This is a genomic window from Lachnotalea glycerini (assembly GCF_003201285.1).
Lineage (GTDB): Bacteria > Bacillota > Clostridia > Lachnospirales > Lachnospiraceae > Lachnotalea > Lachnotalea glycerini.
Window position 1 is genome coordinate 1 of sequence record NZ_QICS01000020.1, and the last position, 49,652, is coordinate 49,652.

Annotated in this window: 36 protein-coding genes; 4 read left to right on the forward strand and 32 right to left on the reverse strand. The window is 36.5% G+C overall.

What is annotated here, in order from left to right; all coding sequences use genetic code 11:
* Positions 1 to 265: 265 nt before the first annotated feature.
* The 7 genes from fsa to C8E03_RS20610 all read right to left on the reverse strand — a co-directional run bounded on the left by fsa (position 266) and on the right by C8E03_RS20610 (position 10,528).
* A complete protein-coding gene (fsa, locus tag C8E03_RS20580) occupies positions 266 to 922 on the reverse strand; it encodes a fructose-6-phosphate aldolase (RefSeq protein WP_094378018.1) in 657 nt (218 codons plus the stop codon).
* A gap of 127 nt (positions 923 to 1,049) precedes the next feature.
* Positions 1,050 to 1,739 (reverse strand): L-ribulose-5-phosphate 4-epimerase, encoded by a 690-nt coding sequence (araD, locus tag C8E03_RS20585; RefSeq protein WP_110292017.1) that lies wholly within the window; start codon positions 1,737 to 1,739, stop codon positions 1,050 to 1,052.
* A gap of 29 nt (positions 1,740 to 1,768) precedes the next feature.
* Entirely contained in the window at positions 1,769 to 3,373 is a 1,605-nt protein-coding gene (locus C8E03_RS20590; protein ID WP_094378016.1) for a xylulokinase, read from the reverse strand.
* A gap of 90 nt (positions 3,374 to 3,463) precedes the next feature.
* The gene (gene araA / locus C8E03_RS20595) at positions 3,464 to 4,960 is read right to left on the reverse strand and encodes an L-arabinose isomerase (protein WP_110292018.1); all 1,497 of its coding nucleotides are present in this window, start codon (positions 4,958 to 4,960) and stop codon (positions 3,464 to 3,466) included.
* Between the two features lie 77 nt (positions 4,961 to 5,037).
* Entirely contained in the window at positions 5,038 to 6,117 is a 1,080-nt protein-coding gene (locus C8E03_RS20600) for a GntR family transcriptional regulator (protein ID WP_110292019.1), read from the reverse strand.
* Positions 6,118 to 6,360: 243 nt separating this feature from the next.
* The gene (locus tag C8E03_RS20605) at positions 6,361 to 9,813 is read right to left on the reverse strand and encodes an FtsX-like permease family protein (RefSeq protein ID WP_110292020.1); all 3,453 of its coding nucleotides are present in this window, start codon (positions 9,811 to 9,813) and stop codon (positions 6,361 to 6,363) included.
* A gap of 13 nt (positions 9,814 to 9,826) precedes the next feature.
* Positions 9,827 to 10,528, reverse strand: a complete 702-nt coding sequence (locus C8E03_RS20610) for an ABC transporter ATP-binding protein (RefSeq protein WP_094378012.1) — start codon at positions 10,526 to 10,528, stop codon at positions 9,827 to 9,829.
* Between the two features lie 164 nt (positions 10,529 to 10,692).
* Here C8E03_RS20610 and C8E03_RS20615 point away from each other — a divergent pair, with 164 nt between their 5' ends.
* Entirely contained in the window at positions 10,693 to 11,268 is a 576-nt protein-coding gene (locus C8E03_RS20615) for a TetR/AcrR family transcriptional regulator (RefSeq protein ID WP_094378011.1), read from the forward strand.
* Positions 11,269 to 11,303: 35 nt separating this feature from the next.
* Here the strand turns inward: C8E03_RS20615 and C8E03_RS20620 are convergent, their stop codons facing one another.
* The 12 genes from C8E03_RS20620 to C8E03_RS20675 all read right to left on the reverse strand — a co-directional run bounded on the left by C8E03_RS20620 (position 11,304) and on the right by C8E03_RS20675 (position 26,563).
* Positions 11,304 to 12,371 (reverse strand): galactose ABC transporter substrate-binding protein, encoded by a 1,068-nt coding sequence (locus C8E03_RS20620; protein ID WP_110292022.1) that lies wholly within the window; start codon positions 12,369 to 12,371, stop codon positions 11,304 to 11,306.
* Positions 12,372 to 12,397: 26 nt separating this feature from the next.
* Positions 12,398 to 13,354, reverse strand: a complete 957-nt coding sequence (locus tag C8E03_RS20625) for a substrate-binding domain-containing protein (RefSeq protein WP_094378009.1) — start codon at positions 13,352 to 13,354, stop codon at positions 12,398 to 12,400.
* 6 nt (positions 13,355 to 13,360) lie between these two features.
* A complete protein-coding gene (locus C8E03_RS20630; protein WP_094378008.1) occupies positions 13,361 to 15,154 on the reverse strand; it encodes a sensor histidine kinase in 1,794 nt (597 codons plus the stop codon).
* Complete coding sequence (locus tag C8E03_RS20635; RefSeq protein WP_170123086.1) at positions 15,144 to 16,775, reverse strand: response regulator; 1,632 nt, start codon at positions 16,773 to 16,775, stop codon at positions 15,144 to 15,146. Before C8E03_RS20635 ends, C8E03_RS20630 begins: the two co-directional genes overlap by 11 nt.
* Before the next feature lie 380 nt (positions 16,776 to 17,155).
* Positions 17,156 to 18,325: a multiple monosaccharide ABC transporter permease gene (gene mmsB / locus C8E03_RS20640; protein WP_110292023.1), complete on the reverse strand. Its 1,170-nt coding sequence runs from the start codon at positions 18,323 to 18,325 to the stop codon at positions 17,156 to 17,158.
* A gap of 2 nt (positions 18,326 to 18,327) precedes the next feature.
* The gene (mmsA, locus tag C8E03_RS20645; protein WP_094378005.1) at positions 18,328 to 19,878 is read right to left on the reverse strand and encodes a multiple monosaccharide ABC transporter ATP-binding protein; all 1,551 of its coding nucleotides are present in this window, start codon (positions 19,876 to 19,878) and stop codon (positions 18,328 to 18,330) included.
* A gap of 195 nt (positions 19,879 to 20,073) precedes the next feature.
* Positions 20,074 to 21,246 (reverse strand): multiple monosaccharide ABC transporter substrate-binding protein, encoded by a 1,173-nt coding sequence (chvE, locus tag C8E03_RS20650; protein WP_094378004.1) that lies wholly within the window; start codon positions 21,244 to 21,246, stop codon positions 20,074 to 20,076.
* A gap of 307 nt (positions 21,247 to 21,553) precedes the next feature.
* Positions 21,554 to 21,865 (reverse strand): hypothetical protein, encoded by a 312-nt coding sequence (locus tag C8E03_RS20655; RefSeq protein ID WP_094378003.1) that lies wholly within the window; start codon positions 21,863 to 21,865, stop codon positions 21,554 to 21,556.
* A gap of 150 nt (positions 21,866 to 22,015) precedes the next feature.
* Complete coding sequence (locus C8E03_RS20660) at positions 22,016 to 23,890, reverse strand: carbohydrate-binding domain-containing protein (protein WP_094378002.1); 1,875 nt, start codon at positions 23,888 to 23,890, stop codon at positions 22,016 to 22,018.
* A 15-nt stretch (positions 23,891 to 23,905) separates the two neighbouring features.
* Complete coding sequence (locus tag C8E03_RS20665) at positions 23,906 to 24,583, reverse strand: DUF4956 domain-containing protein (protein ID WP_094378001.1); 678 nt, start codon at positions 24,581 to 24,583, stop codon at positions 23,906 to 23,908.
* Positions 24,576 to 25,331, reverse strand: a complete 756-nt coding sequence (locus tag C8E03_RS20670; RefSeq protein WP_094378000.1) for a polyphosphate polymerase domain-containing protein — start codon at positions 25,329 to 25,331, stop codon at positions 24,576 to 24,578. The genes C8E03_RS20665 and C8E03_RS20670 overlap by 8 nt, the downstream gene beginning before the upstream one ends.
* A gap of 326 nt (positions 25,332 to 25,657) precedes the next feature.
* A complete protein-coding gene (locus C8E03_RS20675) occupies positions 25,658 to 26,563 on the reverse strand; it encodes an aminotransferase class I/II-fold pyridoxal phosphate-dependent enzyme (protein ID WP_110292024.1) in 906 nt (301 codons plus the stop codon).
* A 102-nt stretch (positions 26,564 to 26,665) separates the two neighbouring features.
* Here C8E03_RS20675 and C8E03_RS20680 point away from each other — a divergent pair, with 102 nt between their 5' ends.
* On the forward strand, positions 26,666 to 27,835 hold the full coding sequence (locus C8E03_RS20680; RefSeq protein WP_094377998.1) for an aminotransferase-like domain-containing protein: 1,170 nt from the start codon (positions 26,666 to 26,668) through the stop codon (positions 27,833 to 27,835).
* A gap of 47 nt (positions 27,836 to 27,882) precedes the next feature.
* Here the strand turns inward: C8E03_RS20680 and C8E03_RS20685 are convergent, their stop codons facing one another.
* The 7 genes from C8E03_RS20685 to C8E03_RS20715 all read right to left on the reverse strand — a co-directional run bounded on the left by C8E03_RS20685 (position 27,883) and on the right by C8E03_RS20715 (position 36,390).
* Positions 27,883 to 30,066: an HD domain-containing phosphohydrolase gene (locus C8E03_RS20685; protein WP_094377997.1), complete on the reverse strand. Its 2,184-nt coding sequence runs from the start codon at positions 30,064 to 30,066 to the stop codon at positions 27,883 to 27,885.
* A gap of 404 nt (positions 30,067 to 30,470) precedes the next feature.
* Positions 30,471 to 31,274, reverse strand: a complete 804-nt coding sequence (locus C8E03_RS20690; RefSeq protein WP_094377996.1) for a DUF7402 domain-containing protein — start codon at positions 31,272 to 31,274, stop codon at positions 30,471 to 30,473.
* Between the two features lie 12 nt (positions 31,275 to 31,286).
* Entirely contained in the window at positions 31,287 to 32,447 is a 1,161-nt protein-coding gene (locus C8E03_RS20695; protein ID WP_110292025.1) for a glycoside hydrolase family 88 protein, read from the reverse strand.
* A gap of 9 nt (positions 32,448 to 32,456) precedes the next feature.
* Positions 32,457 to 33,071 carry a YesL family protein gene (locus C8E03_RS20700; RefSeq protein ID WP_094377994.1) on the reverse strand — a complete coding sequence of 205 codons (615 nt, stop codon included), beginning with the start codon at positions 33,069 to 33,071 and terminating at the stop codon, positions 32,457 to 32,459.
* A gap of 95 nt (positions 33,072 to 33,166) precedes the next feature.
* Complete coding sequence (locus tag C8E03_RS20705; protein ID WP_094377993.1) at positions 33,167 to 34,006, reverse strand: carbohydrate ABC transporter permease; 840 nt, start codon at positions 34,004 to 34,006, stop codon at positions 33,167 to 33,169.
* A gap of 15 nt (positions 34,007 to 34,021) precedes the next feature.
* A complete protein-coding gene (locus C8E03_RS20710; RefSeq protein WP_181899346.1) occupies positions 34,022 to 34,966 on the reverse strand; it encodes a carbohydrate ABC transporter permease in 945 nt (314 codons plus the stop codon).
* Positions 34,967 to 35,034: 68 nt separating this feature from the next.
* The gene (locus C8E03_RS20715; RefSeq protein ID WP_094377992.1) at positions 35,035 to 36,390 is read right to left on the reverse strand and encodes an ABC transporter substrate-binding protein; all 1,356 of its coding nucleotides are present in this window, start codon (positions 36,388 to 36,390) and stop codon (positions 35,035 to 35,037) included.
* A gap of 246 nt (positions 36,391 to 36,636) precedes the next feature.
* On the opposite strand from C8E03_RS20715, the gene C8E03_RS20720 reads away from it, so the two are divergent.
* Together C8E03_RS20720 and C8E03_RS20725 are read left to right on the forward strand one after the other, a co-directional pair.
* Positions 36,637 to 38,475 carry a sensor histidine kinase gene (locus C8E03_RS20720; RefSeq protein WP_094377991.1) on the forward strand — a complete coding sequence of 613 codons (1,839 nt, stop codon included), beginning with the start codon at positions 36,637 to 36,639 and terminating at the stop codon, positions 38,473 to 38,475.
* Positions 38,453 to 40,093, forward strand: a complete 1,641-nt coding sequence (locus tag C8E03_RS20725; RefSeq protein ID WP_094377990.1) for a response regulator transcription factor — start codon at positions 38,453 to 38,455, stop codon at positions 40,091 to 40,093. Before C8E03_RS20720 ends, C8E03_RS20725 begins: the two co-directional genes overlap by 23 nt.
* A 149-nt stretch (positions 40,094 to 40,242) precedes the next feature.
* On the opposite strand, the gene C8E03_RS20730 is transcribed toward C8E03_RS20725, so the two are convergent.
* The 6 genes from C8E03_RS20730 to C8E03_RS20755 all read right to left on the reverse strand — a co-directional run bounded on the left by C8E03_RS20730 (position 40,243) and on the right by C8E03_RS20755 (position 49,123).
* A complete protein-coding gene (locus C8E03_RS20730; protein ID WP_110292026.1) occupies positions 40,243 to 41,877 on the reverse strand; it encodes a DUF2264 domain-containing protein in 1,635 nt (544 codons plus the stop codon).
* A 5-nt stretch (positions 41,878 to 41,882) separates the two neighbouring features.
* On the reverse strand, positions 41,883 to 43,583 hold the full coding sequence (locus C8E03_RS20735) for a heparinase II/III family protein (RefSeq protein WP_110292027.1): 1,701 nt from the start codon (positions 43,581 to 43,583) through the stop codon (positions 41,883 to 41,885).
* Between the two features lie 252 nt (positions 43,584 to 43,835).
* The gene (locus C8E03_RS20740) at positions 43,836 to 44,450 is read right to left on the reverse strand and encodes an NYN domain-containing protein (RefSeq protein WP_094377987.1); all 615 of its coding nucleotides are present in this window, start codon (positions 44,448 to 44,450) and stop codon (positions 43,836 to 43,838) included.
* A 211-nt stretch (positions 44,451 to 44,661) separates the two neighbouring features.
* Complete coding sequence (locus tag C8E03_RS20745) at positions 44,662 to 47,094, reverse strand: PEP/pyruvate-binding domain-containing protein (RefSeq protein WP_170123087.1); 2,433 nt, start codon at positions 47,092 to 47,094, stop codon at positions 44,662 to 44,664.
* A gap of 47 nt (positions 47,095 to 47,141) precedes the next feature.
* Complete coding sequence (locus tag C8E03_RS20750; RefSeq protein ID WP_110292029.1) at positions 47,142 to 48,512, reverse strand: MATE family efflux transporter; 1,371 nt, start codon at positions 48,510 to 48,512, stop codon at positions 47,142 to 47,144.
* Positions 48,509 to 49,123, reverse strand: a complete 615-nt coding sequence (locus C8E03_RS20755) for a TetR/AcrR family transcriptional regulator (RefSeq protein ID WP_094377984.1) — start codon at positions 49,121 to 49,123, stop codon at positions 48,509 to 48,511. The genes C8E03_RS20750 and C8E03_RS20755 overlap by 4 nt, the downstream gene beginning before the upstream one ends.
* Between the last annotated feature and the right edge of the window lie 529 nt (positions 49,124 to 49,652).

Genomic DNA, 49,652 nt, shown 5'->3' on the forward strand with positions numbered 1-49,652 from the left:
CACCTCTTTCGAAGTTACATTACCCACTCGCTTAGCACCCTGCATTACTACAACGCACCGAGTTTGACTATATGGCTCACTGGCGATTACCATAACCGGACTTGCACCGACTGGTGTGGTCCAGCTTCGCTGGACACGCTCCTATTACATAAAAAATAGACAACTTCTTTGCCTTTTGGCAAAGTTAGTTGTCTACCGTGTGAAACGAACAAATTTTATTTTTTATTATATATAAATTATAATTTTAGAATTACAATATATCGTTTTATTGATCCCCGAAAACCTTTTTATAATCTGCCTGGAATTTTTCAATGCCCTGATCTGTTAATGGATGCTTTGTCATTTGTTCCAGCGTAGCATATGGAACTGTCGCAATGTCCGCTCCTGCTAATGCACAATCTATTACATGAATTGGATTACGAACGCTTGCTGCAATAATCTCTGTTTCGATACCATGAATCTGAAAGATATCTGCAATCGTACGAACCAAATCAATTCCCGGCATTGAAATATCATCTAAACGTCCAAGAAATGGTGATACATAAGCAGCTCCTGCTCTGGCGGCAAGTAACGCCTGTGCTGCACTAAAGATTAAAGTAACATTTGTCTTGATACCTTCTTTGCTAAGAACCTTAGTTGCCTTTAAGCCTTCTACTGTCATTGGAATTTTTACAACCATATTAGGGTGAATTTTAGCGATTTCTTTTCCTTCTTTGATCATACCCTCTGCATCTATTGTAGTTGCCTTTACTTCACCGCTGATTGGTCCATCCACGATGGAAGCGATTTCTGCAATTACTTCTTCAAATACTCTTCCCTCTTTTGCAATTAAAGATGGATTCGTAGTTACACCACAGATGATTCCCATATCGTTTGCTTTTTTAATATCCTCTACTTTGGCTGTGTCAATGAAAAATTTCATAAAATTAATCCTCTCTCTCTTTAAAATATCTAAAATCTATTCCCAGATTATCACTAGGAGTATATCTTGTCTACTACAATTTTTACTCTTTTTCTCTCAAAATCTAGTTATTTATAAATTCAATCCATTATTTTTGACCATAATATGCATTTGCACCATGTTTTCTTAAATAGTGTTTATCCTGCAATACCTGAGGAGCCGGTGCGACATCCTTGTTAATCGCTTCCGTTCGTGTGGCCATTTTGGCAACTTCCTCTAATACTACTGCATTATGCACAGCCTCTTTAGAATCCTTACCCCAGGTAAATGGTCCATGATTACTGCACAGAATTCCAGGAACACTCATTGGATCAATATTTTTAAAGGTTTCTATAATAACAAGCCCTGTATTTTTCTCATATTCTCCGTTAATCTCATCTGCACTGAGTCCTCTTGCGCACGGAATTGCTCCATAGAAGTAGTCTGCATGAGTCGTTCCATAACATGGGATTCCTCTTCCTGCCTGTGCCCATGAGGTTGCCCAAGGGGAATGTGTGTGAACAATTCCTCCCACTTTATCAAATGCCTTATAAAGCTCAAGGTGAGTAGCTGTGTCAGAGGATGGCTTAAATTTACCTTCTACTCTATTTCCTTCTAAATCCATAACCACCATATCTTCCGGCTTTAAGTCCTCATAATCCACTCCGCTTGGTTTTATCACAAACAAGCCTTTTTCCCTGTCAATCCCGCTTACATTGCCCCATGTGTAGGTGATCAGACCTCTCTTTGGCAATTCCATGTTTGCTTCAAATACCTGTTCCTTTAAATCCTTTAACATACGTGACTCCTTTCTTGCTCTCACTTTCTTTATTGCATATGATTTACTGCCGCTCGTTCAATCTCTAAACCTTCTTTATAACGTTCGATAAATTTCTCAAAACCTTCTATTTCTTCTATAGTTGGTTTTACTTCGTCAAAGACACTATCTGCAAATACCTCCGTATTCAAGTATTTCGAAAGGCTTTCCTTCTTTTCATTATGAGCCATATAGGCCGCTAATATGGCAATGCCCCAGGCTCCTCCTTCTCCTGCTGTTTCCATAACAGAAACAGGAACTCCTGCTGCTGCTGCCAATATTTTCTGTCCTACGGTCTTTGTTTTAAAAAGTCCTCCATGTCCCAAAATCTGGTCTATTTTAACCTTTTCTTGCTTCATAAGAAGATCAAGTCCGATTTTCATCGCTCCCAGGGAAGTATATAAATGTACACGCATAAAATTAGCAAGATTAAACTGACTATTTGGAGTTCTTACAAATAAAGGTCTTCCCTCTGTAAATCCGGTCATGTGCTCTCCCGAATGATAACAGTAGGACAAAAGCCCTCCGCAGTCTGCATCTCCCTCCAAAGCCTTATTATAAAGCACTTCAAATAATTTGTCATTATCTATGGATACCCCAAATGCTTCCATTGATTGTTTAAAAAGCTGAATCCAATCATTTAAATCAGTCGTACAGTTATTGGAATGAGCCATAGCAACCAAATCCCCTGACGGAGTCGTTACCATATCAAGTTCTTCATAAACCTTTGATAATTCCTTTTCCAATACAATCATAGCAAAAACGGAAGTTCCCGCTGAAACGTTTCCTGTTTTTTTCGCAACCGTATTGGTTGCTACCATTCCTGTACCTGCATCACCCTCAGGTGGGCAAATCGGAATGCCTGCCTCCAGATTACCTGATGCGTCCATAAGCTTTGCTCCTGCTTCTGTCAAATAACCTGCATTGTCTCCTGCTGCCAAAACCTTAGGTAAAACATCCTCTAGCTTCCAAGTGTAACCTTTGTCAGCAATTAAGTCATCAAACTGCTTTAGCATTTTAGCATGATAATTCTTTTTTTCTATATCAATTGGAAATACACCTGATGCATCTCCAATTCCCAGTACCTTCTTTCCCGTCAGCTTCCAGTGAACGTAGCCGGCAAGCGTTGTAAGAAAGCAAATGTCTTTCACATGCTTCTCATTATTTAGAATTGCCTGATATAAATGTGCAATACTCCAGCGCTGTGGAATGTTATATTGGAATAAGCTGATCAGCTTTTTGCAGGCTTCCCCTGTCATATTGTTGCGCCATGTACGAAATGGAACCAAGAGGTTATCCTTTTCATCAAAAGGCAGGTACCCATGCATCATGGCACTAAATCCTATTCCTGCTAATTTATGAATTGTAATTCCATATTGATTCTGAACATCCTTAGCTAAATCCATATAACAGCCACTAAGTCCTTTCCATATATCCTCCTCATCATAGGTCCAGATTTCATCTACCAGCTTATTTTTCCATTCATAACTTCCAATTCCTATCGGATTATGCTTTTCATCAATTAATACTGCTTTAATACGTGTAGATCCAAATTCAATTCCTAACGACGCCATTCCATTTTGTATACAATTTATTACCTTACTGTTTTGATCCATTTTACTTCCACCCTCTTCTTTTTTGTTGAGGACTCAGATAATTCCCTAAAGTACTGAGCCGTACAATTATTGTTTACTGATTATCAACCCCTAGCGAAATGCGATGGAATTCCATCTTAACTCATTCTTAATATTTCGTATCGTCGTATCCTTATCAATGACAACACTTTCAATTCCCATTCCTGCTGCCCAGTCTACCATCTGCTCTGTTGTAAGATCATATGAAAATGCAGTATGATGTGCTCCGCCAGCCAAAATCCATGCTTCTGCCCCTGTGGAAAGACTAGGCTCTGGTCTCCAAAACGCAGATGCCACTGGTAATTTAGGCATTGGAATATCCTGAGTCAGACACTCTACTTCGTTAATAATCAATCTAAAACGATTCCCCATATCTACCAGAGAGGTTGCGATACCCTTTCCTGCTTTTGAAGTAAATACCAAACGTGCCGGATCTTCGCGGTTTCCCATCGAAAGAGGTGACACCTTAATTGCCGGTTTCACTGCACTGATGCTTGGGCAAACCTCAAGCATATGAGACTGAAGAATTCCTTCTTGACCCTGTACAAGATTATAAGTATAATCCTCCATAAAGGAAGTTCCCTTTGCATCCTTTACTCCCTCTGTCATAATCTTCATTAAACGAACCATAGCCGCTGTTTTCCAGTCACCTTCTCCGCCAAATCCATAGCCTTTTTCCATTAATCTTTGAATCGCAAGTCCTGGAAGCTGCTGTAGACCAGATAACATTTCAAAGTTGGTTACGATTGCCTGATAGTTCTTTTCTTTTAAGAATCTCTCAAATCCCAGCTCAATACCGGCTTGAACTGCAACATGCTTCCTAAACTCATCTGCATTTCTTCCCTCTAAAATCATGTCATACTTATCATAATATTCTTCTACCAAAATATTGATATCACCCTCTGATACAGCCTGCACATATTCTGAAATATCTGTAATATTATAAGCATCAATTTCCCAGCCAAACTTAATATGAGCTTCTACCTTATCGCCTTCGGTAACGGCTACGTTTCTCATATTATCTCCAACCCTTAATACGCGGATATGACTGCTCTCCATAAGGCCGATTGCAGTTCTCATCCAGGATGCAATTCTCTCCTGTACCTGCTTATCATCCCAGAAACCTACAATTACCTTTCTTTCAAGTCCCATACGACTTACGATATGACCAAACTCTCTGTCACCATGAGCAGACTGGTTTGTATTCATAAAGTCCATATCAATGGAATCATACGGAATTTGCTGATTAAACTGAGTATGTAAATGTAATAGCGGCTTTCTATATTCCTGAAGTCCTAAAATCCATGATTTAGCCGGTGAAAAAGTATGCATCCATGTTATAACACCTGCACACTCATTATCTGCATTTGCATCATTAAAGGTTTTACGAATGGATTCATTGTCAATTAAGGTTGGTTTTAATACTACCTCAAATGGTAATATCCCTGACTTGTTAAGACCCTCTACCATGATTCTTGAATGATCTGCCACTTCCCTTAAACACTCGTCTCCATAAAGACTTTGTGAACCTGTTGCAAACCAAAACTTGTACTGCTTTCCTGTATTCATTGTATTTCCTCCTTTAATTTATCATAATGGAAGCTTCTAGCACTCCACATTTAAGCGGCTTTCACTTAATATATCTACTAGTTGATTCTTTTCACCGATTTACGCTCGGTAAGCTCCGGCGAAAATGCATAGCTTGCCTGTGCGATTTCACCTCGTATCATTTGAATCAGATTGCTTGCCGCCATTTTACCAAGCTCAATTTTAGGATGTGATACTGAGGTTAAAGGTATCTTACAATTAGCTGCAAGATCGGAATTGTCTATACTAACAAGAGATAATTCTTCTGGTATTTTTATTTCATGTTTACTACATATCTTAACAACTTCCTGCGCAGCCAAATCGTTATAGCAAACACAGCCCGTACAATCCTTAAGTCTTTTTAACACACGCTTTGATTCCATTGAAAGATTTCTTAAATCCTCCGTGTCAATCCAAAGTACATTCTCGTCATATAACCTTAAGCCTTCCTCTGACAAAGCTTGTACATATCCTGCATATCTTAAGTGACCTTGTCTGTCATCCGATTTAAATATTCCTGCAATTCTCTCATGTCCTGCATCAATTAAATGCTTAGCTGCTTTATATCCGGTTGCCTTATCATCAAGTACCACATAAGGAAGCTTGATTTCAGGATAATAGCTGTTAAAAAAAATAGTTGGTATATCCTTTGCTATAATTTCATTGTATAATTCCACATTTGGATTCGGAATACCGCTCTTAGTTGGTTCTACAATAATACCGTCTGCCATATTTCTGTCCAAAATGTTCTTAATAACACTATATTCCTTTTCTACGCTATTATGAGTAAAAGCAATTTGAAGAGTATAGCCTGCGTCAGATATTACCTCTTCCATTCCTTTAATAATACTTGGGAAAATGTAATCATCCACATACGTAGTAATGACAGCTATATTCATTGTATTTTCTGTTTTTCTCTTAAATACATTACTGATATAGGTTCCGCTCCCCTGACGCCTCTCAACAATTCCATCCATTTCTAGCTCTTCAATGGCACGTCTTACCGTTTGCCTGCTGATCTGAAACATCTCTGTCAGTTCATTCTCTGAATTAAGTTTTTCCCCCGGACCTAGCTTAGAGCTTTCCACTTGAGCCTTTACCCATTCAACTAATTTCTTATATTTAGGCTGTTGTGTCATGATTTATCCTCCAAAGTAACTCGTATGATTACCTTTGCCAATGCAACTTTGTATTTATTTTCCATTTATTCACATTATATAATTTTGTATTGCTTTTACAAGCTTTTCTATCAATAATATACAGCAATAAAGAAACACTTGTCAATACAATTTGTGTACAATTTTTATAACTTGTATTGTAAATATTTGAAAGTTGTACTGATTGGTTGTTTTGTTTATTATAATAGTAAACGCTATTTTTCCTTAATCATTCGACTTTAATGCCTCTATCATATCCACATGCTTTAATCTATTATGCATCACCCACATAACCAATGTTGCAAAAAGTAAGGTTAATGCTCCTGCAAATACATAGCTTAGCACATGTAAAGAATTTTGAAACGTCATGTTATCCATTAATGCAGTATCTAAAACAAAGTAATGAAGAAATTTACCAAGAAAGCTTCCGAAGAAAATTCCAAGTAAAGATAGAATAACATTTTCACGGTAAATATACATTGTAACTTCATTATCGTAAAAGCCTAATACTTTAATCGTAGAAAGTTCCCGTATTCGCTCTGACACATTAATATTGGTCAAATTGTAAAGTACCACAAAAGCCAGAACGGCTGCTGCGATGATAATTACCAAAACTACCGCATTTAAGCTGTCCAAGGAATGATTCAGCGTTTCGATAACAGAAGAGTTATAGGAAATGGTTTGAATCGCACTATATTGATTCAAAAATTTTGACACTGTCTCTTCCCACGCCTCATCCTGTTCGTATTGGAGCAAAGTTCCATTATATTGAATGGCGGTGCTATTAAAACATTCTTGATAAGTCTGTGGTGACATATAAATATAATGCCCTGTATAGTTTTCGGTAATTTTTGCAATTGGTATGACATATTCTTGATTATCCGCGTCTGTTATTGTTATAGAATCTCCTGCCTTTACACGAAATAAATCAGCTAATTTTTGGGTAATGACTGCTCCATTCTCTGGTAATTCATAGGAACTGTCACTTCCTTGATTACGTAATGAGACAAACTGCGAAAACTTCTGGGTATCTTCGGGAACAACTAACAGAACCTGCTGGGTGTTGACACCTGCATGCTTTACATCATAGAGTCCTTCCCATATCATTAAATAATCATTTAAACCATTCATGTTTGCTATTGCCGCTTTCGCTTCTTCCTTTTTTGCATTACTGGCATCTTCATCAAATACTGCTAATGCTTGATAATGTATAATCGTATTATATTGCAAGTTTGGTATATCCGCTAATGAGTCCTTAATACCAAAGCCCGTCATCATCAACCCCATACAACCTGCAATTCCAAAAACAGTCATAATCATACGCTGTTTATAGCGAAATAAATTACGCATGGTTACTTTTTGTACAAAATTCAATCGATTCCAAATCAAAGTCATTCTCTCTAAGAAAATCCGTTTTCCAACCTTAGGAGCCTTTGGCCGCATTAACGTGGCAGGACACTCTTTTAATTCCTGATGAAGTACAGCCCATACAGAGATTCCTGTACTAAAAACTGCAATTGCAACTGAGATCATTCCTATCGATAAATATGCATCGAATTGTTGATTTGGAAGCTCATACATGGGACTATATGCACTTACAATAATTCTTGGTATACCATAAAAGCCCAAGAGCAGCCCAAGAAGTGTACCAACACCTCCGGCACCAAGTGCATAGACATAATATTTTAAGGAGATTTCTCCATTTGTATAACCTTGCGCCTTTAAGGTTCCGATCTGTACCCTTTGTTCCTCTATCATTCTAGTAATGGTTGTGAGACATACTAATGCAGCTATCGCAAAGAAAAAGGTTGGAAATACAACCGATAGAGCTGAAAGTCTTTTTGCATTATCTGCATATTCGCTATACCCTGGATTGTCTTCCCTTGCCAATGCATAATAGGTCAAGCTCTTTAAGTCTGCCAGCTTTTTTTCCCCGTCTGCTATTTTCTCTTCGGCATCGGCTATCTCTTTTTGGGCATCGGCTTTTTTCTCATTATATTCTTCCAAACCGTCTTCATATTCTTGCTTTGCATCCTCTAGCTTTTGCTCTTCATCCAAAAGTGTAGCAGCACCATCTTCATATTCTGCCCATCCATCTTCAAGCTTCTTTTTCGCCTCCGCAAGCTGACTTTCACCATCTGCCTTCGCTTCTTCAAACTCTTTGCTTTTTACTATAATCGTGTCTGCACCTGTATTTAGCTCCTCCTGACCACTATTTATTTGAGCTTGTGCGTTATCTAACTCTTCCTGTTTCTCTAATAGCTGCTTTTTCGTATCTGCTAAAGTAACCAGACCTGCATCAATTTGTGAAAGGATACTCTCTAATGCATCAACAATCGTACTACCGCTTGTCGAATTGGTAAAATATGCCGTCCACAAATCACCTAAGGTCAGGCTATCCCCAATTGTTACTGCACTTCCAGCTTGTATTAAGGTATTTTGCTGCTCGGTTGTTATATACGCAATCGGCACTTCGATTATTTGCTTTGTCTGTTCTAAGAAAGCTTCCATTTGACTTTTTTGTTCTGTGAGAGTGACAGTTTGTGCTTCAATTTGCTTTAATCCCTCATCTACCTGTGCTTTACCCTGCTTTACCTTTTCCTTGTTTTCATCTAACGTACTCTGTCCTTGTGCAAGCTGATTACCTCCAATATCTAACTGTGCCTTACCGTCTGCTATCTTTTCATCAAATATGGCTTTGTTTTCATCATATTCAGCCTGCCCATCTTCTAATTTCTTTTTTGCATCTTGCAATTCAATTTTTGCCTCTGCAATCTGACTCGTTCCATCTTCAATTTGGGCTTTTGCATCTTCAAGTTTAGTTTCTGCATCTGTCAGCTCTTTCTTACCCTCTGATACCTCTTGTTTCGCATCCGTTAATTTTTCTTGCGCCTCTCCCTTGATATCAGCCAATCGTATCACCGAGCGTTCATCAAAGGATGACTCTATTTCTTCCTGATAGCTTTCAATTGTATTTTTGTACAAATTGCTACAGGAATCAACGCCCTTCAGGCTTTTAAATGTCATATAGGCATCTGTATAGACCGAAAGATTAAAATCCTCCGCAATAATAATACCATAGCCATCCAGTGTACCCTTTCCAATCGTACTGCTGCCAAGCTGTTTGTCGCTTACATAGAATGGGCTTTTTACAAAACCTACCACCGTATAGTTCGATTTATCAAACTGTTCAGACAAATTAGTATCTTCACTGTCTGAAAGAAAAGAAACCGTGTCACCGATCTGGTATAATTTTTCTATTTCGTCACTGGCAACTAATGCAATTTCTCCTGAATTTTCTGGCAATTTCCCTGACTTTACTTCGAGCTGGTTTAAGGTTTGACTTGAATCATAGGAATAAACCTTTAAAATCTTATTTTCTTTTGAAGTCAAAACGTCCTGACTGTACCCGACTTCAATCTGATCAATATCTTCATGTAATTTTAAAATTTCAATGTCTTCATCCTCAAGTCCCATGGTAGATACTACATGAATGTCCATTAAGTGACGGTTATTAAAATAAAGTTCTGCTGTTTTTAACATATCCGGTCCCGAAGCATTCAATGCAGAATAAAACGAAACACCGATGAGAATCAGCAGCATAATGGAAATAAACCTTGCTTTCGAAGTAAGTATTTCTTGAAAAATAAGTCTTTTTAGTGCTTTTTTCTTACCCATTACCTGCTCCTATCTACCATTCGATTAACTCAACAGGCAACGGAGCGGCATTGACTTCAATATTACGAACTTTGGCATTATGTATATGAATTACTCGATCCGCCATCGGTGCTATCGCTGTATTGTGTGTGATTACAATAACGGTGGTTCCCGTATTTTTGCAAGTATCCTGTAATAGCTTTAATATCTGCTTGCCTGTTTCATAATCAAGTGCTCCCGTTGGCTCGTCGCAAAGCAGTAATTTGGGATTCTTCGCCAGTGCCCTTGCAATCGCAACTCGCTGCTGCTCACCACCTGATAGCTGCGCAGGAAAGTTGAGTTTTCTGTCACCCAGTCCAACATCTTCTAATACATTGTCGACATCTAATGCATTTGGTGAAATCTGTGTTGCCAATTCTACATTTTCCTTTGCTGTCAAATTAGGAACTAAATTATAAAACTGAAATACAAATCCTACATCTTCCCGTCGGTATTTCGTCAGTTTTTTACTGTTATAGGTTGCTATATCAATTCCATCTACAAAGACATGCCCTTCATCCGGTGTATCCATTCCTCCTAAAATATTTAAAACCGTTGATTTGCCTGCCCCACTTGGCCCTAATATAATTGCAAATTCACCCTTTTCAATCTCAAAACTAATTCCGTTATTGGCAACAATGGTGCTTTCTCCCATATAGTATCTTCTATATTCCTCTATTATTTTCACATAGCTCATGATTTTCTCACTTTCCGCTTTCTAGTTCATGCATCATCTCATAAATAAATCCTATTTAAATAAAATGTCCCACTTGTGTCATATAATAATCAATAGTATACTAGAGAAAAATAAAAAACAAGATATCTGATTTAACTTACACAAAAAGGAGAATGTGTGTCACCATGTATAAAAAACAAACAAGTTTAATCGCAATTCAATCACAAAAATGGATTGCCGCTTCCTTAATTCACCTTTTAGAAGCTTACAGTTTTTCTGAAATCACGGTCACGCAAATTTGTCAGGAGGCGTCGCTGGTACGAAAAACTTTTTATCGAAATTTCGACACCAAGGAGGATATTATTCACTATATTCTGGATCAGTTATTTGAAACTTTCCGTAGTAAATTTAATATTGAAGAATCAGCATCCTATGAGATATTTTATCATTATTATGAATTTTGGGCGCAAGAGAAACAATTACTTACCTTTTTGCACCGTGATGATTTGTTCTATTTATTAACAAAAAAATATATGGAATATGCTGATTCTGTCCACATGTATTTCATCAAAGAAAACATTGGAGCACAAACCGGCTTAGAGCCTTACGTCATTCATTTTATTGCAGGTGGAATGGTTTCGATCTTAGAACATTGGCTAGAGCTTGGCTTTAATGAGTCCATTTATAACTTAACCAAATTGACAGAAACGTTACTTCTGAGTGCGAATGCCTATTTGAATGCTTCTAGTCTGCCTAGATGAATGTTCCATAATCAGGCAGACGGATCAGAATACTACTATTGCTCAAGTAATCTAATGTATTCTTGTACGTTATCATATGTAATTTTTTGATAAGGGATGTATACATATTTGTTGTTCACGAATTGAATGCTTTTTGGAAAGTCTTGCTTCATGGCAAGAGCAAATGCCATGTCAACAATAGCCTTGGCCTGTCCTCGATAATCGTTAAATACAGTACCGATTAACTCTTTCTTTTTCACGCTTTCTAAGCCATTTTGCAGTCCATCGACCCCGACAATTATGGGGTATTGTTCTATTTTACTTTTCTTTAGCGCATCTAAGGCTCCAAGTGCCATATCATCGTTGTTCGCAAATACTACTTCAATATCTTCGCCAAATTCATCAATCCATGTTGCCATTTTCGTAGTGGCTTGTGCGCGGTTCCAATTAGCAATTTCATCACCAAGCTTTTGAAGTGTATAGCCTGCATTCATTACCGTCTTAATGGAGTTCTCTGTTCGTACCAAAGCATCTTGATGTCCCGGTTCTCCCTCCAGCATCACATATTGAAGTACTCCATCCTTATTTTTATCAATCAAATCAAAGTCTTTCTCACATGCTTCCACGATAATATTTCCTTGCATGTTACCAGACTCTGCGGCATCAGCACCTACATAATAGATTTTATCCCATCGTTGTAAATCCTCCTCCACAAGTTCACGATTAAAAAATACAATCGGAATATCTGCACTCTTTGCCTTATCGATTACACCGGAAGCATCCGTTCTATCAACCAAACCAACACACAATGCATCATATTCTTTATCTACAAAGTTCTCAATCTGGTCATTTTGCGTAATCTGACTGCCACTTGCGCTTTGGATATCCAAAGTGATTGCAAAACCAGTCTCCATTTCCTTTTGCTTGGTCAGCTTGCTTACCTCTTGTATCAGAGTGGATACATACGTATCGTATTCATCATAAATGCAAACACCTATTTTTATACTTTTTACTTCATTTGATACTTTTTGTTGTCTGGAATATTGTTTAAATAATACAAAACAAGCACTAACTAACGTAATAACAAATAAGCTTGCTCCAAGCACTTTACTATACTTTTTCATATCTATTGCTCCTCGCTTTGACTTTATTATTTGACAAATGGGAATAGAACGCGTTGAATTTCGGGCAAATATAAATTCGAGTCATTTACAGTATAATATTTAATGTATTGTGTTATTTCTTCTTTATCATATTGCTCTTCCCCAAGCATAGTTTTCAGGCCAATATAGCCGATACTAAATTCATCCTGATAAACAAGCATTTTAATTTTTTTATTATCCAGATAATAAACGGCTTTGTCTGAATTGGCTATTCCGTAAATTTTAACTTTTTTATTCAAGTTAATCGTCGCATCGATTACCGCCTCCAAAGAAGTATTGTCTAAAGCCACCACTACGTCTACAGCTTCCTGTGTCAATTCTCTTTGAACGAATAGCATGGGAGTGTTTTCTCCAGTCTCTCTCTCCCAGTAGGTCAGATTGTTGAATTTCTCTGTAATTTGATTATAGAAGCCTTCAAACCGTTTTTTTACACTGTCGCGTTGCTGATTTTCCATTATTATTGCTATTTTAGCTATTGAATTTTCTTTATCCTTTACTACCTTGGCAAGGTTTTCTCCCATAGAATAATTATCAGCACTGACCAAAGTAATATTATCATTATCAACACCAGATTCTATACATACGATTGGAAAGTTCTTATATGGTAAATTAATTGTACTTAAATCCATTTCACTGTCATTTGCCGCAAGCAAAATACCATCTGCACCATTATCAATTTCCCTTTGTATTAAAAGCAACTGCTCCTCTATGTTATGAGTAGTTGACATCAAAACATAATTGATTTCTACATCACTGTCCTGACTCGCCTGATCAATTCCCTGCTTTAAGCTTTCCCATCGATCTATTGTATTTCCATATAAGATAACAGATACCTGCTGAGGTATCATCTCTTTGTCTTGGCTATACATCAGCAGTGCAATTATAATAAACATCAAAGAAATTCCTATACTAGATCCCATCAAAAGTTTTTTCTTTTTTACCATTTTTTATTATTTAGCTCCCTCCCTATCTTTCACTTTTGGAAGATGGATTACAATTGTGGTTCCCTCGTCGAGTTCACTTTTAATTTGCAATCCATATTCTTCACCAAAATATAGCTTAATTCTTTGATGAACATTAATCAATCCGATACCAGAGCCTTTTTTTCTCGCTCTGCTATTGTCCGTCAGTAATAGTAGCTGCTCCTCTTTGGGAATTCCCATCCCATTATCCGATATCTCGATATAAATATCATTTTCTGTCTCATAGCCTTTTATCGTTATAATACCTTCATCCCTCATTGATTCAACACCGTAGTAAATTGCATTTTCCAAAAGCGGCTGCACAATCAGCTTAATGGTGCTATATTCTTCAATTTCTTTTGCAATATCAATTACAACATTAAATTGGTCTTTATAACGAACCTTTTGAATTTTTAAGTAATTTTTAGCATGCTCCATTTCATCATGAATAGAAATAATATTTTTTCCCTTACTAAGACTGATTCGAAACAGACTTGCTAATGCAGTAACCATAGAGATTGCATCCTGATACCTCTGAGATTCTACCATCCAGACAATGGAATCCAATGTATTATATAGAAAATGAGGATTAATCTGAGATTGCAGCGCATCCAGCTCACTTTTACGCTTCTCCTCCTGCTCCTTCACAATATCATCCATCAAATGCTTCATTTGATTCACCATAGAATAAATTGTTCTGCCAAGATGCTGTATTTCGTGAGAACCTCCTGTATAAATAATGGAATTCAGATTTCCATTTTCTAAGTCCTTAACGGAATGCTCCAGCTTTCGAATTGGATTTGTTATCTTCTCTGATATTACAATATTACCTATAATAATAACAATAATAGAAACCGCTAATACAATATAGGTAAAATATTTAAACTGATTCAAATTGATTGCAATTTCTTTGATTGGAGTAACACTAATGATTTTCCATCCCGTATAACCTACTGTCTTTACTACGACTGCTCTTTCCTCTCCTTCAAAATATTCCATATGGTTTCCATCTTCATATTGTGCTGCTTCCTGATTGTTTTCTTTCATCAAGTTCGAATAAATAACCTTCTGTTTGGGATGATAAATCAACTCTCCCTCACTATCTGTTAAATACACATAGCCTTCTCCCTTCGTATTTACCTTAGAAAACAACTGTTCAATATCACTAAAATTCATGTCTACCAGCAAAATTCCACGGCTTGTGTTTCCCTCATACGTCAAACTTACAACTCTGCTTAAAGATACAACCCAATAATAACGAAAATTACTGTCATTAAACAAATCCTGTACATGAGGTGTAGAAAAATGTAAATTCTCTATCTTCAGATTAGCCTGTATAAACCAATCTTGTTTTTCCGGCAATACCTCATCTTTCATCGAAGCAACCGGAGAAGCAGCTATTAGGTTGCCTTTTTCATCAAAGCAAGCGATACTGATTAAATTGTCCTTATTTGCTTCATATAGAAGTGTCATCTCCTTGTCCATATCTTCATATGCCAAATCTTTATTCTTAATTACACTGTAATACATGGTGTCAGAGATGTTCATTAAATTTCTAATATAGGTGTTAAGATTCAGGCTTGCCTGATCGATAAGCTGCTTATTTTTCTGCGTCACTAATTGTTTTGAATTTTCAATGTATTTTTCATACAAGGTCAATCCTACAAAACTCATACTGATAATGGAAATGGCCGTAAATGATATAGATATTGTAAATTGAATACTTCTGCACCGATATACTCCTAAAATATAATTGATTAATTTCTTGATTTCATTTATCATTATTTTCTACCTGACTGGCACGATATTTGGATGGAGAGATGCCATACTCCTTCTTAAACACGTAACTAAAATAATTCGGTTCACTATAACCAACCTGACCCGCTATTGTATATGCTTTCTCTGAGGTTGTATTAAGTAGCCTTAGTGCCTGTTCCATACGTACCTTCGTAAGATAATTTACAAATCCCAAACCCGTTTCCTTTTTAAATATAGTGGAAAAATAGGCAGCACTTACGTTTAACAAACCACAAATAGTATCAACCGATAATTCCTGATTACTGTAATTCTCATTAATGTATTGGATTGCCTTTTCTGTAATCAGCTTGGCTGTATCCGTTCTTTCTCTTCGTATTAATTTTCGTACCTGCATACAAATATGAAGAAGCCAGTTACCAACTGCATCAAGCGTATCAAACTTGCTAATGTCTTGATACCAATTAAAATCCTCTCCTGTAATCTGCTCCATATCTACTTCATATACTCTGCCAAGCCTTATGATTTCAACAAAAATCTCCATCAGTGAAAGCTGTAATTGTGCAATTGATATCTTTGAGTATTTTACCTTTGCCATTAAAGTATGAATCGATTTTTGAAGCTCCTCTTGGCTGCCAACCTTAATTTCTTTCATGATGATTTGAACTTCATTCTCGTCAATACTGATTCTCTCTTCTGATTTTGGTTCAATGTCTTGTATATAAATAGCCTGATTCGGCTCTAATAATATTCGATATTCAAACGCACTTTTTGCACCTGCATAGGAGTGTGACAATCCGATCAAACTATCACATGCCTGTCCAATTCCGGCTGATGTATTGACATTTAACATCCTTGTGGTTATTTTACAAATTTGATTCATTCCATTTAATAATTTAGTAATTTCTCTGCTATGACCAAGCATGGCAATCACAACAACCCATTCAAGGTAAATAAAACTTCTGTATTCCAATAGATTTTCCAAATTTTCATTTACGATTTGCTTAAGAGAAACCGGAATTAATTGAGAGTACATCACTTCTTCCTTGTACTGCTCGCTGTCACGGTTTAAGGCTTCTGAACGGATTACTGCTACTGCATAAAAAGGAGCTGTAAAATCAATGTCGTATCGCTTTCTTAGTTCCTCAATTTTTGCTTCTTCTAGCTTTCCTTCTAATAAACTTCCCATAAATTGCTCTTTCATAACAGGCAGACTTTCATAATAGTATTTTTTAAGCCTTTCCATATTACGCTTTTCTTCAATTTCTTCATCCAGACTCTTTTTAATTCTCTCAAATACTAGCTTAAGCTGTGTTGCATCAATTGGTTTTAATATATATTCCTCCACCTCTAGCTTTATTGCTTCTCTTGCATATTCAAATTCATCATATCCTGAAAAAATAATTATTTTTGTATTCTTAACTATTTCCTTTAACTTTCTACACATTGTAAGACCATCCATAAATGGCATATGTATATCTGTCATAATCACATCCGGTCTTAAATTTTCCGCAAGTTCTAAGGCTTCTTCACCATTTTCTGCATAACCAATTACATCAAAGCCTGCTTCATTCCAATTTATTTTTTTAATAATGGCTTGTCTTACTTCTTCTTCATCATCTACTAATATGACGCTATAATTACTCATGAAAACCTCCATTTATACATAACTATAATATAACCAAATCGGATACTTCTATTTCGCTCCTTAACTTCTTAGTAACTACATTGCTTAAAAGTTTACATTAATTATACCTAAATATAGCCTTTCTGTAAAATTCAATTTATAAAAGGAATCCATGAACAATGCGGACAAGTCCGCATTAGCTCCCTAATCCCTCACTCATGAGGTACTTGACCGCTTTGCCGTCGAATGCAGTCACGCTGTGACATTTTCCACTTGCATTCGTGCGCATCCTGCGGAGCATTTTTATGTAATAGGACGCAATTTCCTACAAAAAACAACGAGCGATTTTGCCAAATACAAAATTGCTCGCTGTTATATTGTATTTTATCTAAAGCAATTGCTTATGCTTTCTTACGTTTTGACAATACATCCAAAGTTACTGCTCCTAATAAAACAATACCTTTTACTACTTTCTGAATATCGGTCGACCATCCAATCATTGACATACCATTGTTAAGAATACCCATGATAAACGCTCCAACAACAGCTCCCATAATCGTACCGACACCACCTGCTGCCGCTGCACCACCGATATAACATGAACCAATGGCATCCAGTTCGAAACCATCTCCTGCTTTTGGTGTTGCAGAAGCATTACGTGCAGACAATACGACACCTGCTACTGCTGCTAGAATACCCATATTGGTATATACCCAGAAAAATACTTTTCTTGTATCAATACCGGAAAGTCTTGCTGCCTTTGCATTACCTCCCAAAGCATAAATCTGACGGCCCGCTACAGTTTTGCTTGTCACAAAGTGATATACCCCTACCAAGATTCCCATTAATACAAGTACATACGGAATTCCGTTATAAGTAGCGATTTTGTAGAAAAAGAACCATACAATTCCAATGATTACAGCCAGTTTAATAAAAACCTGCCAAGTGGGGTTTGTAGCAAACCCATATTTTATTTTTGTTTTAATGTTTTTCATTTCAGCTAAAATAATTAGTATACTTGCGATCACCGCAATTAAAATACTTATTAAATCAATCGTTCCGCTGCCAAATGAAACTTTTATAGTTGGAATAAATCCAGCTCCTATCCAAGTATAATCCGGCTGTAAGGGACCTTTTGTCTGTGCCTTTAATATGGTATATGTAAGTCCTCTACCCATAAGCATCGTTGCTAAAGTTACTACAAAAGGCGGAATGTCTAAGTAAGCTACAAAAAAGCCTACAAATAATCCTGAAAACATACCAACTGCTAAAGCTGCTAAAAATGCAATTGGAACTGCAACTTTCATATCTACTACGAGAATTGCCGCTGTTGCCCCGCTTAGTGCAACAATAGAACCTACACCAAGGTCAATGTTTCCTGTTAACACACATAACAGCATACCTACTGCCAAAATAACGACATACCCATTTTGCATAACTAAGTTATTAATGTTTGTTGATGATGCATTTTTACCACCTGATAAAATGTAAAATAACGTAAAGATAGCAATCAATGCAATTACCATTCCATATTGTTTCATGTCAAGATTGACCGTTTTTTTCTTTTCCATTTTTATTCTCCTTTCCCATTGTGCTGCATAATACATTTCATTATTTTTTCTTGTGATACTTCTTCCTTAGATAATTCTCCTGCTATTTTTCCTTCATTGATTACATAGATTCTATCGCAGGTACCAATAATCTCTGGCATTTCGGAAGAAATTACAATAACTGCTTTACCTGCTTTTGCCAAGTCATTAATTGCACAATATATTTCATACTTAGCACCTACATCGATTCCTCTTGTAGGTTCATCTAAGATAAGAACATCAGGCTCTGTCAGCATCCACTTGGCAAGTACTACCTTTTGCTGATTTCCGCCGGATAAAGAGCTAACGGATTGGTCAATGGAATTTGCCTTTACGTTAATAAGCTTTTTATATTTTTCAGCCGCAACAATTTCATCATTACTATTTACAACACCACGCTTAGAAAAGAAATTTCGAAGTGCTGCCATTGTCATATTGCGTTTAATGTCGTCAATTAGCACAAGTCCATAATTCTTTCTATCTTCTGAAGTATATGCAATTTTATGATCAATCGCATCCTTTACTGTTTTTATATTTACTTCTTTTCCATGTATCTTGATTTGTCCGGTTATCTTTTGCCCATAGGACTTTCCAAAAATACTCATAGCCAGCTCTGTTCTTCCTGCACCCATCAAGCCTGCAAATCCTACTACCTCGCCTGCCTTTACATGAAAAGAAATATTTTTTAACATTTGGCGGTTTGCATCATCAGGATGATATACATTCCAATTACTAACCTCCATAATAACTTTTCCAATTTTACAATCATTTCTCTTTGGATATCGATTCTTAAGCTCGCGTCCTACCATGCCCTTAATAATTCGATCTTCCGTAAATTCATCCTTTCCCTTGATCAGTGTTTCTATTGTTTTCCCATCTCGAATTACCGTAATAGAATCTGAAACATAACTGATTTCGTTTAATTTATGGGAAATAATAATACAGGTGATACCCTGCTTTTTAAGCTCTCGCATAATTTCCAGAAGCTTTTTGCTTTCCTCGTCATTTAATGCCGCTGTAGGCTCGTCTAATATTAATAATTCAACTTTTTTTGCCATTGCTTTGGCTATTTCGATTAACTGCTGTTTTCCCACACCAAGCGAATTGATTGGTGCATTGATATCTTCATTTTCAAGCCCCACCTTTGCAAGCATTTCCTTAGCGCGGGTTCTTGTTTTTGTCCAATCAATGACCCCTTTCATGGACTTTTGTTCATTTCCCATGAATACATTTTCAGCTACTGTTAGATAAGGACTTAATGCAAGCTCCTGATGAATAATAACGATTCCCTTGTGCTCACTGTCCTTTATATTATGAAACTGCCCCTCTTCCCCATTGTAACGAATTTCACCCGAGTATGACCCATAAGGATAAATACCCGATAAAACATTCATTAACGTAGATTTACCGGCTCCGTTTTCACCACAAATTGCATGAATCTCTCCACGTTTCACTATTAAATTAACATCATCAAGCGCTTTCACCCCAAAAAACTCTTTGGTTATATGATTCATTTCCAATATGATATCAGACATTACTTTCTCAACTCCTCTGCTATATGATTAGCTTTGCACTACGTTAAAAGTGCATATATCAATTTATGGGTGTGTGTCATTTAATTTTTTCTTTAGAAATGGGTGGCACCTATATACTGCCACCCATTTCTCAATAAGAAGAACCTCGTCACTGCCTGACTTCATTTAGCATGTAATGTTTCACTTATTGCTAAATTAATCAGCTAATTGCTCTTCTGTATAGTATCCACCGTCTACAATAATTTCTTTATAGTTATCCTTATCAACTGCTACCGGTGTGCAAAGATAAGATGGAACTGTTATAACATTATTATTATATTGTTCTTTATCGTTAATTTCTGGTTCTGTTCCTTCTAATACTGCCTGAACCATAGTTACACATTTATCAGCTAAAATACGAGTATCCTTGTAGATTGACATGGTCTGATATCCTGAAATAATGTTCTTAGTTGCCATAAGTTCAGCGTCCTGACCTGTAATAAGAGGCCATTCATCACCTAAGGTATAACCTGCACCTTCTAATGCTGCACGAACACCGTATGCAAATCCGTCAAAGGCAGTACATGCAATATCAAGCTTTTCATCTGCATAATAACCTGATAAGTAGTTTTCACACATCTGCTGAGCGGTTTCTTGTGACCATCTTAAAATACAAGTATCTTCAAATGAAGTTCTTCCTGTTTTGCAAACTAGTGTTCCGTCATCTAAATATGGCTGTAATACATTCATTACACCTCTGTATAAGAACAATGCATTGTTGTCATCCGGTGATCCCATAAAGAATTCTATTGTGTAGGATTTTCCTGCTGCTTTTGCATTTGCCAAATCCTTTTTCTCTTCGATATATTTACCGATTGCTGTACCAACCCCTTCATTGTCAAAGGTTGCATAATAAGAAACTGCATCGGTATCCATTAATAAACGGTCATATGCAATTACCGGAATGTTATTGTCTTTTGCCTGTTTTAAAACGTTTACAAGTGCTGATGAATCCACTGCAGCAATTACCAAGCAATCAGCTCCATTTGCAATTAAGTTCTCAATCTGTGAAACCTGAGCCTGTATATCATCTTCTGCATACTGCATATCAACTTCATAACCTAAAGCCTCTAGTCTTGATTTCATATTAGCACCATCATTAATCCAGCGCTCAGATGACTGAGTAGGCATTGCAACACCAACCTTTTTACCAGTTGATTCAGCTTTTGTCTCAGTCTGTGATGTATCGGTTGTTGAATCAGTTGTTGTTTCTGTTTTGGTTTCTGATGATGTATTATCTGTGGTTGTACCAGTTGAGCTTCCACAGCCGGTTACCATAGTGGCAACCATTGCCGCACATAATAATGCGCTAACTAACTTCTTTTTCATACTTTAAATCCTCCTTAACAATTTTGAATTTGTTTCTCCCTTATTGTTACGTGAACAGTATATCAAAGAATATGTACAAACTACATACAATATTCTTCTAGATAGTATGAAATTTCTTAACTAAATGTACATTTCTTATAGTTTTATCGAGTATTTTTTGTATATTATTACAACATATCTTTATTTACTCGTGCGTATTATGTTTTATTTCATAGGAATCAAAATTTTTATATATTACCACAACAAGTTCTTTCCTATAAAAAAATAAAAAGGCGATATGCTCTACTCGCTATCGCCCTTTCGCCTATTACTTCTCTTCGTTTGAACCACTATCATCCTTTTCCTCTGTATCATGTTTTGTTTCATCCTTTTTACTGCTTTCTTCACTTTCTATGCCCTTGTCATATTCTCCCTTTATCAGAGCCTTTACTGAAAAAATTGCCATAAGACCTCCCACACCAAAAAACAATGCTACAATACCTACCCAGAAAATGGTTTCTTTTAGATTTGAAGCTGTCTTAATGGCTGGAATAAGGGAATAAGCAAGATACACTAAATATCCTCCGACAATGATACGCAGACCCAAGCTTGTGGATGTTACACTATTTTTTTTGAGCATTTTAATTCCTCCGAATTTTGTTCTTCTATATCCTTTACTTTCTGCACTAAGTTATTCATATTTAAGATGCTAAAAACAATTATAGCATGAGTTGTTATACAATAAAATAAGATTTGACCCTAAGATCAAATCTTTATTTTAGTTTTATTTTTAATTTGTTGTTGTAGTTGTAGTACTGTCTGTAGCCGTACCATCTGTTGTTGTACCATCTGTTGTCTGATTTGGTCTTTCACCGCCGCCAGGTCCGCCTGATCCTCCACCAGGACCTCCTGTACCTGTTGTTGCCGCTGCTCCAGTTTCATCTACAACAGTTGAGATTCCACTGATTGTAATTTGTCCAAGTGTTGTACCATCTGAAGTGAGTGTATAGGTTTCACCATCAGTTAATGCCGAAGTACTAATAACAATGGAACTATAATCTTTAATCGATGTATAGCTTAATACCTCTTTTCCCGAACTATCAAGTAAACCAACTACGGTGCCTGCTTTCTGGCTTGTTGTATATATAACTTCCAGCCCCGCCTGAGTTGAGGTATCGGTTATTGTCTGAGCCATTCCTGAACTTCCAATTGCTACTAAAGTTCCTCCACTGATTACAAAGTCACCATTATAATCCAATGAACCGTTTCCGTCATTCGTAGGACCATTTACATATACTTCTCCGCCTGACATATATACATATCCATTTGAGTCAATACCATCACCGTTTGCATTGATATAAAGTGTTCCGCCTGTAATTGTTATAATACAGTCTTCATCCACTTCATCCATTCCGCCGCCTGGTTGTTCACCACCTTGACCGCCGCCTGGCTGACCACCTCCTGGCTGTCCTCCACCTGGCTGTGTATCTGCGGAAAGCTCAGTCTGGCTTGCAACTGTTGTTGAATCAGTACTTGCTTGTGCTGTAGTATCGCTATCTGTTGTTGTTTGTGCCTCTGTCGAAGTTGTCGTATCCGTTGGCGGTGTCATCATTTGACCGTCACTTGGCATATCTGCTGCCGCCCCTGTCTGATCGCTTGTTGCAGTTGTATCAGTAGTTGTTGTATCGTCCTGATTTGCTGCATTTAGACCATCGTCGCTTGCTTCTATATTAATATCTCCGCCATTTATTGTAATGCTTAAGCCTTCAATACCTTCATCAGATTCCAATACATTAATCGTACCGTCATTCACTGTTACTAATTCGTCTGCATGCAAGCCCTTTTTCACCGCTGATAAGGTATAGGTTCCACCGTCTACGGTCAGATTTCCTTTTGAATGAAGCGCATTATGTCCTGCATCAACAGTAAAGGTACCATCTAATATTGTCAAAGACTCCTTACCGTGTATTGCATTGTTTACTGCTGTAATATTATAAGTTCCAGATGCAATCAAGAGATTATCCTTGGACTGAATACCATTGTTATAATTAGCTGCTATGGTTAAGGAACCCGTTCCCGTTAAAAATAAATCGTCGGTTGAAAATATTGCTGCTTCTGGTTCCGTATCGGTATCATTTGCGTATACATATGTAGTTGCATCAGATACTGTATTTTCTGTTCCATCTGCTAATATAATGATTACTTTTTCTGACTGCTCACAATAAATTGCTGAGCTTGTAGAGCAATTAAGTTTTACTCCATTTAATACCAAATGAACAGTATCTTCCTTATCTGCTGATACAATTACCTGTCCATCACTAAGTTCTCCGCTTAGAACATAGGTTCCAGCTTCACTAATCGTTACTGTACTATCTGTAACACTTGCCCCTGATCCATCTACACTGATTGTTGTCCCACTAAATGTGATACCAGTCGCACTCGCTTCATCGTAGCTTGCATCAATATCTTCACTTGTATATTCAAAATCGGACGAAGTACTGTCTACTGTTGTAGTGTCTGAAGTCTCAGTTGTAGTGTCCGCTTCTGTCGATGTTTCCGTACTGTTTGATGCTGAGGTATTGATAACCCCACATGCTGTAACATTTCCCATTGCCAGCATGCTGCCTAATAATATGGCACACATTCTCATTTTGTGATTTCTCATAACTATTTACCTCCGTTATAATTCATCCTTATTGGTAGGAACCTTTCCACAAGTAATATTTAAATTACCATTTCTGCAACGTATTTCATCAATAAATTCTTTTTCTAAAGTTTGATCCTTGATTGAAATGTGATATTGCAATTCGTAAAGGCTTCCCATGTTTGTAGTTTTAACTCTTACTAATTCAAAATTATTTGTATACTTATCAAATAAATCATCAAAAATTCCATTGTAGTCTAAGCTTTCTGCTATTGTAATTTTTAATTCTTTTTCTGCTGAATTTTTCTCTCCAAAGCGGCTTGCTGATAAAACCAATAATACAATTCCGATAATGATAAAGAAAATAACTGCATATCCTATGTATCCCATACCAGTTGTAAGACCTAGTGCCATTGCAAAGAAAATATTTAAAATTTCTTTTGAAGTTCCGGGAACAGATCTAAATCTGACTAAACTAAATGCTCCCATAACGGCTACACCTGCACCTAAGTTACCATTGACCATCATGATTACTAATTGAATTAACGCTGGTAATAATGCCAATGTAATGACAAAGTTCTTTGAATATTTTCCTTTAAACATATATACGGCTGAAACTCCAAATCCTAAAACTAATGAAGCCAAGGTACATAAGATGATGCTTTGAAATGTAATATCTCCTGTTGTTGATGCGGTTAAAATACTATTAAGCACAATGAACTCCTCCTATTTGTGTAATCATTATATTTTTATCTAAATTCTGTAAAAATGTATAAATCAAGTGGTTCTTAAAACATGTTCCATATTTTGAAAATGATGTGGAATGGATGTTTAATTCATCCAACATTTGGCTCATCCACAATGGCATTACTCCCGGTATCTTAATTTCCATTAAAATCTGACCCGGCTGCAATAACTGCCTTCCGTTTGATCCCTTAGCTAAATCAAGATTATCTTCTCTCCATCTGATATTAGTATCAAATGTAATTCTTAAATCTGAATTTTCTTTTCCAAAAAGTGCAATTCTGTCATAAGCAATAAAAGCCTTTGGTGATAAATCATAGGATTTTAAAAACCAATCAATCTCTCTTGTAATCTGCGAAACTTTACTAGGTTGTTTCCTCTGTATTACATATTTGTTAGCTTCTTCAAGCTTCATGGATACTCTTCTCTTATATACAACCCCTTCAAATTTTTTCTTAATCTCTAAAAATACATCACTGTCACTGGTTGGTGTACCATAACTTCTAAGTCTTAATTTTTCCTTATACACTGGCTTTGATAACGACTCTCTGATTAATCTATAATCATCTGTATCATAATAAATATTACTAATTGTGTGTAAACCGTAACTATCTGCTTCCATATACTTTTCAAGTTTTTCTCTAAGCAATTTATATTGATAGTCGGTAAGTAAGAATTTTTTCTCATATCTTTTAAATACACCTTGATAGTCTGCCATTTTCTATACCTCCTCCTGGTTATATAATTGTTGGTTTCAATTTAATAGTTCCTTTTGATGTAATCATAATAACCTATGTAACTTAAATTACTCTTAAAAAATCATTTCAGGTTAAATTAAGGTAAAATTTATGTTAAATTATAGAAATTTACAGAAATAAAAAAATCGTACAAGCTGCATATTTCCTGCGTTTTATACGATTTATTCCTGAACTGTTTTTGTCTGATAGTGTAAATTTTTTTTATTGCTAAATAGTGACAAAGTACTATAAATATTTTAAGGCTATATACCTTTTTCAGTATACAGCCTTAAAATATTTAATAAATTTAAAAAATTGTATAATCAGGAGCATATGCCGCAATAGGTAAAGGCGGATTTTCGCTTAATAAGCTGTTTATTGCATCCTCAATTATAATCAGTTTTAGTTCTTTCGCTGCTATGGCAATTTTTTTTCTTATAATTTCACTCATACAATGTGTGGTCGGGTTATGATAGTCAGCAATAATATAAAGACCTTTTAATTCTTCCTTTTTACAAATTTGTTTTAATGCCTCAATCGAAAGTTCTCCGTTATTATCTGGTATGGGAATTAATTGTATTCCAAGCATTTTGGCCGCCGTTTTCACTCCCGGATAGATTAACTCACTTGTACCGATCTTATCACCACATTGAAACAAAGATGCGAAAATTCCCACGATTGCATTTTGCCCTCCTGCTGCAAATAAAATATTATCAGGTTTTGTAGTAAATCCTGTCTGGCTAATCCATTGTACAGCAGCATTTTTTTGCATAGAATTATTTTCTGCCAGATCATATTGTAGTACATTGTGTGCTTCCGGCTCTTTTAATAGCTTCCAAATTGCCTCCAGTACATAGGAATTAGGTTTTGTAGAAGGCATGATTGCTCCCATTTCGATTAACCTATCTTCCTTATTTGATAACAAAATGGAGCCATTTGTCACATCAGATGCTACAAAAGTTCTTCTGCCTACTACTCCGCAAATGAGTCCCTTTTGCTCACACAACTTGAACGCTCTTGTAATGGTACTTAGATTAATATCCAAAAAATCAGCAAGCTCTCTTTGAGGAGGAAGCATAGTACCAGGCTTTAAAACTCCGCTCTTAATGTCTTTCTCCAGTCGCTTTGCAAGCTCTTTATAAAAAGCTTGATTTGTATTCTCTAGATTTGGTTTCCAACTCATAGGGTAGTTGTCAAATGAATTTACAGGCATTGTATCACTTCCTCATTATTGTCTTGCACACAATTATATCATTGTATGTTATTTTCTTCACTGTTATAATTGATACAATATTTATTTTAGGAGGATTTGATTATGGAACAATTATTTTCTGATGGAATACGTAATACTCCATCATCATTTATAAGAGAAATTTTAAAGGTGACTGAATCCGACGAAATTATATCTTTTGCTGGTGGACTTCCCAATCCTATTTCTTTTCCGACAAAAGATTTAAATGAATCCGCAAATCGTGTCATTCAACAATACGAAAGTAAGGTTTTTCAATATGCAACCACAGAAGGCTATGAGCCTTTACGGGAATATATTGCGAATCGATATCAGGAAAAATATAATTTAAGTTATCATAAGGAGAATATTTTGATTACTACCGGTTCCCAACAGGCGCTTGATTTACTTGGAAAGGTATTAATCAATAAGAAAGATGTTCTTGCAATAGAAAGACCTGGTTATTTAGGGGCTATTCAAGCTTTTTCCATGTATCAGCCTACTTTTACAGGAATTGATTTAGAAAATGATGGATTGAATACCAATATGCTTAAGGATAAGCTAATGCAAACTAAAATAAAACTTTTATACACGGTTCCTAATTTTCAGAATCCGACGGGCATTACTTATTCTTTTGAAAAGAGAGAACAAATTTGTGGTCTTTTATCAGACTGTGACACCGTTCTTGTTGAAGATGATCCCTATGGAGACCTTCGTTTTGAGGGAGAAAATTTACCTTATATAGGTGCTAATAAGCTCCCAAACAGTGTTTTGCTTGGGTCAGTTTCTAAAATCATAACTCCGGGATTTCGGCTTGGCTGGATTTGTACGCAAAATAAGGATCTAATGAAGCATTTAGTGGTTGCCAAACAAGCCTCTGATTTACACAGTAACATATTCGCTCAATATGTTACACACGACTATTTAACACACAACGATATAAAATCGCACATTGATAAAATAAGACAATTGTATAAGCTGCAAAGCAGTACTATGCTTCAAGCAATGAAACAATATTTTCCAGAAAGTGTAAAATATACAAAACCTCAGGGTGGAATGTTTATGTGGGCCTCACTTCCAGATGGACAATCAGCACTTGATTTATTTCATAGAGCTTCTGAAAAAAACGTTGCCTTTGTCCCTGGTGACCCATTTTATACGGATATCACGAACGCTCCGACTTTTCGTCTTAATTATACAAATTCAAATCCTGAAGCAATACAAGAAGGCATAAAAAGAATTGCTTCGGTTATGTAAGTTAGAAATTATAATCAGAAAGAGTTTGTAATTCAAACTCTTTCTGATTAATCATATATTTCACCTGCAACTTTTTCAATAAACAAATTGACACACTCCTCGCTAAACTGAGATCCTACTCCACTTTTTAATTCATTAATTGCATATTCCTTCGACTTTGCCTTATGGTAGCTCCTTTCACTGATCATTGCATCATATGCATCCACGACTGCTATAATCCTAGATTGAATTGGTATTTCTTCCCCCTTCAATCCCTTTGGATATCCACTTCCGTCCCACCGCTCATGATGCGCCAAAACATATTCTGCCATCTCAGATAATTCGTTTACAGTACTCAATATACGATAACCAATTTCAGGATGCTTTTTAATTTCTTCCCATTCTTCATCATTTAATTTACCGTTCTTATTTAATATACCCTCTTCGATTGCAACCTTGCCAATGTCATGCAACAATCCTACTGTTTTTAATTCTCTTACCTCGTCATCGGGTAAATTCATTGCTTTTCCCATTCGTTCGCATAACTGAGAAACTCTGTGTGAATGTTCTTCTTCTCTTGGATTTTTCTCGTGCAATGCAGCCATGATTGTATAGATAGTCTTGCCTCTCATACTTGGACTTTCCAACAGTTTTTTCTTATACATATAGTCTTCTGCCTTTTTCAAAACCTCTTGAATTGATTCTTCCTGCTTGTTTTTCGTACAATATCCAAAAGAGATTGATATATTAACTGAATTTACTTCCTCATTTTTAGACAGCTCTTTAATATGAATTATTATGTCTTTAATTTCCTCCTCCTGGGTATTAGGAGATATAATAATAAATTCATCGCCTGCGAGTCTGCATAAAATATCCTCTTGTCTAAATCCTTCCTTTAATACCTTTGAAACCTTTTGTATATATTTATCACCAACAATATGCCCAAAAGAATCATTGACAAGCTTTAAACCATTAATATCAGCCATTGTAAGCGTAAGTGGATAATTTTCTTCTATATCCATTCTCAATAATTCATCTTCAAAAAACCTTCTATTATATAAATCAGTTAATTGATCATGATAGCTCAAATAGTGCAGCCTTTCTTCCATTTGCTTTCTATCACTAATGTCTCTGCATACAGCATAAATAATATTTTTGTCGTATGCCTTAATCATTGTCATCATAATATCATTTGGCATAAGACTGCCATCTCCCCTGTAATTCCACCACTCAAATCGGTTCTTTCCATTTTTGAGGCATTCATCTAGATAGCCATTTAGCCTATCCATTGATAATGCTCCATCCGGCTGACGATTTGGAGTAAACTCCATGGGACTTTTTCCTATAATTTCATCTCTGGATTTGGCACCAAACATATGAACGACTGCGGAATTACAATTAATGATTTTATCGTCACTTAATAGAAATATACTATCAGGTGAATATTCAAATAAGTTTCTAAAATTATTCTCACTGATTTTCGTCTGTTCCTCTGCAAGCTTTCTTTTTGTAATATCATTGACAATAACCGCAAGCTGAAACTCCTTTGGTCTATAAGCAATGATTTCATAATAATAATTTGTATTATTCTGAAATCTTTCATAACGCGTAGATTCACCTGTAAGAATCGTATGCATCAACTGTTCTACATGCTCCGGCTCAAGATTACCAAGAACTTCATAAAAATATTTTCCCAAAATTTCATCTTGCTTAAGTCCTGTCAAAACCTCATGACTATAATTTGTCTCAACCAGCTTATAATGATAGATATCATCCTCTTTTTTCCCCTCATACAGAGCTAATCCAAGCTGCATTTGGGTAATAAGCCCTTTATATTTTTCTTCACTCAAACTTAGCATCTTATCAAACTCTACAATTTGGTCATATTGACTCCTAAGTTCCTCCTCTGATGCAGTCAACTGTTGTACATATGCCTGAAGCTCCTCGTTAGCTGCTGATAATTCATCATAGCTTTCATTTAGCTTTTTTTCAGTTGATTCAACCTGTTTTAGCAGCCCCGAGATAAGATAATATAGCACAACTGCAGTTAAAAAAACATAAAACAAACCCTTATAGGTATGCAGCTTCAATATGGTTTTATGATCATCAAAAACAAAGTTTATTATGTGATCTGAAAAATAAATCCAAATAAACCCAATAAATAAATATATGAAACAAATTTTTAAACATTCTCTTTTGTAATTTTTATCATGTTTTAGAGTGTCTAGTTTTCTTCTCAGTTGCTTCAGCATACTATAACCCCCATATCATCATTTTATCTTTCGTAAGTAACCATTCTCTCGTGCTTGTTTTGCTTCCGATAAGTTTCATCAGACTAGTGCTCTTCTGATTCACTCGGTTACTTCGTTTCCTCGTTAACTTATCGGGTAAAAACTAATACTCGCTTCTCTCCTGCTTGTTTTTCTTCCGATAAGTTTCATCAGACATTAGTGCTTTTCTGATTCACTCGGTTACTTCGTTTCCTCGTTAACTTATCGGGTAAAAACAAATACTCGCTTCTCTCCTGCTTGTTTTTCTTCCGATAAGTTATATTATACACTGTTTTGGGGGGTTATAAATAATAACTTTATGTAATTTGTTAAAATATTATATAAAATAGAAATCATATGGATATAAGTAACTTAATAATTTGATTTTACTCTTCAATAAGTTCATCTACTCCATATACTTCTATCTGTGTCAGCGCTGGAAACGGTGATGGTTCCTCAGACTGTATCAAATGAAATAATTTCAACCAAGTAATATGTTTTAAATCAAATTTAAAAATCTGCTGTTTTCCAGTTTTCTCAAAGCTTAAGTCAATTTGTGTTCCATCTGAAAATTGTATCATACCATTTTTCCACCAGTTATCATGCGGAAAATCCGCCCTCAGATATATAACAATACTATCTACCAAGACGTTTCTGCCAAAGTCTATTTTAATCTCAGCTTCAGGGTTTTTATTTATTCCCCATGATGCAAACGGCCATTCTCCATGACACGAACTAATGGTTACTCCATCAATCGCATTTTTTGCTTCAAATACAGATTCACCTCTGGTTTCTACATTTGCAGTCGCATGAGGATAATAGGTAGTATTTTGATGCTGATCATTTACATTTAAGGCCAGATTCCGATAAGTACTAATTTCAAATTTCTTTGCAATCTTTACTGATAATAGATGTTTTTCTCCCCAAAAAGCCTTTGGAGACAAATTGGTTCGTTTTTCCTGAAACGGTATCTGATACTCCAAATTACTATCATTAAGGTAAATTAATGACTTTCCCAGAGCGTCATCCACACTAAGCCACAAATAAAGACCATGCTCTGACGATTCTAGCGTTATTTTATCTCCTTTTTGGTACATTCGCGTACATAAAAGATTCACTTCATCCTCATCTCTTGCAACAGCAATTGTATTACCATCTTTATCACTTACTTTCAAACATAATACTGCCATAACTTCTACCTCCTACCACAAATCAATTGTATTGCCTTGCAACTTTTGAATCGCTTCAATAAAAAAGTAATCTGCATATACCATATTAAAATGATGCTCTTTATCATGATATGCCGCTGTACAATTTGTTACAATGGCATCTGAATTTTCTGTCCAGTCAGAACGTGATTCAACAATTGCTTTTAATATACAAAGTGCTTTTTCATAATAAAGCTCCGCCTTTTTGGCTTGTGCGTGTTTTGCCAATTGAAGTAGTCCACTAGCTAAAATTACTGCTCCACAGGAATCCTCCCAAACCGGTTCCTTCGGCTGGCAAAAATCACATGGTATCAATCCGGATTCCGGTATATTTGCGCAGCAATAGTCTGCTACTTTTTCTGCTGTTTCAAGATATGACATATCCTTCGTATGTTCATAACTAATAGTAAATCCATATACTGCCCAAGCTTGACCTCTTGACCATGCCGAGCCGTTCTCATAGCCTTGTCCCCCATAAGTCTTTACAACCTTACCTGTATTAGGGTCGAATTCTACAATATGGTTTGAAGAGCCGTCTTCCCGAATAAAAACTTTTTGCGCTGTGTTTGCATGTGCTTTTGCGATGGCTGCAAAACGAGGATCTTTTGTCTCTTTTGATGCCCAATAAAGGATAGATAAATTCATCATACAGTCAATAATGGCCCATCCTGTACAATTTTTTTCTGGCTGTTCATTTTCATTCCATGCTCGTATAAAATTACCGTTTAGGTTGAATCGGCCTGCTAATATTGTTGCAGCATGCAACGCACGTTTTCTTGCCACTTCATTTCCTGTCAGCTTGTAATCATAAACTGCGCTCGTCATCCACATAAATCCAACATCATGATGCAAACCATAGAATTCTTCAAAGCATCGATCTAGCTTATCTTCCACTCTTATAGCAGAATTTTTAAACATGTCATCCTTTGTCTGATGATACATTTGCCAGAGAATTCCACCCCAAAATCCATTTGTCCACCAATTAATTCCATCACCACCACCCCATGCAATGCTTTCATCCGAGCGGTCATCATATGTGCCATCCATTGTTTTATATGGAATTTTGTCCCCGGTCTTAGGTGTTACCCACATCATCTTATTCACAATTTTTTTTAAAACATTTTCTGCCCATTTTTTGTCATTTTCCGTTTTCATTCTATCTCCTTAATCCTCAATCTTTAATCCATTTCGATTAAATACTTGATTAATAATTAATGCATGTACATAAATAATACCACCGATGCTTAAAAAAAGCAGCGGCCAATACACAAATATAGAAATCGCTAACACACATACTGTTACTACTATCATTAAGATGGTCCATGAAAAGTAATGGATGGCTAAATAAAAGGCCATTTTTAACTGTTCTTTGAAAGAATCTGCACAACGAGCAATAACCGGAAACGTCCATGTTGCAACCATTACAAGCACAACTGATACTATCATAAGAAACCAGAACAAGATATCAAACAATGGAGACGGATTATTGTAAAATAGCACCAAATCTGACACCAGAATAACCCCAACTGTAAGTAAAAGCATCCACGCTTTGGTTGACTCTGCAAAGTTTTTTTTCCAAGAATCAAAGAATGAACTTATTGTATACTTTTCCTGATGACTAACCATTTTTAATATTGTATAATATGCCGCTGTAGTAGATGCTCCTATGGTTATTATGGGAATACTGCAAATAGCCCATAAAACAGTAATAAAACACAAATCCACCAATTGTCCAATCACTCTCCAGACTGGATTATCATAATCAAATATATTTTTCATGTTAATACCTCGTTCGTTTCCATTAACCTGTTGACTTATTATTTTCTTCTATATATTGTAAACAGTATTTTCACCAATAGAAAAAAAGGAATCCCCTAACCTTTAATACCGCTTGAAGCAACTCCTGCAACAAAGTATTTTTGCAAACACATAAATACTGCAAGAACCGGAATCAGCGAAAGTACCGAACCAGCCATGATTAGTCCATACTCGGAAGAATACTGTCCTATAAACATTTTTAGCCCTAACTGGATTGTTTTTTTCTCATTGCTTTGCAGATAAATCAATGGTCCCAGATAGTCATTCCACGTATTAACAAAGGTAAAAATAGTCAGTGTAGCGAGTGATGGCTTTGACAGTGGAATCATAACTTTCCACCAAATACCATATTCTGTCATTCCGTCTATTCTGGCTGCCTCACAAAGAGAATCCGGTATACTCAGATAAAATTGCCGCATCATAAAAACACCAAAAACTGAAAATGCCTGTAAGAAAATCATTGCCATTAATTTATTATTCAGACCAAAGCTTCTCATCATGATAAACTGAGGTACCATATATACTTGCCACGGCATTGCAATCGTTGCAATGTATGCAAAAAATAAAATGTTTTTATATTTAAAATCCAACTTTGCAAAAGAGTATGCTGCAAAACTACTGGTAAATAATTGTAAAAGCGTAACAACTATTGTCAGATATACTGTATTTCCAACAAATCTTGCAAATGGTATTTTTGTCCATATTTCAATGTAATTACTCCACTTAGGCGTGTCTGGTATCCACTGAAAGTTAACAATGTCAAATACTTCCTTATCTACTTTTATTGATGAAGAAAGCATCCACAAAAACGGAACAATCATGATTGCCGTCATGAGGAAAAGTACTGCATATAGTAAAATTCGCAGCGCTTTCGATTTATTCTTTAAAGATTTCATTTTATTGTTCCTCCTTTAGTCATTCGCAAATCTTTCTTCTCCCTTGAACTGTATCATTGTAACAATTAACACCAATGCAAATAATGCCAATGCTGCTGCACTTGATTTACCTAATTTCCAAAACTGAAATGCATTCTGATAGATATAGTATACAAGTACTGTAGCTGAAGAACCTAATTTATTATCTCCGCCACCTGCTAACATAATTGCTATATCATAAATCTTAAAACAGTTAATCGTAAGCATTACAACAACAAAAAAAGTTGTTGGCCGTAACTGTGGTAACGTAACATACCTAAATTTTTGAAAGATATTTGCTCCATCCAGTGATGCTGCTTCGTACAATTCTGTATTTACATTTTGTAGGCCTGCCAGATAGATTACCATGTAATATCCCATATATTTCCATACACTAAACATAATGTAACTAACCATGACTAGTTTTCCTGCAAACCAATTTGGCAGATTATCATTTGCCACATGAAATACATAATATAAAATTGCATTTACAGGACCCTTGGTTGGATTAAAAATCATTGTCCACACTGCGGTAATCGCTACAAGAGAACCAACATAAGGGAAAAATGATATTGTTCTGAAAAATGCTCTTCCCTTTACTTTTTGATTTAACACAATTGCTAATAATAATGATAAAAGCATAGTAATTGGAACTGTTCCAATACAGTAAATAATTGTATGTTCTATTGATTTCCAAAATAGACTATCACTAAAAACACTTTGAAAATTTGAAGTTCCTGCCCACGTTGGCTGATTGCTTCCATCCCATTCCATAAAAGCTAATAGAAACGCAAATAGAATCGGAACAAGTGTAAATACGGCAAACCCAATAAAATTAGGTGTTATAAATGAATATGCAACCACGTTTTTTTTCCGTTCCCGTTTCTTTCGTGATATCATTTTTTCTTTTTCAACATCGATGCATTTTGTTGCATTTTCCATTTGATTTTCTCCTTTCAAAAAACGGGACTGACTCTTGCGCCAGCCCCATCTAAACCATTGCTTTATGATTATTGTGCTAATACTTTCTGAACATCTTCATTCATTTTAGCAATTCCATCATCTACGCTGATGTCGCCATTCATAATATCTTTATGATAGGTACTAAGTACAGCATCAATTTCAGCTGAATGTTTACTATACGGAATATCCATATACACTTTTGTTGGTGTTAATGCTTCTTTACTGTTTTGATCCAGTGGAAATCCTGGTACGCTTGCTAAGATTGCTGAGATTTCACTTGTAACAATTGCCGGCATGCTACCTGTTTCTGCAACTATCTTAGCTCCTTCTTCACTACTTGCAAATTGAACAAATTTCCATGCTGCATCTTTCTTTTCGCTGGCTGACGTTACTGCAATACCTGTGACAGTACCTATTGTTGTTCCTGCTTCAACTCCTTCTGGATGTGGATACTGAACAATTCCCCAGTTTCCGCATAATGAAGAATCATATTCACCTGCATTTAATTTAGTAATCAGAGTAGAGATAAACCATGAACCAATGTTAAGCATTGCTACATTACCTTGTGAAAATGCGTTGGAATAATGCAGTGATGCCGTACTTAATGTTGCATAATCCTGACATACACCATCTGCTTGTTCACTTAATACTGTCTCATAATATGGTTTCAAAAAATCATAGTTTCCACCCAAAATGTCCGTACCATCCAAAGCGCCAAATAACTGAATGGTAGATCTCCATGTATGATAATGTGCTCCATATACCTGTTTGCCAAATTCATTGCTTGATAAAGATCTTGCAAGTTTATCATATTCTGCAAACGTCATATCGTTTGTAGGATAGTCGATTCCTGCTGCATCAAACAAATCTTTATTATAATATACAACCCATGTGTCATTTCTAAATGGAAGTTCGTATAACACATCATTTGCTTTTATCTGATCTGTAATTCCATTATATTGTGATAAATCAATACCTTCTGTCGTAATATAATCATTCAACGGCTCTAATGCATTTTTTTCTATTAAAGTAGAGTAGCAAGCAGTATCTTTAATAGATACAACATCAAAGGTGGAACCGCTTCCTGAAAGCTGCGTTGCAAGTACGGTGTTATAATCAGTTGCTCCAAGATCTGTTAATTCTACTGTGATGTTAGGATTTTCTTCTTCAAAGCCTTCTTTTAGTTTAGTCCAATAAGTACTGGAATCTTTATCCCAGATAGCCCAGTTAATTGTAACCTTATCTCCATCTGTAGCTGCTGTTGTGTCTTTGGTTGTATCTGTCTTGTCTGTGCTTTGTGTTGTATCGCTTGTCTTAGTACTGCTGCTATTTCCACATCCTGTCAGTCCTAAGGAAGCCACCATTGAAGCTGCCAATAAAATGCTAATAATTTTTCTTTTCATATCTTTTCCTCCAATATTTTTCGTTCGAACTTATTTAAGTATAGCAAAACGTTTCCGTTGATAGAATAAACTTTCTTATGATTCCATGCTATTTTTTACCCTATTATTATTGCATTCTTATAAAAACAAAATATATACTTTTTTATCACAGTATATAAAATCTTACACTTTCTACATAAAATCAAAGGCATATGATATAATTGATAAAGGAAAAATACATTTCATACAATCTATAGAGGAGATCACATGAAACGCTCAATTAAAAGCAGAATTTCCTATTTTACAGTAGGTGTTGCATTAATTACAGGTATTATCATATCCGCTATCAGCTTTCTTATTTATCGTCATTATGATACTTATCTGCTGATAACACAAGCTGAAACAAATACCAAATATACAACTGACTATTTAAATACCCGACTTTCAAATATTCAAAACTTTGTCAGATGGTGTCAAAACAATAATGAAATTATAAATTTTACTCTGGATACTACAAAATCCAACACAAGCCTTGTTGCAGCCTATGATCACTTAAGTGACGAGTACAAAAACACTGCTGAAAAGGATTATATTTATCGTATTCTTATTTTTAAAAATAACGGAAAACTTATTCAGGTATTAGATGCTGCCCATGCTGACTCCATGTACCTTTCAGAAAAGGCTGCTTCTATTCCATTTATTCAGCAAGCCCTCTATACTGTGGATTATGATTTGAGCATGGGACTTATCATTGATCCTTATGAGCATAATAAGCAGACAATTATTCTTCCCTTAATACGCCCAATTTACAATCCTTATAATGCTGATATTATTGGAATTGTCATGTTAGAAATAAATGCTTCTCTTTTTTCAGATACGTTTGAATCTTCCCTTTCAAAGGGAAACAGTTTCTTTTTGACCATTGATAATCATACTTACAAATATGAGGGTGGGCTTCTCTCCGATGTTACATCGAAAGAAGGTTACAATTTCTGGAATCTTGAACTAGATACTCAGTATTCTCCATCTCGGTCAGATACCAGCATACGCTATGGAACAAATGATGAGGGTGCTTATGTCTACTATATCACTCAACCAATGGAACAGGCTAACTGCTACGTTACACAAATGATTCCTGCAATTACATATCCGCAAAAAACAATTCCATTTTTTATATTACTAATCTTAATTCTTGTGGTTCTTATGGTAGGTATTATCATTGCTGCATATATGAATCATATTGTGACAAAACCCGTAATTAATCTGCAAAAGCGGTTGGAAAAAGTATCAAATGGTGATTTTACACGAGACTTATCAATTGAATCCTCTGATGAATTTGGATTAATAGGTCAAAGAATTAATAATATGGCAGAAGATATTAATCTTCTTATAACCAACCGCCTTGCTTTTGAAAAAGAAAGACAGGATATTGAATACCAGTTACTACAAAGTCAGATTAATCCTCACTTTCTTTATAATACATTAGGTTCTATCAAGTGGATGGCAACTGTTCAGAATGTACCCGGGATAGCCAAAATGACAACAGCCTTGTCCAGATTGCTAAAGAGTATCTCCAAGATAGAAAATGTTAATATTCCGATTTCTTTGGAGTGTTCGCTACTAGATGATTACTTTACCATTCAAAAATATCGATACGGAGGTAGTATTGAGATGAAGTATGAAGTGGAAGATACTTCATTACTCGACTATAGTATTTTGAGGTTTACACTTCAGCCTATTGTAGAAAATTCAATTTTTCATGGCATTGAACCAAAGGAGACAGCCGGACTAATAACGATACGCATTTTTTCACCAGATCATAATAAAATTCAAATTGACATTATAGATAATGGTATCGGCATGGACTCATTTACAATTGACAACCTTTTGAAAGCAAATACGGGATGCAAATCCAACTTCTTTAAGGATCTTGGCATTTCCAGCGTCCATAAAAGACTTCAATATGAATTTGGCTCTTCATACGGTCTTTCCTTTCAAAGTGAAGTCGGTAAATATACCAAGACCTCCATTTTATTACCTAAGATACTTTCAGAAACAAATGTAAAAGGAGAGATTCCCAGTTATGACGATATTAATTGTAGATGATGAACCACTTACGCAAATCGGTATACAAAGTATGATTTCTTCTTTAAATAAGGCGGATTTTACTGTATGTGCAACGGCATCTAACGGCGCTGCTGCATTGGACTTAATTGAGCAAAAACATCCTGACATTGTGATCACTGATATTAAAATGCCGCAGATGAACGGCTTAGACCTAATAAAAGCCAGTCAAGAACGCTTTGACACTCCTCCGCTTTTTATCATGCTTACTAATTTTGAAGAATTTGCCTATGCAAAGGAGGCATTAAATTATGGTGCCATTGAATATCTAATTAAGCTTGAGCTAACCCCTGATACTCTGCTAAATGCATTGAAAAAAGCTGATAGCAAGCTTTTGAAAGAAGCTCAATCCTCCAAGCATAATCAATCTGTACGAATGTTGCTTTTTCGTGAACGATTTTTATTTTCACTGCTGCATGACCTTTTTATCTCAGACGAGCAATTTGAATTACAATGCCGTGATTTAAAATTGCAATTTAATGCACCAAATTATTTGGTTATTAGTACACAGCTCTTTAACGAGCGGGTAAAAGAATTGGCAGAATCACAACCTGCTCTGTTATATAACAATGCTCAGCAAATGCTATGCAAGATACTTTCCAAATATCTTTCTTTCGAACATATTACTCTGGATTTGCAGCATAGCTGCTTTATTTGTTCTATCTACGAGAACCCATCTGACTACTATAAGACCTCTTTATTCCCTTCCTTAAAGGCAGCAAATGAAATGCTATTTGATTACTTTAGTATACATCTAAAAGCAGGAATCGGTTACATAGTCAACACTCCCGGCGAGTGTTCTTTATCTTACTCTTCTGCAAGAGAGGCTCTTCTTCATACGAGCAGCACGACACCATTGATTCAAGCCGCAGATTATTATACAAAGGATTCAGCCCATGACATTTTTAATATTTCTTTGTTTCGCTCATCTCTTACACAAGCATATGAAGAATATGACAGTAAGACGCTTCAAAGCGTATATCTTTCTCTAGAAGAATTGTTTTTAATGCATCCTTCTCATTATGCTCAGTGCATGGATGCAACCAGTAATATTCTTTTTCTTTCTATTTCCTTATTATCTGATGGAGAGAAAATTGTGAGTGAGATTTTTTCAAATGATATAGATGGATATCGCTCTCTCTATCGTATGACATCAGTCAGTCAGCTACTTTCTTGGTTAAAAAAACTTTTTAACGGTCTGTGTGATGTCTTTGATCAAAGAAAAAAAGATTATAAAACACAAATGATTCGAAATGTGGAAGCATATATCGATCAGCACCTAACCTCGCATCCCTCACTTAATGAAGTAGCCGCTGCCTTTGGTATTAGTCCAAACTACCTGAGTGCGCTATTTAAAAAATTATCCAAATATGGATTCAGCGAATATATTACACAAAGAAAGATCGAACAAGCTAAGCAATATATGCAGACTGGTAATTACAAAGTATATGAAATTGCAGACCTGCTTGGTTTTGAGAATGCATTCTATTTCAGTAAAGTATTTAAGAAAGTTGAGGGGATATCTCCAAAAGATTATATATCATTAAATTCAAAATTTATTCCAGAGAACAAAGCGGACCAGTCCCCATCAGCACCCTAATCCCTCACTCATGAGGGACTTGACCGCTTTGCCGCGCCGAATGCAGTCACGCAATGACATTTTCCACTTGCATTCGTGCGCATTGTGTTTTTATTTCATATTTCGTCGCTATAAAACTTAGTATTTTGCTTTGCAAAACACCTTTCCTATTAATATTCAAACTCTGTACATATTATATTTTTGCCTTTTTGTATTTTATATGTCATCATTGGAATCATTGTTTTTGTAATCAAGAGATTCGTATTAGGATCAGGCTTTAATACCTCAAGTTTACCATTTCCCTGTGTACACTTAACAATACACTCTTTTTCTTTTCCTATTGAAACTGCAAATCCTGCATCATGAGCAATACAATCATATGCACTGTGAATGGTATGAATTCTCTTATGTCCTAACTTCGTAGGAATAATTTCTGAATGTACATCTATTCCTTCAATCGGTGACCAGTCAGAATAAATTCCTTCCGATGTCACTTCATAATTTTTTGACTGCCCACGAACAAATACATGACCAAACACTTCAAAAGAAAGCACACTATCGGGCGCTGATTCTTCCAACGTTTTCTGTGACCTTGCAATAGAAAAACCGTACTTCGTGGAATAGATAAATTTTGCATATTTTTCTTCTGTATGTGCAAATCCATGTAGAAACAGTCTGCCTCCTGGCATAGCATAAACATGTCCATCTTTTCTCTGAACAATCATGTCACCATGCTTGATATATTTTTGTTCTTCCAGTTTTGGCATTGGCAATGATTCCACACTCCAGAATGGATGTTCATCTGGCAGTGAAAGAAATGCAAATGTTTTCATGGACCAATAAGGTGATCCGGGCGCATTATAATTTTCGCTCATTTGTAGGTTGGGATAATGATAACCAATCGTGAGCAATCCTGTATGATCAAAGATAGGCGCATTCATCCAATACTGCAAATGTCTCATAATTATACCCTTCATCACACCCAGCGGTACAGGCTCTATTCCTACTGCAACACATATTGAGAAAAAGGACACTTGTGCGAATTTATATGTTAATGATCTTCCATAAGGAAGAGCACTTCCATCATCATCAAACCAGTAAATAAAATCTTTGCCAAACCTCTCTGCTCGTTCTATAAATTTTTTTGAGCGGATTGGATCTTCTTTTTGCATAAACTTAGCATACACCATTCCATAAAAGTGCATGGCAAATGGAATATAATAATCTGCCTGACCAAGTTCTCCGTCTACATACCAGCCATCTCCCAAATAGCAGCTTTCAATAAACGCAAGTGCGCTTTCCATTTTTTCCTCACTATAGGTTCGTCCTTTGGACTTTAAAGCTATATTAACAAGGATATTAAAAAACTGCCAGTTGCATTTACAACATTGATTGCGATTGATTTCATTGAGCCATTCTGTAAGGTTTTCTTTTTCTTCTTCCGATAAAGGATCCCATACTTTTTCCGGAGCCATTAAGATACCATATGAAATTGCTGCCATTTCTACCAGTCTTTGGTCAAAGTCGTAGCATTTGCCCCAGTACTCCTTGCTGTTTGGATTGGTTCCTGCTGCAAGTCCTTTTCGATATATCTCAGCAAATTCCTTATCTTCTCCGCCGCCGGCCCAATATGGAACTAAACCCCACAGTGGTCTTGAAAATCCTTCCATCCATGCACTCTCATCTGGATAATGAGAGCTTGTATATCCAATCTTTAATCTTGCTCTTTCCTCTGAATAAAACGGTTTTAATGGATTTAAAATTTTTGACAGTAGTTCTTGAAAATCTTTCTTTGTATTATACATTGTCTCTACCTTTTGATATCCTGAATTCGGATATCCACCTTTCCTAGTTTATTTACATCCCATAATATACAATAAATAGTTACTGCTAACCCTTCATGATTCTTATGTATCCTTTTATCTATTCTAAGATTCAACGGTTCTTCTATGATGATACTTACTATTTGCTTTTCAGTTTGAAAAACAGCCAAATTTCCATTAATCTGAGGAGGATACAGGACTACCAAATTTTCTGTAATCGATTTCGTTTTATCTGTCCTTTCAAATAAATCGCAGATGCTAAGACTACCATTTTCTAAATCAAAATCTATGGTTCTGTGGATTTCTTTTATTTCTCCCTGCTCATATGCTTTTGCAAATTCTATTTCTGTGTGTCCGTTCCCATCCGTTTGAAAGCATTGGCAGCAATGCCCCTTTCCTTCCTTTTGTCCTTTCTCGTTAATTATTGGAACACAATGGGAAAAGGAACTGTTACCAAATATCTGATATCGGTTCTTATTGAATGAATTCTTTACATACTCGCCTGCCCCTAAATCAGCAAGCAGCATCTCACCACCTGCCATGAGCTGAAGGCATCCTATATCATTATGATTGTGAGGCTCATCATTGTTTCCCCCCTTACATGCCAGTCCTATCCGGTTTTTACTATGGCAGATACTCCACTGTGCACTTAGAAAGGTATACTGGATTCCATAATCTATCTTTTTCTTTGCTTTTTCCAAAAGCACCGCCTGAAATTCCTTTGTCCAGAAATAATCTCTGTATACCCCCATCCATCGATAGCAGCTATCTGCTTCAAAGCCGCCTGCACATTCCGGTGGCAAACTGCCTGCCTTCTCATAAGAAGCAGCTAAATATGCCGTCAGTCCCATCCGATAGCTATCATGAGATGAACCATCAGAAAATGACAACGTGCTTGCGTCAGGAAAATAGCACTTTTGCTGAAATAATGCAATCTTTTTTACTTTTTCATGATTCATTAAATCAATTTTTTGCCCAGAATAAGTATAAAGTTGTCTTGCAAACCCTGTATAATAAAGCATTCCGTAGGAATAATAGTAGATTCCCTCATAACATACGCCATCGTCAGAAAAGCCATCTAGATAATGCCAAATGGAACTACTTACTCTTTCAATTATCTTTTCTAAAACCTCCGGTAATTCTTTGACATAATAGATTGCCGCACTTCCAATAGAACCATTGCACACTGCACACCAGTTCATCTCGCAGTGTTCCCACCATGGTGCATCTTTTTTATCTGTAAGTGCAAACGGTAAAAGTACTCTTTTTAAAACCTCTTCTTTCGCTTTGAAATAAATTTCATCACTCAGATTTTCCTTTAATAAATTGGTTATTTCCGCCAAAGCCTGCGCAGTCTCACAAGAAAATAAATCCAGTGTATGTCTCCAATTCAAATTACCTTTCCTATCAACATGAGCAGGCAGTGCCCACGTTTCTTCTGCACAAATTTCTTCAATGATATACTCAAGCTTATCCATATCTTCTTTTCTTTTATACAAAATTCCAAGCATTGCAAAAATGCACAAAAATTTACGACGTTCAAAATATACTTTCTCATATTCTGTTCTGCTTCCTGTCTCTTCATAGATTGCAAACAATTCTTTCGAAAGTCTTGGAAGTCTTTTATTTCTAAGATGATAACCGAGTAGTTTTATTTTTTCTTCATAATTTTTCAAATATGTAATCATATAAGCTCTCCCTTTCGTTAGTATCAAGTATAGCAGACTTTATAATATTTTGAATGCATATATTTATGAATTCATATACTATCTTATTCGAATACCAAAGCCAAACTAATTTGAATACTCTTACTGTAAAACAAAAAGACAAGGCATTTTTTGTCTTGTCTTTTTAACCTGTAGTATCTTTACATGTAATTTTAAATAGGGCTAGAAATTTCCAATGCTCTGATTCTATTTAGATGATTTATGAAAAATGTATCAGCAGTTAGACTTTGATGAGGATGTAGCTTGGGGTTTAAATGCTGGGGACAAAATTGTATCATCAATAAGTATTATACTGTCCTTTGCGTCAGCAAGCCGCTTATTAAGCACTTGACCTTTAAGGCATGCTACAACCGTTATTTTGCCTATGGTACGCAGTACTTCAATGACAGGAACATAATCACTGTCACCACTAACCAAGATAGCGCAATCATATGAATTGTGAAATGCCTTTGTGAGCATTTGTGTGGCAATATTAATATCTGTACCTTTTTCATCAACAGTGTATGTACTGGAATTTTTAATATCAAATCCTTCTAATTTTCGAATCTGATTTCGACCTTCGATGATATCAAGATATGGTTTAGTTTTTAAAGTAGACAGCCAATTGTTTGCACCTTTATATGGTTCTATCGAATCCAGTGGTGCTTCTGAAAGTGGAAAAAATATTTGTGTTTTAATTAATTCTGAATCAAAAGGCAATTGTTTATGAATTTCTTGTATCAGCCGGGCATAATCAAAAGTTGGTAAAGCTTTTGAATGCTCTTTGTGGTAATATGCCTGCGCAGCTAAATAAAAATTCATGTGGTCAATAAAAATCATAGTTTTCATGGGTTGGTCCTCCTAAAAAGAGTTAAGGGTACATACCCCAAAGTACATACCCTTACTCCAAAGCGACAAAGACATATGTTCAGTGCCGCTAGCTCTGTTAAGTTTTTATGAGAATTACTTCTCGGTATTATTATTATAGCAGACGGTATGATTTATGCAACAGTTTTTTATATAAATACTATCATCAATATCTGCATTTAATACACCATTTCTATATATGGAACACCTGACCTTTCGTACCATCGACAAGGACACTCTCACCATCCTTCAATTGCTTTGTGGCTGTCCCTACAGCCAGCACTGCAGGTATTCCGTATTCCCTGGCAACAATAGCAGCATGGCTCAGCGATCCTCCGGTATCCACGATAATTCCCGCTGCAATTCCAAAGAGTGATGTCCACTCCGGATCTGTGTGAGCGCAGACCAGAATGTCTCCGGGCTGCAGCTTATCAAACTCTTCCGGACCATTTACAATACAAACAGGTCCTCGTGCTTGACCTGTACTGCCGCTGATTCCAGTGATCTGTCCATTTTTATTTCCAAGTGCATCCATCATCTGTTTGTTCCAGTAGCCCTCCGCCAATGGCCTTTTCTCTTTTCGGCGGCGAATCGTCTTCCGATCATCCTCCGTAAGTGTGCCTCTTTTGCATATCTCAAACAGTTCATCTGCAAACAGGTAATACAGTTCTGTCATCTCACATTGAAGAAGCTTTGCGCATGTAGTCAGGATTTTTCTGCAGTACAGGAATTCGGTTTCCCACAGGTACTGACTCGATTCCCGGATGACATGATAGCTACGGAATGCCTTAATCAAGGATTCTGCTTTTTGGAAATTCTTATCTCCTGATATCTTTTTTAGGCGGTTAAGCAGGTCTTTGTATTTTTTCATGCCTTCTTCTGCAGAGAGCTCTGCCTTCTGGCCGTTTCGAAGAATTGGACGCAGCACCATAAGAAACCGGTCAGGGTCTTCGACCCAGGATTTTGCGATAAAGCAATAGCAGTTATAATCAGACTTACTTCCATACTTCTTCAAAAATACATCAAACATATCTTTTAGTTGTGTGTTATGGGCAATAACAGTCGCATAATCATGCTTCAGAACAAGCTCCTGAATTGCTCCATCCTTTGAAATCATAGCTGCCATCTGATACAATTCCCGGCTAAGATCTGTCGTTACATAAGACAGACCACCTAGCAAATCAAATGAAGTAAACTTAGAATCAACTTTTTTTAGTTGTCTATTCAGAAATATTCCTGCAAAAGCGGAAGGAAACAGAGCATAACGGAACCTATAGTATGCTGTCTTACCAATCATCTCCTTCATTTGCTCCAATACATAACCCGCTTCCTGTGTATTACCAACTGGAAGTTTCTGTATCTTTTGAAACTCTTTTCTGCACTCTGTCAGGGCATCTTCACCAAGTCTGGAATTTTCGTTGTGATTTTTTAATTGTTTAATAAAACTAAGAATGTGGATTATGTTTTTTGTTAGTTTTATCGTATAAGAAGGCATAAAGATGATACCGTCTTCATTCACCGGATACTCTCCACTGCTCATATCAATGCCCGCCTCTTCCATAAGTACGGATTTTTGTTTTCCAACCATACCGGCAAAATCGTGATCCAAGGGATAATAAGCCATCGGTGTTTTCTCCAAATTAAAAAGGAGGGTTTCACGCATTTTGCCTTTTGCGATTTTGACAGGGGGCAAACCCTTAAAATCCTCATCTCCCAACTCTTCATGCTGAGTGGAGGTCGTGGTGATGCTTCTGGCCTGCAAAATGTATAAGCTTCCCTCTGCAAATGCCCATTCGATATCCATTGGATGCCCGTAATGCACTTCAATCTCCATGGACTTTTTAACCAATGTCTGTATTTCTCCCTCTGTTAGTACCTGAATGCTGCGCAAGTTTTCCGGAACGGTTACCGTCTTTGTTCCCTGCATTCCGTACACAATTTGTTCCTTCTTGCTTCCGATTGTCACTCGCAGAACCTCTCCGCTTCTGCCGCATAGATACTCATCCGGCGTCACCAGTCCGGATACGACTGCTTCACCCAGACCATATGAGGCATTGATTAGAATCTCATTCGCATTCCCCGATGTATTTGCAGTGAAAATCACGCCTGCACAGTCACTTTTTACCATCCGCTGAATGACAACCGCCAGCGAGACTTTCTGATGGTCATACCCCTGCCTGTGTCGGTAAGTGACAGCCCGATCTCCCCAGAGAGAGCTGTAGCATTGCTTTATCTTATCCAACAGTTCCTTATCATTGCTCACATTCAGATAGGTTTCCTGCTGTCCTGCAAAACTTGCATCCTCCAGATCCTCCGCCGTCGCAGAAGACCGAACGGCAACTTGAGCCCCCGCACCGAGACTATGATAAAACATCGTCACTTCTTCACAAATCGCAGAAGGAATTTCCCCCTCAAGAATCGCCTTGCGAATTGCATCCGCATTCATTGATGCCTGATCAATTCCATTATCCTTCATATAACATTCGTATGCCTGTGCGGTTAGTACCACTCCTTCAGGCACAGGTATTCCGGCCTTAGTCATTTCACCAAGATTCGCACCTTTCCCTCCTGCAATATTAACATCATCCTTGCATATCTTCTCAAATCCAATAATAAATTGTTTCATATTAGCCTCCCTCTTTCTGTAAAGCAGTGTTAGTTGGGAAAGCCTTATTAACTCTCCCTTGAAGTTAAATATTTTTTCCATGTTTTTATGCCTAGCATCGCCGAGAACAGTAGTGCGCCTATGCCTGCAGCCGGTTTTGCCCAGATGATGCCGCTAAGCCCCCAAATTCTCGGAAGAATAAGAATTGCAGGTATAAAAAAAATTCCGTTCTCACTGATTGTTACCAGTGTTGCTTCCAGAAATCGACCGATATTCTGCAGCAGCATCCCAATAAGTACATAGAATCCCATAAATGGCCAAACCAAACATTGTGCCCGTAGAATAGATTCGCTAATTTCCAGTATTTCTTGTTTGTTTGTGAACAAGCCTGTAATTGGTTCAGCGACGTAATAGATTACAGCCGATGTAACAATCAGAAAAGCTGTTGCGATGATCCACTCATACAGGAACGCTTTTTTGACTCGTTTATAATTTTTTGCTCCATAATTCATTGCACAGATTGGTTGAAATCCCTGCCCAAAGCCAATAACCAAGGCATAACCCATGGTCAGGATTCTACTTGTGATGGCTATTGCCGCTACAGCACCGCTTCCATATAATCCTGCGGCTTGGTTAAGAAGAATATTTGAACAACTGCTGATCCCCTGCCTGCAGAAGTTTGGTGCTCCGCCGGCAAGAATTTCAAAAAGATAGTTAAAACGAATACGTGAACGAAAGAAACGAATCGGTACATTTCCATGTTTTCCTACAAGATATAGTAGAATCACAAATCCTGCTATCTGTCCAATACAGGTAGCCATTGCAGCACCCGCGACATTCCAGTTCATTATCAGAATGAAAATGGGATCAAGAATCATATTCAATATCATACCAATCAATAAACCAATCATTCCATCTTTTGCATTTCCCTGAAGACGAAGCTGATTGTAGAGAACATTAGCCCCCAACATAAAAGGGATTGAGAAAATGATGATTTTAAGATAAGAAAGGCTTGCCGACAGCATTTCTTCTGTGACACCCGCACCCAGTAACAAAGCCAACGGCTTAATAAATATAAAGCTAAAAATCATGATAATGATTCCTGCCACGAGGGAAAAAACGAATCCCGTGACAGCCATTTGCTCCGCTTCGTCCTTATTCTGCTTTCCCAACTGTCTGGCAATATAATTTCCTGAACCATAACCGAACCAGAAACCGACAGCCTGTATGATAGACAGAAAAGAAAACACAACTCCAATTGCCGCTGTCCAGTCTGTTCTGTTCAACCTGCCTACAAAATAAGTATCCGACATACTATAAACCGTACTTACCATCATGCCAATCATCGTGGGAATTGCCATTTTTATCAATAAGGGTATAAGCGGAGCCGTCGTAAGGCGCATGTATCGCTCTTCCTGCTGACTTTGATACGTTATCATAATGCTTCTCTTTTCTTTAGAATCATAAATTTGCGTACAGATGAATCACAGAAAGTGAAATAAATCTGTGCAAAATACGGTTCTTTTATAATGTCCGCATTCGAGAATAAAATTACCGCTGCAGTGATCGTATTTAACAGGCCATCATAATCCATTTCAGTCTGATAACCATTTTGATTCCAGTATTCAGATAATCTATGAAGATAATTCAAATAACTACTTCCAATTTGAGTGCGCCCCTCTATCCCACATCTTGTAAAAAATTTTATAGAATCACTGATGCTGTTGTTAAAGGCCTTATTTTCTTTCAGGTGCATACCTTCGTCATACAACATCTGAACTAAGTATCTGACCGGGTCATCAATTGTATCTCCTTTATTTTTATACCTTAGCGCCAGCTTTTCATCTACACGAATTTTCATTAATGCCAGTAGAAAAGATTCTTTGCTATCATAAAATGAATAAAAGCTACCCTGTGCAATTCCAACCTCCTGTGTCAATTCTTGAATAGACATTTTCTTAATGCCTTTCTCGGCAAACATTCGAAGCCCTACTTTGCGTAATTGTTTCTGAATTTTGATGCGTTCTTCACCTGAATATGCTTTTCCCATTATTTTTCTCCTATGAATATTTTATTTTTTCTTCATAGATAGGTTAGCACTGTCTAACCACAATGTCAAGAGTTATTTGCAATTAATCTATAGTCTTATCGAATCATGTTGCAGGCCGCATTTCGTCAGATAAACCTTTGATGAACAGTATAGCTTCTTTGCACAGGATTTCCAAGCTTTTATCAATGACGATTAAGTACCCGCTAAGTCTCTCTCAGAACTGTTATCTAGCCGTTTTCAACATCTCAAATTTCCAGTTTTCTATCACCCTTTTCTATTTCACCCATGGCATGGCGGCACCATTCCTTTCTTTGGGAGTCACATTTTATTTTCAATAAAGGACTAATAAAGGACAAAACAAATTGAATATGTTTTCAAATACTATATGTAGAGTAGGTCGGAGGTCGCAAGACCTCTTTCCCCTCATCAAACCGTACGTGAGGTTTTCCCTCATACGGCTTTCCGACATTCTTCTTTCTACAGCTTTACGTCATGCAATCATTTGTTGCAAACCCTTGTCTACTAATTT

What these genes read in the sequence shown, in the direction of transcription:
- fsa (WP_094378018.1), bottom strand. Translation starts at nt 922, where the DNA reads ATGAAATTTTTCATTGACACAGCCAAAGTAGAGGATATTAAAAAAGCA.
- araD (WP_110292017.1), bottom strand. Translation starts at nt 1,739, where the DNA reads ATGTTAAAGGATTTAAAGGAACAGGTATTTGAAGCAAACATGGAATTG.
- C8E03_RS20590 (WP_094378016.1), bottom strand. Translation starts at nt 3,373, where the DNA reads ATGGATCAAAACAGTAAGGTAATAAATTGTATACAAAATGGAATGGCG.
- araA (WP_110292018.1), bottom strand. Translation starts at nt 4,960, where the DNA reads ATGAATACAGGAAAGCAGTACAAGTTTTGGTTTGCAACAGGTTCACAA.
- C8E03_RS20600 (WP_110292019.1), bottom strand. Translation starts at nt 6,117, where the DNA reads ATGACACAACAGCCTAAATATAAGAAATTAGTTGAATGGGTAAAGGCT.
- C8E03_RS20605 (WP_110292020.1), bottom strand. Translation starts at nt 9,813, where the DNA reads ATGGGTAAGAAAAAAGCACTAAAAAGACTTATTTTTCAAGAAATACTT.
- C8E03_RS20610 (WP_094378012.1), bottom strand. Translation starts at nt 10,528, where the DNA reads ATGAGCTATGTGAAAATAATAGAGGAATATAGAAGATACTATATGGGA.
- C8E03_RS20615 (WP_094378011.1), top strand. Translation starts at nt 10,693, where the DNA reads ATGTATAAAAAACAAACAAGTTTAATCGCAATTCAATCACAAAAATGG.
- C8E03_RS20620 (WP_110292022.1), bottom strand. Translation starts at nt 12,371, where the DNA reads ATGAAAAAGTATAGTAAAGTGCTTGGAGCAAGCTTATTTGTTATTACG.
- C8E03_RS20625 (WP_094378009.1), bottom strand. Translation starts at nt 13,354, where the DNA reads ATGGTAAAAAAGAAAAAACTTTTGATGGGATCTAGTATAGGAATTTCT.
- C8E03_RS20630 (WP_094378008.1), bottom strand. Translation starts at nt 15,154, where the DNA reads ATGATAAATGAAATCAAGAAATTAATCAATTATATTTTAGGAGTATAT.
- C8E03_RS20635 (WP_170123086.1), bottom strand. Translation starts at nt 16,775, where the DNA reads ATGAGTAATTATAGCGTCATATTAGTAGATGATGAAGAAGAAGTAAGA.
- mmsB (WP_110292023.1), bottom strand. Translation starts at nt 18,325, where the DNA reads ATGGAAAAGAAAAAAACGGTCAATCTTGACATGAAACAATATGGAATG.
- mmsA (WP_094378005.1), bottom strand. Translation starts at nt 19,878, where the DNA reads ATGTCTGATATCATATTGGAAATGAATCATATAACCAAAGAGTTTTTT.
- chvE (WP_094378004.1), bottom strand. Translation starts at nt 21,246, where the DNA reads ATGAAAAAGAAGTTAGTTAGCGCATTATTATGTGCGGCAATGGTTGCC.
- C8E03_RS20655 (WP_094378003.1), bottom strand. Translation starts at nt 21,865, where the DNA reads ATGCTCAAAAAAAATAGTGTAACATCCACAAGCTTGGGTCTGCGTATC.
- C8E03_RS20660 (WP_094378002.1), bottom strand. Translation starts at nt 23,890, where the DNA reads ATGAGAAATCACAAAATGAGAATGTGTGCCATATTATTAGGCAGCATG.
- C8E03_RS20670 (WP_094378000.1), bottom strand. Translation starts at nt 25,331, where the DNA reads ATGGCAGACTATCAAGGTGTATTTAAAAGATATGAGAAAAAATTCTTA.
- C8E03_RS20675 (WP_110292024.1), bottom strand. Translation starts at nt 26,563, where the DNA reads ATGCCTGTAAATTCATTTGACAACTACCCTATGAGTTGGAAACCAAAT.
- C8E03_RS20680 (WP_094377998.1), top strand. Translation starts at nt 26,666, where the DNA reads ATGGAACAATTATTTTCTGATGGAATACGTAATACTCCATCATCATTT.
- C8E03_RS20685 (WP_094377997.1), bottom strand. Translation starts at nt 30,066, where the DNA reads ATGCTGAAGCAACTGAGAAGAAAACTAGACACTCTAAAACATGATAAA.
- C8E03_RS20690 (WP_094377996.1), bottom strand. Translation starts at nt 31,274, where the DNA reads ATGGCAGTATTATGTTTGAAAGTAAGTGATAAAGATGGTAATACAATT.
- C8E03_RS20695 (WP_110292025.1), bottom strand. Translation starts at nt 32,447, where the DNA reads ATGAAAACGGAAAATGACAAAAAATGGGCAGAAAATGTTTTAAAAAAA.
- C8E03_RS20700 (WP_094377994.1), bottom strand. Translation starts at nt 33,071, where the DNA reads ATGAAAAATATATTTGATTATGATAATCCAGTCTGGAGAGTGATTGGA.
- C8E03_RS20705 (WP_094377993.1), bottom strand. Translation starts at nt 34,006, where the DNA reads ATGAAATCTTTAAAGAATAAATCGAAAGCGCTGCGAATTTTACTATAT.
- C8E03_RS20710 (WP_181899346.1), bottom strand. Translation starts at nt 34,966, where the DNA reads ATGGAAAATGCAACAAAATGCATCGATGTTGAAAAAGAAAAAATGATA.
- C8E03_RS20715 (WP_094377992.1), bottom strand. Translation starts at nt 36,390, where the DNA reads ATGAAAAGAAAAATTATTAGCATTTTATTGGCAGCTTCAATGGTGGCT.
- C8E03_RS20720 (WP_094377991.1), top strand. Translation starts at nt 36,637, where the DNA reads ATGAAACGCTCAATTAAAAGCAGAATTTCCTATTTTACAGTAGGTGTT.
- C8E03_RS20725 (WP_094377990.1), top strand. Translation starts at nt 38,453, where the DNA reads ATGACGATATTAATTGTAGATGATGAACCACTTACGCAAATCGGTATA.
- C8E03_RS20730 (WP_110292026.1), bottom strand. Translation starts at nt 41,877, where the DNA reads ATGTATAATACAAAGAAAGATTTTCAAGAACTACTGTCAAAAATTTTA.
- C8E03_RS20735 (WP_110292027.1), bottom strand. Translation starts at nt 43,583, where the DNA reads ATGATTACATATTTGAAAAATTATGAAGAAAAAATAAAACTACTCGGT.
- C8E03_RS20740 (WP_094377987.1), bottom strand. Translation starts at nt 44,450, where the DNA reads ATGAAAACTATGATTTTTATTGACCACATGAATTTTTATTTAGCTGCG.
- C8E03_RS20745 (WP_170123087.1), bottom strand. Translation starts at nt 47,094, where the DNA reads ATGAAACAATTTATTATTGGATTTGAGAAGATATGCAAGGATGATGTT.
- C8E03_RS20750 (WP_110292029.1), bottom strand. Translation starts at nt 48,512, where the DNA reads ATGATAACGTATCAAAGTCAGCAGGAAGAGCGATACATGCGCCTTACG.
- C8E03_RS20755 (WP_094377984.1), bottom strand. Translation starts at nt 49,123, where the DNA reads ATGGGAAAAGCATATTCAGGTGAAGAACGCATCAAAATTCAGAAACAA.